53 protein-coding genes and 2 tRNA genes (2 of these 55 only partly in view) are annotated in these 57,671 nt (G+C 36.0%); 21 read left to right on the forward strand and 34 right to left on the reverse strand.

Going from position 1 to position 57,671, the window contains the following annotated elements; all coding sequences use genetic code 11:
* Window positions 1-669: the 3' portion of a 2-amino-4-hydroxy-6-hydroxymethyldihydropteridine diphosphokinase gene (folK, locus tag FKR84_RS04605; protein WP_141421064.1), read on the forward strand. 462 nt of this gene lie to the left of the window's left edge; the window shows 669 of its 1,131 coding nt (coding positions 463-1,131); the start codon falls outside the window, past its left edge; the stop codon is at window positions 667-669.
* A 59-nt stretch (window positions 670-728) separates the two neighbouring features.
* Here folK and FKR84_RS04610 read toward each other — a convergent pair whose 3' ends face one another.
* Complete coding sequence (locus FKR84_RS04610) at window positions 729-1,949, reverse strand: hypothetical protein (RefSeq protein ID WP_141421066.1); 1,221 nt, start codon at window positions 1,947-1,949, stop codon at window positions 729-731.
* A gap of 219 nt (window positions 1,950-2,168) precedes the next feature.
* On the reverse strand, window positions 2,169-2,705 hold the full coding sequence (locus FKR84_RS04615) for an RNA methyltransferase (RefSeq protein WP_141421068.1): 537 nt from the start codon (window positions 2,703-2,705) through the stop codon (window positions 2,169-2,171).
* A gap of 379 nt (window positions 2,706-3,084) precedes the next feature.
* Here FKR84_RS04615 and mutS point away from each other — a divergent pair, with 379 nt between their 5' ends.
* The 4 genes from mutS to FKR84_RS04635 all read left to right on the forward strand — a co-directional run bounded on the left by mutS (window position 3,085) and on the right by FKR84_RS04635 (window position 7,636).
* Window positions 3,085-5,664 carry a DNA mismatch repair protein MutS gene (gene mutS, locus FKR84_RS04620; RefSeq protein ID WP_141421211.1) on the forward strand — a complete coding sequence of 860 codons (2,580 nt, stop codon included), beginning with the start codon at window positions 3,085-3,087 and terminating at the stop codon, window positions 5,662-5,664.
* A gap of 322 nt (window positions 5,665-5,986) precedes the next feature.
* A tRNA-Gly gene (locus FKR84_RS04625) sits at window positions 5,987-6,059 on the forward strand.
* A gap of 72 nt (window positions 6,060-6,131) precedes the next feature.
* A tRNA-Leu gene (locus tag FKR84_RS04630) sits at window positions 6,132-6,219 on the forward strand.
* Between the two features lie 355 nt (window positions 6,220-6,574).
* Window positions 6,575-7,636, forward strand: a complete 1,062-nt coding sequence (locus tag FKR84_RS04635) for a transporter substrate-binding domain-containing protein (protein ID WP_141421070.1) — start codon at window positions 6,575-6,577, stop codon at window positions 7,634-7,636.
* 161 nt (window positions 7,637-7,797) lie between these two features.
* Here the strand turns inward: FKR84_RS04635 and FKR84_RS04640 are convergent, their stop codons facing one another.
* The 4 genes from FKR84_RS04640 to FKR84_RS04655 all read right to left on the reverse strand — a co-directional run bounded on the left by FKR84_RS04640 (window position 7,798) and on the right by FKR84_RS04655 (window position 10,114).
* Entirely contained in the window at window positions 7,798-8,073 is a 276-nt protein-coding gene (locus FKR84_RS04640; RefSeq protein WP_233357666.1) for a hypothetical protein, read from the reverse strand.
* A gap of 145 nt (window positions 8,074-8,218) precedes the next feature.
* Complete coding sequence (locus tag FKR84_RS04645; RefSeq protein ID WP_141421071.1) at window positions 8,219-8,560, reverse strand: hypothetical protein; 342 nt, start codon at window positions 8,558-8,560, stop codon at window positions 8,219-8,221.
* 37 nt (window positions 8,561-8,597) lie between these two features.
* The gene (locus tag FKR84_RS04650) at window positions 8,598-8,819 is read right to left on the reverse strand and encodes a hypothetical protein (RefSeq protein ID WP_141421073.1); all 222 of its coding nucleotides are present in this window, start codon (window positions 8,817-8,819) and stop codon (window positions 8,598-8,600) included.
* Between the two features lie 98 nt (window positions 8,820-8,917).
* Entirely contained in the window at window positions 8,918-10,114 is a 1,197-nt protein-coding gene (locus tag FKR84_RS04655) for a 3-deoxy-D-manno-octulosonic acid transferase (RefSeq protein ID WP_233357667.1), read from the reverse strand.
* Between the two features lie 141 nt (window positions 10,115-10,255).
* Here FKR84_RS04655 and FKR84_RS04660 point away from each other — a divergent pair, with 141 nt between their 5' ends.
* Entirely contained in the window at window positions 10,256-11,383 is a 1,128-nt protein-coding gene (locus FKR84_RS04660) for a DegT/DnrJ/EryC1/StrS family aminotransferase (RefSeq protein ID WP_141421076.1), read from the forward strand.
* A 58-nt stretch (window positions 11,384-11,441) separates the two neighbouring features.
* On the opposite strand, the gene FKR84_RS04665 is transcribed toward FKR84_RS04660, so the two are convergent.
* The 7 genes from FKR84_RS04665 to FKR84_RS04695 all read right to left on the reverse strand — a co-directional run bounded on the left by FKR84_RS04665 (window position 11,442) and on the right by FKR84_RS04695 (window position 17,935).
* Window positions 11,442-12,038: a hypothetical protein gene (locus FKR84_RS04665; protein WP_141421077.1), complete on the reverse strand. Its 597-nt coding sequence runs from the start codon at window positions 12,036-12,038 to the stop codon at window positions 11,442-11,444.
* Window positions 12,039-12,054: 16 nt separating this feature from the next.
* On the reverse strand, window positions 12,055-14,451 hold the full coding sequence (locus FKR84_RS04670; protein WP_141421079.1) for a Plug domain-containing protein: 2,397 nt from the start codon (window positions 14,449-14,451) through the stop codon (window positions 12,055-12,057).
* 7 nt (window positions 14,452-14,458) lie between these two features.
* Entirely contained in the window at window positions 14,459-15,340 is an 882-nt protein-coding gene (fabD, locus tag FKR84_RS04675; protein ID WP_141421081.1) for an ACP S-malonyltransferase, read from the reverse strand.
* A gap of 95 nt (window positions 15,341-15,435) precedes the next feature.
* Complete coding sequence (locus FKR84_RS04680; protein WP_141421082.1) at window positions 15,436-15,936, reverse strand: pyridoxamine 5'-phosphate oxidase family protein; 501 nt, start codon at window positions 15,934-15,936, stop codon at window positions 15,436-15,438.
* A gap of 218 nt (window positions 15,937-16,154) precedes the next feature.
* Window positions 16,155-17,012 (reverse strand): fructosamine kinase family protein, encoded by an 858-nt coding sequence (locus FKR84_RS04685; RefSeq protein WP_141421084.1) that lies wholly within the window; start codon window positions 17,010-17,012, stop codon window positions 16,155-16,157.
* A 1-nt stretch (window position 17,013) separates the two neighbouring features.
* The gene (locus FKR84_RS04690) at window positions 17,014-17,496 is read right to left on the reverse strand and encodes a dihydrofolate reductase (protein ID WP_141421085.1); all 483 of its coding nucleotides are present in this window, start codon (window positions 17,494-17,496) and stop codon (window positions 17,014-17,016) included.
* A 1-nt stretch (window position 17,497) separates the two neighbouring features.
* Window positions 17,498-17,935, reverse strand: coding sequence for a 2TM domain-containing protein (locus FKR84_RS04695; protein ID WP_141421087.1), 438 nt, complete (start codon window positions 17,933-17,935; stop codon window positions 17,498-17,500).
* 65 nt (window positions 17,936-18,000) lie between these two features.
* Here FKR84_RS04695 and FKR84_RS04700 point away from each other — a divergent pair, with 65 nt between their 5' ends.
* Window positions 18,001-19,074, forward strand: coding sequence for an aminotransferase class V-fold PLP-dependent enzyme (locus tag FKR84_RS04700; RefSeq protein WP_141421089.1), 1,074 nt, complete (start codon window positions 18,001-18,003; stop codon window positions 19,072-19,074).
* A 36-nt stretch (window positions 19,075-19,110) separates the two neighbouring features.
* On the opposite strand, the gene FKR84_RS04705 is transcribed toward FKR84_RS04700, so the two are convergent.
* The 5 genes from FKR84_RS04705 to FKR84_RS04725 form a co-directional block, all read right to left on the reverse strand.
* On the reverse strand, window positions 19,111-19,638 hold the full coding sequence (locus FKR84_RS04705; protein WP_141421091.1) for a hypothetical protein: 528 nt from the start codon (window positions 19,636-19,638) through the stop codon (window positions 19,111-19,113).
* A gap of 84 nt (window positions 19,639-19,722) precedes the next feature.
* A complete protein-coding gene (egtD, locus tag FKR84_RS04710) occupies window positions 19,723-20,691 on the reverse strand; it encodes an L-histidine N(alpha)-methyltransferase (RefSeq protein ID WP_141421093.1) in 969 nt (322 codons plus the stop codon).
* Window positions 20,692-20,704: 13 nt separating this feature from the next.
* The gene (gene egtB / locus FKR84_RS04715) at window positions 20,705-21,874 is read right to left on the reverse strand and encodes an ergothioneine biosynthesis protein EgtB (protein WP_141421094.1); all 1,170 of its coding nucleotides are present in this window, start codon (window positions 21,872-21,874) and stop codon (window positions 20,705-20,707) included.
* Between the two features lie 260 nt (window positions 21,875-22,134).
* Complete coding sequence (locus FKR84_RS04720) at window positions 22,135-22,539, reverse strand: energy transducer TonB (RefSeq protein WP_141421096.1); 405 nt, start codon at window positions 22,537-22,539, stop codon at window positions 22,135-22,137.
* Window positions 22,540-22,551: 12 nt separating this feature from the next.
* The gene (locus FKR84_RS04725; RefSeq protein WP_141421098.1) at window positions 22,552-23,376 is read right to left on the reverse strand and encodes a thymidylate synthase; all 825 of its coding nucleotides are present in this window, start codon (window positions 23,374-23,376) and stop codon (window positions 22,552-22,554) included.
* 316 nt (window positions 23,377-23,692) lie between these two features.
* Here FKR84_RS04725 and FKR84_RS04730 point away from each other — a divergent pair, with 316 nt between their 5' ends.
* From FKR84_RS04730 to FKR84_RS04740, 3 genes are all read left to right on the forward strand, one after another.
* On the forward strand, window positions 23,693-24,244 hold the full coding sequence (locus FKR84_RS04730; protein WP_141421100.1) for a YceI family protein: 552 nt from the start codon (window positions 23,693-23,695) through the stop codon (window positions 24,242-24,244).
* Window positions 24,245-24,256: 12 nt separating this feature from the next.
* Window positions 24,257-25,534 (forward strand): porin family protein, encoded by a 1,278-nt coding sequence (locus FKR84_RS04735; RefSeq protein ID WP_141421102.1) that lies wholly within the window; start codon window positions 24,257-24,259, stop codon window positions 25,532-25,534.
* Between the two features lie 76 nt (window positions 25,535-25,610).
* A complete protein-coding gene (locus tag FKR84_RS04740; protein WP_141421104.1) occupies window positions 25,611-26,129 on the forward strand; it encodes a YceI family protein in 519 nt (172 codons plus the stop codon).
* Window positions 26,130-26,319: 190 nt separating this feature from the next.
* Here the strand turns inward: FKR84_RS04740 and FKR84_RS04745 are convergent, their stop codons facing one another.
* The 4 genes from FKR84_RS04745 to FKR84_RS04760 all read right to left on the reverse strand — a co-directional run bounded on the left by FKR84_RS04745 (window position 26,320) and on the right by FKR84_RS04760 (window position 30,545).
* Entirely contained in the window at window positions 26,320-28,014 is a 1,695-nt protein-coding gene (locus FKR84_RS04745; protein WP_141421212.1) for a NupC/NupG family nucleoside CNT transporter, read from the reverse strand.
* A gap of 49 nt (window positions 28,015-28,063) precedes the next feature.
* Window positions 28,064-28,693, reverse strand: a complete 630-nt coding sequence (locus FKR84_RS04750) for a bifunctional nuclease family protein (protein WP_141421106.1) — start codon at window positions 28,691-28,693, stop codon at window positions 28,064-28,066.
* Window positions 28,694-28,790: 97 nt separating this feature from the next.
* Window positions 28,791-29,759 (reverse strand): electron transfer flavoprotein subunit alpha/FixB family protein, encoded by a 969-nt coding sequence (locus FKR84_RS04755; protein ID WP_141421108.1) that lies wholly within the window; start codon window positions 29,757-29,759, stop codon window positions 28,791-28,793.
* Window positions 29,760-29,798: 39 nt separating this feature from the next.
* Window positions 29,799-30,545 carry an electron transfer flavoprotein subunit beta/FixA family protein gene (locus FKR84_RS04760; protein WP_141421110.1) on the reverse strand — a complete coding sequence of 249 codons (747 nt, stop codon included), beginning with the start codon at window positions 30,543-30,545 and terminating at the stop codon, window positions 29,799-29,801.
* Between the two features lie 178 nt (window positions 30,546-30,723).
* Here FKR84_RS04760 and FKR84_RS04765 point away from each other — a divergent pair, with 178 nt between their 5' ends.
* From FKR84_RS04765 to FKR84_RS04785, 5 genes are all read left to right on the forward strand, one after another.
* Window positions 30,724-31,704 (forward strand): pyruvate dehydrogenase complex E1 component subunit beta, encoded by a 981-nt coding sequence (locus tag FKR84_RS04765; protein ID WP_141421112.1) that lies wholly within the window; start codon window positions 30,724-30,726, stop codon window positions 31,702-31,704.
* Between the two features lie 59 nt (window positions 31,705-31,763).
* Entirely contained in the window at window positions 31,764-34,259 is a 2,496-nt protein-coding gene (locus FKR84_RS04770; protein WP_141421114.1) for a DUF5686 and carboxypeptidase-like regulatory domain-containing protein, read from the forward strand.
* Between the two features lie 86 nt (window positions 34,260-34,345).
* Complete coding sequence (locus tag FKR84_RS04775; RefSeq protein WP_141421116.1) at window positions 34,346-34,855, forward strand: inorganic diphosphatase; 510 nt, start codon at window positions 34,346-34,348, stop codon at window positions 34,853-34,855.
* Window positions 34,856-34,964: 109 nt separating this feature from the next.
* On the forward strand, window positions 34,965-37,211 hold the full coding sequence (locus FKR84_RS04780; RefSeq protein ID WP_141421118.1) for a sodium-translocating pyrophosphatase: 2,247 nt from the start codon (window positions 34,965-34,967) through the stop codon (window positions 37,209-37,211).
* Window positions 37,212-37,284: 73 nt separating this feature from the next.
* Window positions 37,285-38,310 (forward strand): App1 family protein, encoded by a 1,026-nt coding sequence (locus tag FKR84_RS04785; RefSeq protein WP_141421120.1) that lies wholly within the window; start codon window positions 37,285-37,287, stop codon window positions 38,308-38,310.
* 13 nt (window positions 38,311-38,323) lie between these two features.
* On the opposite strand, the gene FKR84_RS04790 is transcribed toward FKR84_RS04785, so the two are convergent.
* The 9 genes from FKR84_RS04790 to FKR84_RS04830 form a co-directional block, all read right to left on the reverse strand.
* A complete protein-coding gene (locus FKR84_RS04790) occupies window positions 38,324-39,001 on the reverse strand; it encodes a sterol desaturase family protein (protein ID WP_141421122.1) in 678 nt (225 codons plus the stop codon).
* 11 nt (window positions 39,002-39,012) lie between these two features.
* The gene (locus FKR84_RS04795; RefSeq protein ID WP_141421124.1) at window positions 39,013-39,627 is read right to left on the reverse strand and encodes a deoxynucleoside kinase; all 615 of its coding nucleotides are present in this window, start codon (window positions 39,625-39,627) and stop codon (window positions 39,013-39,015) included.
* A gap of 5 nt (window positions 39,628-39,632) precedes the next feature.
* Window positions 39,633-40,421, reverse strand: coding sequence for a hypothetical protein (locus FKR84_RS04800; RefSeq protein WP_141421126.1), 789 nt, complete (start codon window positions 40,419-40,421; stop codon window positions 39,633-39,635).
* Window positions 40,422-40,490: 69 nt separating this feature from the next.
* Window positions 40,491-40,817, reverse strand: a complete 327-nt coding sequence (locus FKR84_RS04805; protein ID WP_141421127.1) for a DUF6122 family protein — start codon at window positions 40,815-40,817, stop codon at window positions 40,491-40,493.
* A gap of 1 nt (window position 40,818) precedes the next feature.
* A complete protein-coding gene (locus tag FKR84_RS04810) occupies window positions 40,819-41,145 on the reverse strand; it encodes a DUF202 domain-containing protein (RefSeq protein WP_141421129.1) in 327 nt (108 codons plus the stop codon).
* A 2-nt stretch (window positions 41,146-41,147) separates the two neighbouring features.
* Window positions 41,148-42,917 carry an SLC13 family permease gene (locus FKR84_RS04815; RefSeq protein ID WP_141421131.1) on the reverse strand — a complete coding sequence of 590 codons (1,770 nt, stop codon included), beginning with the start codon at window positions 42,915-42,917 and terminating at the stop codon, window positions 41,148-41,150.
* 240 nt (window positions 42,918-43,157) lie between these two features.
* Complete coding sequence (locus FKR84_RS04820; RefSeq protein ID WP_141421132.1) at window positions 43,158-44,093, reverse strand: 2-hydroxyacid dehydrogenase; 936 nt, start codon at window positions 44,091-44,093, stop codon at window positions 43,158-43,160.
* Between the two features lie 22 nt (window positions 44,094-44,115).
* Window positions 44,116-45,477, reverse strand: coding sequence for an acyl-CoA dehydrogenase family protein (locus FKR84_RS04825; RefSeq protein ID WP_141421134.1), 1,362 nt, complete (start codon window positions 45,475-45,477; stop codon window positions 44,116-44,118).
* A 137-nt stretch (window positions 45,478-45,614) separates the two neighbouring features.
* Window positions 45,615-47,192: an NAD(P)/FAD-dependent oxidoreductase gene (locus FKR84_RS04830; protein WP_141421135.1), complete on the reverse strand. Its 1,578-nt coding sequence runs from the start codon at window positions 47,190-47,192 to the stop codon at window positions 45,615-45,617.
* Between the two features lie 289 nt (window positions 47,193-47,481).
* On the opposite strand from FKR84_RS04830, the gene FKR84_RS04835 reads away from it, so the two are divergent.
* Complete coding sequence (locus tag FKR84_RS04835) at window positions 47,482-49,614, forward strand: Tex family protein (RefSeq protein WP_141421137.1); 2,133 nt, start codon at window positions 47,482-47,484, stop codon at window positions 49,612-49,614.
* An 84-nt stretch (window positions 49,615-49,698) separates the two neighbouring features.
* Here the strand turns inward: FKR84_RS04835 and FKR84_RS04840 are convergent, their stop codons facing one another.
* Window positions 49,699-50,343, reverse strand: coding sequence for a MarC family protein (locus FKR84_RS04840; protein WP_141421138.1), 645 nt, complete (start codon window positions 50,341-50,343; stop codon window positions 49,699-49,701).
* Between the two features lie 93 nt (window positions 50,344-50,436).
* Window positions 50,437-51,696, reverse strand: coding sequence for a methionine adenosyltransferase (gene metK / locus FKR84_RS04845; RefSeq protein ID WP_141421139.1), 1,260 nt, complete (start codon window positions 51,694-51,696; stop codon window positions 50,437-50,439).
* Window positions 51,697-51,994: 298 nt separating this feature from the next.
* Between metK and FKR84_RS04850 the strand changes: the two genes are divergently transcribed.
* Window positions 51,995-53,086, forward strand: a complete 1,092-nt coding sequence (locus FKR84_RS04850; protein ID WP_141421141.1) for an acyloxyacyl hydrolase — start codon at window positions 51,995-51,997, stop codon at window positions 53,084-53,086.
* On the forward strand, window positions 53,083-53,832 hold the full coding sequence (locus FKR84_RS04855) for a head GIN domain-containing protein (protein WP_141421143.1): 750 nt from the start codon (window positions 53,083-53,085) through the stop codon (window positions 53,830-53,832). Before FKR84_RS04850 ends, FKR84_RS04855 begins: the two co-directional genes overlap by 4 nt.
* A 366-nt stretch (window positions 53,833-54,198) precedes the next feature.
* Here FKR84_RS04855 and gldA read toward each other — a convergent pair whose 3' ends face one another.
* The gene (gene gldA, locus FKR84_RS04860; protein WP_141421144.1) at window positions 54,199-55,098 is read right to left on the reverse strand and encodes a gliding motility-associated ABC transporter ATP-binding subunit GldA; all 900 of its coding nucleotides are present in this window, start codon (window positions 55,096-55,098) and stop codon (window positions 54,199-54,201) included.
* A 150-nt stretch (window positions 55,099-55,248) separates the two neighbouring features.
* On the opposite strand from gldA, the gene FKR84_RS04865 reads away from it, so the two are divergent.
* The 3 genes in view from FKR84_RS04865 to dtd are tightly spaced (at most 24 nt apart) and all read left to right on the forward strand, a layout consistent with a single transcriptional unit that may run on beyond the window.
* Window positions 55,249-56,331, forward strand: a complete 1,083-nt coding sequence (locus tag FKR84_RS04865) for a bifunctional 3-deoxy-7-phosphoheptulonate synthase/chorismate mutase type II (protein ID WP_141421146.1) — start codon at window positions 55,249-55,251, stop codon at window positions 56,329-56,331.
* A 24-nt stretch (window positions 56,332-56,355) separates the two neighbouring features.
* Window positions 56,356-57,306 carry a ribosome small subunit-dependent GTPase A gene (gene rsgA, locus FKR84_RS04870; protein WP_141421148.1) on the forward strand — a complete coding sequence of 317 codons (951 nt, stop codon included), beginning with the start codon at window positions 56,356-56,358 and terminating at the stop codon, window positions 57,304-57,306.
* 2 nt (window positions 57,307-57,308) lie between these two features.
* A protein-coding gene (dtd, locus tag FKR84_RS04875; protein ID WP_141421150.1) for a D-aminoacyl-tRNA deacylase crosses the window boundary here: on the forward strand, window positions 57,309-57,671 show its 5' portion. The gene runs 84 nt beyond the window's last position; only the first 363 of its 447 coding nucleotides appear in the window; the start codon lies at window positions 57,309-57,311; its stop codon lies beyond the right edge, outside the window.

Consider the following 57,671-nt stretch of genomic DNA (forward strand, 5'->3'; position numbering starts at 1 on the left):
CCCGAGCAAGCTCAGTTAGAAAGCATTTCCGCTAAATTACAAACAAAAACAAGCACGCTGGAAATGTATAATTATTTGGCCATAGAAGGTAATATTGGCGCCGGTAAAACCAGTTTGGTCAGTATGATAGCGCAAGATTTTAAAGCCAAATTAATTACCGAACGTTTTAAAGACAATCCGTTTTTACCAAAGTTTTACAAAGATCAAAATCGGTATGCTTTTCCGTTAGAAATGTCTTTTTTGGCAGACCGTTACCAACAATTATTAGATGATATTTCGCAATACGATTTGTTTAACGATTGTATGGTAGCAGATTATGACGTGTATAAATCGCTTATTTTTGCCAAAGTTACCTTACAGGAAGAAGAATATGCTTTATATAAAAAACTTTTCCAGATAATGTACAAAGATTTGGCCAAGCCGGATTTATATGTTTATCTCTACCAAAATACAGAGCGTTTGCTAGAAAATATTCAAAAACGTGGTAGAAAATACGAACAAGATATTCCTGCAGATTATCTGGAAAACATCAACAGAGGTTATTTAGAATTTATAAAACAGCAACACCACCTCAAAGTAAAAATTATAGATATTTCTGAACTGGATTTTGTTAACCAGCGCGAAGATTATTTAAAAGTATTGCAGCAGATTTCTGGACTTAGGGATTAGGTAGTAGGTTTTAGGAAAACTCTGTGCTAGATTCTACTCAATTTTGTAGAAAATAGATTTTATTTTACTTCGAGCTCAAATTGCAATGCTTTCTTTGTTTTATTACTGATTACAATAGTATAATTTCCCGGTTTTAAGGCTAAATAACCAAACGCTTTTTTTGTCGGGATTTCAATAATGTCTGTAGGAATAGCTTTGTGAATATTTTCGCCTTTTACATACGCTAAAACCATAACCGGAAATGAGATTTCCGCATCTTTCAATTCAATTTTAACCGCTTTGTTTTCTGCGTCAAACAGCCAACTTGGTTGGTTATTTTTATACTTTGTTACAGGGTGTAAAACAGCAATATCTGAGTAACTTTTGTTTCTTTTGTAACCTAATACTTCTTTATTTTCGTCCAATAAAACCGAACTCTCTTTAAGATCCAAAGCTTTTAAAAGTAAGTTGTTGTAAGCATTTTTGCTCCGTTCACTATATTTTGTTTGATTAATTGTCAGCGGATCTAAGCCGGTGTATTCGGCAAGTCTTGCCGCCATAGCTTTCTCCCATTTTTTATGCCTGCCTTCCAAAACGTGGTCATAACCGCAATGAATAATAAACTTTTCGTTCGGGTTTTTGTTTATAAAACCTTCAATATTTTTTGCTTGTGCAATTTCTCTTTCTTTACCGTTTAACCTAGCAGTTTGTTCATACGAAAACACTGTAAACCCTATTTCTAAAGCAGTTCTTACTAAATTTCCAAATTGCGGTTCTTTAATATAATAACCACTTTTTTGAATGGGGTAACCGCGTTTATGAAGAAGCGAATCTTTGTTTTTTCCGTTGGTCAATGCTTCAAGGGCGATATTCTGATACCCGTTTTTATATAATTTTAGCAATAAACTTTTAGTAAATTTCCTATGGAAAGGATTGTGATGCGCTTCATTTATTATAACTACTTGTTTTGTTTTTGCTTGCTCAACAATATAATCTACCGCCGGTATAATTTCATATTTGTCTCGTATAGAATCAATTTGTTTTTCGGAAATATTTATATCCCTTCCGGGGAAAGCGATATCCCATTGCGCTAAAGCATTTTTAAAATCACCTTTTTTGGCATATTCTGCCGCCGAAATCTGATTTTTCCAAACAGTTGTATCCTTGGCAAGCTTTTCTTGAATTGCAGCATCCAATTTATAGATGTTTTGAAATTCTATTTCTTTATAATCACTACCGCTTTTACAATTTACAAAGAGAAGAATAAGTGGCAACAAATACATAATAGCAGTAAAACGCATAAAATACTTTTAATTTGAAGTTGCAATTATAACTAAATTTTTAGTTTTAATAGAAATCTGCAATAAAAAAGTATATTGTTTTAAGAACTTAGGATAATTTTAGAGAGTCAAACCACACCTCGACCAGGCTCGGCGTGACAATAAACTAAAGAACGAAAAACGATCAACTCTATTTAGGGAAGCTCAAAATATCAACTACTCAATACTAAGGTCTCAATACTATTTTACTATTTTCGCAAATAAATCCCAGACAACCACCCCGGCGCTTACCGAAATATTTAGCGAGTGCTTACTGCCGTATTGCGGAATTTCGATTACATTATTTGCTTTAGAAACTACTTTTTGACTTACGCCTTTTACTTCGTTACCAAAAACAACGGCGTATGTTTGGTCTTTTTCCGGAGTGAATTTGTCGAGCATAACGGCATTTTCGGCTTGTTCTATGGCCAAAATTTGTATGCCGTCTTTTTGCAATTTTTCTACCAAGTCTATCGTGTTTTCTACATATTCCCAAGCTACGCTTTCGGTGGCGCCAAGAGCGGTTTTTCTAATGTCTTTATGTGGCGGGGTAGCGGTAATGCCGCAGAGGTATATTTTTTTGATTAAAAAAGCATCGGCGGTCCTAAAAACCGAACCAATATTGTTAAGACTTCTAATATTGTCTAGCACCAAGATTAAAGGCGTTTTAGATGCTTCTTTAAATTCGGTTATGCTTTTTCTGGTTAACTCGCTGTTTTTTAACTTTCGGTTTTTCATAGCTGCAAAAGTCTGCTAATTTGACTAATTTTTAAAACGAAACTTCAAAAAAGTAATCATTGCTCTGGTTTTTCCTGTTTTTGCGTGAGGGATAGTAGCGGTAGCCCGTAAAATCTTGCTTTGTAAAAAATACCGGGAGTTTGGGCGACCGGTAGGAAGCCCAAAAAACCGTATATTTTTTTAAAGAAAGCTTGCGGACTATAAGCGGATAGCCCGACCCTTCCCCAATTTTAATTGGGGAGGGGACACGCCCAAAATAGCTTTGTTTATATTCTTAAAGTCGAATTTATTAGTAAAAACTATTGGAATGCCTATTTTTACCAAAATTTAAAAATCACTCGTTTTGTCTGCAAAAAAAGCTAAAAAAGTAACGCCGCTAATGAAGCAATATTATGCCATAAAGCATAAATATCCGGATGCGATGTTGTTGTTTAGAGTAGGCGATTTTTACGAAACTTTTGGTGAAGATGCCGTAAAAGCAGCGCGCATTTTAAACATTGTTTTAACCAACCGAAATAACGGTAGCGAACGAACAGAGTTGGCCGGATTTCCGCATCATAGTTTAAATACCTATTTGCCAAAATTGGTAAAAGCCGGTGAGCGCGTGGCCATTTGCGACCAGTTAGAAGACCCAAAGCAGACCAAAAAAATTGTAAAACGCGGGGTGACAGAATTGGTTACGCCGGGCGTGGCGCTAAACGATGAGGTTTTGCAGAGTAAGACCAATAATTTTTTATGTGCCGTGCATTTTGGAAAGAAAAATTGCGGAATTGCTTTTGTAGATGTATCTACGGGCGAGTTTTTGACGGCAGAGGGCAATGTAGAATATCTGGATAAATTGTTGCAAAACTTTGCCCCAAGCGAGGTGTTGGTTTCTAAAAGTTGTAAAAAAGATTTTGCTAAACACTTTGGCAACGGCTACCATACGTTTTTTTTAGAAAACTGGATTTTTAAACCAGATTATGCTACAGAGACCTTAAACCAGCATTTTAAAACCAAATCGCTTAAAGGTTTTGGTATTGAAAATCTTGTAGATGGGGTGATTGCTTCGGGGGCTATTTTGTATTATTTAAGCGAGACGCAGCATCATAAATTAGAACATTTAGCTTCTATATCGCGCATTGCACAAGAAGAATATGTGTGGATGGACCGCTTTACCATTCGTAATCTGGAGTTGTATCAATCTAGCGCCAACCAAGCGGTTACCTTGTTAGATGTTATAGATAAAACCATTTCGCCAATGGGTGGCAGGTTGCTAAAACGTTGGTTGGCATTGCCGTTAAAAAATTTGGAAAAGATTACGCGACGTTATGAAGTAGTTGACTTTTTTTTGAAAAATGGCTCGTTAAAAGAAAAATTACAAAGCCAAATAAAAAATATGGGCGATTTGGAACGTCTGATTTCTAAAGTTGCGACGCAAAAAATAAGTCCGCGGGAAGTCGTGCAACTAAAAACCTCTTTAGACGCGGTGGTTCCTATAAAAGAAGCCACAAAAAACACCGGCTGCGAGCCTTTAAATAGTATCTCAGAAAATTTGCATGCTTGTGATTTATTGCGTTCTAAAATTAAAAACGCTTTAAAAGATGATGCTCCGGTAAATCTGGCAAAAGGAAATGTGATTGCAGATGGCTTTTCGGAAGAATTAGACGAGTTGCGTAAAATTGCCTTTTCAGGGAAAGATTATTTGGATAAAATGATAGTGCGAGAGGTAAAAACTACCGGCATTAGCAGTTTAAAAATTGGCAGCAATAATGTGTACGGTTTTTATATTGAAGTACGCAACACGCATAAGGATAAAGTACCAGAAACCTGGGTGCGTAAACAAACCTTGGTAAATGCCGAACGTTATATTACTGAAGAACTAAAAGAATATGAAACCAAAATTTTAGGTGCCGAAGAGAAAATTCATACTTTAGAGCAAGAAATTTTCACCAAACTGGTGATCTGGCTTAACGACTATATAGCTTCTGTACAACAAAACGCTTTGCTAATTGCACGTTTAGATTGTTTGTGCAGTTTTGCCCAATTGGCATTGGAAGAAAATTATTGCAAGCCGCAATTGCATACCGGGCACGATTTAAAAATAGAGCAAGGCAGGCATCCGGTAATAGAAAAACAATTGCCACCGGGAGAACCGTATATTGCTAACGATTTATTTTTAGATAGGGAAACCCAGCAGATTGTTATGATTACCGGGCCAAATATGAGTGGTAAGTCGGCTATTTTACGCCAAACTGCTTTAATTGTTTTATTGGCACAAATGGGAAGTTTTGTTCCGGCAAAAGCCGCTGAAATTGGACTGGTAGATAAAATTTTCACCAGGGTAGGAGCCAGCGATAATATTAGTATGGGCGAATCTACTTTTATGGTAGAAATGAACGAAACCGCCAATATCCTAAACAATGTTTCCGAAAGAAGTTTGTTGCTTTTAGACGAGATTGGACGCGGAACCAGTACCTACGACGGTATTTCTATCGCCTGGGCAATTAGCGAATATTTACACGAACATCCCGCAAATGCCAAGACTTTATTTGCAACCCATTACCACGAATTAAACGAAATGACTCAGCGTTTTGAACGGATTAAAAACTATAATGTTTCGGTAAAAGAATTAAAAAATAAGGTTTTGTTTTTACGGAAATTAGTGCCGGGCGGCAGCGAGCATAGTTTTGGAATTCACGTAGCAAAAATGGCCGGAATGCCGCAGCAAGTGGTATTAAGAGCTTCTAAGATATTGAAAAAATTAGAAAAATCGCATGCGGGAGAAGAGCTTACCACCAATCTTAAAAGCGCAGCCGAACAGGAGCCGCAATTGAGCTTTTTTCAAATGGACGATCCGTTATTGCAGGAGATAAAAGAAGAAATTTTAGATCTAGATATAGATACGCTTACCCCGGTAGAAGCCTTGATGAAATTGAACGAAATAAAACGCTTGTTGCAACCAAAAAAGCAAGCCTGATTTTCTGAGAGTCAAGAAATAAAGAAAATTGTAAACAGAGAATAAAGGCTTTATGCATTACGCTATAAGTGAGGGTTTTATTGATAGATCAAGGCTGATTTTTTTAAGTTTTTGTTATCAACTACAAATACGCTAATTTCTAATCCTTAATTGGCAATTCCATTATTTTTAGACGCTATTGTTAGCGCTAATTAGCAGGCTAACAATGACTTTTATTATGTTGGAAAGGATTTGTAAATTTTTTTTTCAAAAATGCTTTGAGATATTAATAAAAAGTATAAATTTGCATCCGCAATAAGGCAATAAAGTTCTTTTAAAAAACGCGAAAATAGCTCAGCTGGTAGAGCGCCACCTTGCCAAGGTGGAGGTCGCGGGTTCGAATCCCGTTTTTCGCTCTGAAACGTAAAACTCTTGAAGTTTTAGTTTTTTTAAAAAACGGTAAAATGTTTTACGTTATAAATGCTCAGGCTCGGGTGGTGGAATTGGTAGACACGTTGGACTTAAAATCCAATGGCCATTATGGCCGTACGGGTTCAAGTCCCGTCCCGAGTACCAAAAACCCTCTTAATCTTTTGATTTTGAGGGTTTTTTTGTGTATTCAGAAAATCAAAACGGGTTCATCCCGATAGCTATCGGGATGAACCCGTCCTGAATACCAAAGACCCTCTTGATCTTTTGATTTTGAGGTTTTTTTGTTTTTATATTTTGCTGTTATCTATTTAATTTCAGTAACTAAACAATTTGTCAAGTTGATCGCTTTACTATCAGATATCAGCAATATTTGCAGTTTTGTAAGAAATTTCTATACTTTTAGCTTAAAAATGAATTTTTGATGAGGAAATAGAGCGTTTTAGAGGTTTTATAATTTTGTTAAAATTCATTTTTTATTATCTTCAAAAAAAACCAATTTATGCGAAATTATTTACTAGGAGTTTTCTGTTTATTTTATTTTTTAAGTTTTGGACAAGATACTACTGCTGCTAAAGACTTTTCATCTAAAGAATTTAGCATTGGTGTTTTTGAAACGCCTCCTTTTGTTACCAAAACGCCAAATGGTTTTGGCGGGATGAGCGTTAAATCTTGGAAGATGGTAAACGAAAAACTGCAATGGGATTATAATTTTAAAGAATACGAATCTCTGGGAGCCTTAATAAAAGGAGTAGAAGCGGGAGAAGTAGATTTTAGTATAAATCCTATTACCGTCACAGATAATCGGATGAAACGTTTAGATTTTTCGCAACCCTATTTTATATCTAACACCGGTATTGCAAAGAAAAGTGAATCTGCCGTTTGGAAAATAATCAGTAATTTATGGAGTTGGAAATTCTTATCGGCTATCTTAATTTTACTTTTTATCCTGCTGGTTTTCGGAACCTTGGTTTGGTTTTTTGAACGTAAGAAAAACGAAGAATTTGGCGGAAAAGGCGCCCAAGGAATTTATGAAGGTTTATGGTGGAGTGCCGTTACCATGACTACAGTAGGTTACGGGGATAAGTCTCCAAGAACAACCGGAGGCCGCGTTGTTGGGCTTATCTGGATGTTTATGGCCGTGATTATCCTCTCTAGTTTAACAGCAGGAATCGCTTCGGCTTTGACCGTACAATCTATTAGCGATGAGATAGCTTCTATAGACGATCTAGGTCGGTTTAAAGTTGCAACGGTAGAGAACTCCAGTTCGCAAGAACTATTAGATTTATACCAAATAGATTATATAACGGTAACCAATGGCGAAGAAGGTATAGAAAAATTGTTGGACCAAGAATACCTTTTTGTATATGACTTGCCAATTTTGCAGTATGAAGTTAAAGAGCAAGGTTTAGAAAAAGATATCGAGATATTGGAGCGTTCTTTAAAAAGAGATTATTTTAGCTACAGTTTTCCTAAAAATACAGCTTTAGTAGAACCCATTAACCCTGAAATTATTGCGGTGTTAAAAACAATGGAGTGGAGTAAAATTATAGAAAATTATTAGATGCTACTTAGTAGCGTATCTACGCTAAGAAAAGCAATAAATTTTCCCATAAAAAGCTTATAATCGCTTAAAGCGGAAGAAATTATTGCAAAAAATATAGTCTGGTTTTTTATAAAAAACCAGACTATATAAATTACGATAATCTAAAATTAGAGAAGTGTTTAATCTACTTCTCTATCTATTTCTTCTGCTTCTTGATTTATTTCTCGGCTTGTACGTTCTGTTGCTTCTTCTACTTCTCTGGCTCCTTCTTTAACAGCTCTTTCGGTTTTTTCTGCTGCCTTTTCTATGGCTTCGTCGGTTTGCTCTGCTGCATTTTCTATGTCTTCACCAATGGCTTCTGCTGCTTCTTCGGTTTTATCTCTGGTGGTTTCTCTGCACGCGCTAAAAGCCAAAAATAAAGTGAGGGCAAGTGTGCTAACTAATAATTTTTTCATGGTTTTGGTTTTTAATTGTATTAAAAGTAAAATTATAAAAAATTAATATTTAATACCAAACTCGCAATATAAAAGAAAAAAGCTGTTTCGTGAATAAAATTCTGAAACAGCTCTTTAATACATTCTACCTAAAAGTAAAAAAATCTTACAAGTCGTCGTTTCCGCCCATTCCTGTGTTTTCTTCTACTTCGTTGGCGCCTTCTTCCATAGCATCACCGGTTTCTTCAGCCGCATTTTCTACAGCGTCACCAGTTTCTTCGGCAGCGTTTTCAATAGCATCGCCGGTCTCTTCTGCCGCTTCTTCCATATCATTTTGTGCGTCTTGGGTAGCGTCATCCATATCGTCTGCAGCATCTTCCATGCTGTTTTCAATATCGCCTCCGGTTTCTTCCATTTGGTCTTCGGCAGACTGGTTTTGGTCTCTACAAGCAGTAAAAGCAGTACTTGCTGCTACTGCAATTGCTAACATTACAATTGATTTTTTCATGAGTTTTGGTTTTTATTTAGTATTTAATTTTTGGTCTTTAGTCTCCTATTTTGTCTATCTGTTTGTCTACTTCTTCATTAACTTCTTTGTCTAATTCTTCACCAGTTCTTTCTAAAATGCCTTTATTTTCTTCGGTTTCAACTTCTTTTTCTACCTCTACTTCTTTTACAACGGTTTCTTTTTCTGTTTTTTGATCTCTACAAGAAGTAAAACCAAGCGTAAGGCTTACTAGTGCTAGCGTTAAAATTGATTTTTTCATGATGTTTAATTAGTGTTAGTGGGCTAAGTTATAAAAAACTGGAAAAATGCAACCAACACATTTATAAAATTTTAATAAATTTTTTACTTAATCGACTTTTATAGCAAAGCTTGCTCGCTAATATAGTCCATTATTTTTGTGGTGGCTCCGGTTCTTTTTATAACAAAATCTTTGGCATTTTGTCCTGCTTTCTCCTGTTCTTCTTTACGGAAAAGCAAGTGCTGTAAAATAACATTCATTTCTTGTTGGTCCTTTACGGAAAAGAGTCCATCGTGGGTTTGTAAAGCCTTGGCTTCCGGAAACTTTTCAAAGTTTTTTCCTATAACAATTGGCACGCCAAAGGTTGCGGGTTCTAATATATTGTGCAAACCGGTGTTGCCCATTGCCCCACCAACGTATGCCACGTCTGCATAATTGTATAATTTGCTCAGTAAACCAATGGTATCGATAATTAAAACCGAAAAATTATTTAGGTTTTGTCCTTCTATTTCAGAATATAAAATGCTGGGTTTTTTTAAAGCTTTTTGAAAAGCTTTTATTTTTGAAGCTTCTATTTGATGCGGAGCAATAATATATTTTGCTTCCTGCCTGGTGTTATTAATAAAATTGGACAGATATGTCTCGTCTTCCGGCCAAGTACTGCCACATACCAAACAAGGTTTTTCTGCCACAAATTCTTCGGCGAAAGCCAACTTATTATCTATTTTTAATTGAGCGCTAACCCTGTCAAATCGCGTGTCGCCACTTATCGCAACTTTACGGAAATCGTAGTTTTTTAATAGATTTAAAGAGTTTTTATCTTGCACAAAAATATAGGTAAAACGCTCTAGAACCTTTCGCATAAATTTACCGTAGCTTTTAAAAAAATGCTGGTCTTTTCTAAATAATCCGGATACCAATAAACACGGAATTTTTTGCTGCTGCAATTGTGCTAAATAATTGGGCCAAACTTCGTATTTTATAAAGATAGCAAGCTTTGGCTGTACAATTTTTATAAACTGTTTAGCGTTTTTTTTGGTATCTAAAGGTAAATAGCAAACCGCATCTGCAATGGCAGTGTTTTTCTTTATTTCGTAACCGGAGGGAGAGAAAAAACTAACTAAAATTTGGTATTGGGAATAGTTTTTCCGAAAGCGATTTAGAATTGGTACGGCTTGTTCATATTCGCCCAGCGAGGCAGCGTGCACCCAAATTACGGGTTTGTTATTTAATTCTTTCCGTAAAGAGGTAAAAGTATTTTTCCGACCCGAAACAAACAGACGCAATTTGCTGCTAAAGAGCGCTATTACAGGCAAAAGCTTTTCTGCTAATACTATAAAAAAGTTGTAGAGAACCTTCAAAAGTTATAAAATTGGTTGTACAAAAATAAGTCTTTCTGTTAAAATGACGCCTACAAAAGCGATTATTCGTAAATTTGCCGCCTAGAAAGTAAGCAGATGAAAAAAATACAAATGGTAGACCTTAAAGGTCAGTTTCAACCAATAAAAGAACAAATTAAGGCTTCTTGGGAAGAAGTTTTAGAAAACACCAGTTTTATAAACGGTCCGCACGTGCATGGTTTCCAAAAAGAATTGGAAGAATATTTAAATGTTAAGCACGTGATACCTTGTGCAAATGGTACAGATGCCTTGCAAATTGCTATGATGGGATTGGGATTAAAACCCGGAGACGAAGTGATAACGGCAGATTTTACTTTTGCCGCTACCGTAGAGGTAATTGCTTTGCTAAATTTAACCCCGGTTTTGGTAGATGTAGAAAAAGATTCTTATAATATTTCTGTAGAGGCTATAGAACGTGCTATTACGCCAAAAACCAAAGCAATTGTGCCGGTACATTTGTTTGGGCAACCAGCCAATATGGAAGCTATAAACAAACTTGCCAAAAAGCATAATTTATTTGTAATTGAGGATAATGCGCAAGCTATTGGCGCAAATTATTATACTGCAGACGGAAGCTCCCAAAAAACCGGAACTATTGGCGACGTTGGGACAACCTCTTTTTTTCCTTCTAAAAACCTTGGTGCTTATGGCGATGGCGGCGCAATTTTTACCAACGATGATGCTTTGGCACATACTATAAGAGGAATTGTAAACCACGGAATGTATGAGCGTTACCACCACGATGTTGTTGGGGTAAATTCTCGTTTAGATAGTTTGCAAGCTGCTGTTTTGCAAGCAAAATTACCGCATTTAGATGCGTATAATAAAGCTAGACGTACTGCTGCAAATAAATATAGCGAGGCATTAAAAGAGAATGAAAATGTTGCTGTGCCAAAAATTTTAGGAAAAGAAGATTCGCATGTTTTTCACCAGTATTGTTTGCGAATTTTAAACGGTAAACGCGATGCGCTTTTAAAACATTTACAAGAAAATGACGTTCCGTGCGGAATTTATTATCCAATTCCGTTGCATGCACAAAAAGCTTATGCAGATAAACGCTACAACGAAGAAGATTTTACAATTACTAATCAATTGGTAAAAGAGGTAATTGCTTTGCCAATGCATACCGAGTTAGAAGAAGATCAAATTACGTTTATTACCAAATTGATAAACGATTTTGTATAGGAAATAGAACAAATTATTCCGTAAAGGCTTCTTATCTATAAAAGTAAGAAGCCTTTTTTTATACCGACCAATCTAAGGCATGTAAATTACTTTCTAATCCGTAAAATATAAGCACTTCTCCATTAGGTTTTATGCATAGATGGTTCATTTTAAATTCAGAATCTTTAAAAAATAGATTATGCAACAAATTGTACGGGTCGTGGTATAAATGTTTTTTAGGATTGGCTTGTATGCCGGAGTTTTTGGTACCAATTAAAAACGCTTGAATTTTTCTTTTGTTCTTTCTAATATAGCGCCAATATTTTTTGTGTTTTAGATCGTTTTTTACTTTTTCTGTGTTGTCGCTATAAAGATGTAGCATCGTATTTTTTTCAGGGTTGTAATCTTTTCCAATTATTTTGCTTAAAAACATTTTTATTTGCTGGTGCTGCGTACTGTCTAATTGCGCAGTATTTTTTCGCGGAAAGATTTCTGTTACTATAGTAGAATCATTTTCGACGGTTTTGGTGAAAATTTTACGTTGATCTAAGGTTTTATAGGTTTGTTCGGTTAAGATTTGCTTTTCGGAAACCAAATAAAAGATTTCTTTTTTTTCTTGAGCGAAAGATTTTGCAACTATAAATAGGAAAACGAACATTAAATAAAATCTGTTCATACTAAAACATTTTTGGTTAATAAGTTTCTTCTTCCGAGAGGTGCAATTCTTCCGAAATAAAATAGCCATTTTGCGAGAAGCCTTCAATATAAAGATTTATTTTAGAAACATTTCTATTAGGAATTTTGAATTCTAATTCTCCGTTTTTGTCGAACTCTAACATCGCTTTCCAGTCTATAACGCCAAATTCTTGAAATTCTGGGGAATAATATTTGTATTTAGGCGAATAATATTCGTCTGGTTCTGTAAAGCCGGAATTTGCTATAAAACTTTGGGTAGTTGCCCTATTAGAATTAACACCAGAGTCTATAGCGGTTTTTATTCTAATTACTCCTCCGGTACCTTGGGAGGCAAATTCACTTGAACCTGTCTTTCGTATTTCTATACTTTCTACCTCGTCTGTACGTAAACTCATTAAAAAATCAGAGCCTTCGTTATCAAAAAACGGAGCTCCATCTATTACGATTACCGGGGCGGGTGGTCCGCCAAAGTTTTGTAAGCGGCGTGAAAAAACTTCTACTCTTCCCGGATGTCTATGCACATCAAAACCTTGCTGCGCAATATAGTCTGTGATATAAAGGTAAGATTTAGAAAGATCCTCTGTAACGGTGGTAATTTCAGAAAAAGTAGTAGATCTTTTGTTACGTGTACGCTGCTTGCTCGCGGTTAATACTATACTGTCTAAAATATTGTCTCCTTCAATAAAATTACTGTAATCTATATTCTTCTCTTGTTTTTTTGTTGTTTGCTTTTGAAAGATGTATTTACCGACCTCTTTAAAGTCACTGCTGTCTATGCCAGGAAAAACAGTGCCATAGAGCTTATTTTTAGACAATTTATTATTGCGGTTGTTAACCGTTCCCACAGAAATACGGGTTTTATTTACAATATATGCACTATCTATTACAAAGCTGCCATCTGGTTTTAAATCTACAATTTCAAATAGATTAGCTACCTTACTTTTAATCAAGGCAGTTTTTTCTTTCTTATAATTAATGTCTTTTATTTTACCGCTTAACTTAAAACCAGTTTCTTTGTCGAATAATTTTTTAGGTGGCGAATTATAAATTTTATGCCATTCATATCTGCTCCAGCCCTGGGTTTTTAGTAAAAGATCTAAATAATAATCTTGCTTCCGCAAGCTTCCATTTTGCGAAAAATAACTAGCGGCATTTTCTAGATGTCCTTTTACATACGGTTTTAAATAGTATGCAGACAGGCTGTTATTATTGGGTTTGTAATGCTCATTTGCTTCTGGTAGGGTAGATATACTAATTTTATTTAAAGCTAAAGAATCGTGGGCTGTGGCAAGTTGTAATTTTACAGATAAAGAATCTCCGAGATTTTTAACATCGGCTAATTCTATTTTATGTCTAAGAATATTGGTTCTATTAAAAACAAGGCGTTCTAAGATTGGCTCAAAGTTTTCATTAAATATTGTGATGGTATTAACCCCGGGAAAAAGTTTAGATTTTTTAAGATGTAAATTACTTGCTAAATCCTTTTCGGATATTTGAAAACCAATACCTTGCATTTTTCCTGCTTGGCGAACAATTAATGAATAGTTTTTGTTTTTCACAAAATCTATGCTTTGCTGATTGGTTTTTACAGCAACAATTATTTCTTTAGGAGCAAAGATATTACAGGTTAAGGTTAATCCGTGCTCTTCTATTTGCGGAAGTTTTTTTGTAAGAATTTTACCATTCTCTAACTCAATTTCAACCAGGTAATTACTCGTAATTTGAGGGTTTATATTAAAACTCGCCGTGCCAAACGGGCTCGATTTAAACCTAGAGAGCAGTTTACCTTCCTTGAGTAATCTTCCTTCTTTAAACTTTAAGCTTTTTCCCTCGTTATTTATAAGCTTTACAGCAATAGTATTTAAAGCATTTTCCAACAAGTGTCCGCCTTCGGGTAAAAGCTGTAAATCATACTTGGTGTTTGTGCTAGTCTTTGTGTCTTCTGTAGTAGTATTACCACCTAAAATAGTAAACTGCTGAGTAAAATGATTATGTTCTGAAAAGTTTTTAGAATATCTTGAAGAAGCTTTAATGAGATAGTCACCCGGCTTTAAATGTATCAAATTAAAATTTCCGGCACCATAACCGTTTTCAATAAAAAGTATTTTTGATCTTACATTTTCACCCTTACTGTCATAAATTGCTACGTTTAAATTTGTAGTTAAATTAGTATTTTTTAGATGCTGCAAATTGAAAGTATAAGCGGCAAACCAAAGATTTTCTATACCAATAAAACTGGTCTTATTAAGATGAAGATATGGGACTTCCCGCTCTAATGCAAAGAAAGAAGAATAGGCCTCTTGCAGGTCTTTTATGTTATCTGGTTTGGTTTGACTTGTACTAAAAAACGAAACTAAGAAACATAAAAACCCTAGAAGAAACCTATTTTTCATATTCTATTTAAATTTGTGGCTGCATAGTAACCGCTTTGCGGTCTATCTTTTTAACTAAGCCTTGTAAAACTTTACCGGGACCAACTTCAGTAAAAGAGGTAGCGCCATCTTTTAACATATTTTGTACGCTTTGTGTCCACTTTACCGGAGAAGTGAGTTGAAAGATAAGATTTTTTTTGATTTCTTTAGGATTTGTTACCGAAAAAGTTGTCACATTTTGATAAATAGGGCAAATGGGAGTTGCAAATTCTGTTTCTTCAATAGCCTTGGCTAGTTCTTCGCGTGCTGGCTCCATTAATGGCGAATGAAATGCACCACCAACCGGTAATATAAGTGCGCGTTTGGCTCCCCTGTTTTTTAATTCTTCGCAGGCTTTTTCTACGGCAGGAACTTCACCCGAAATAACAATTTGTCCCGGACAGTTATAATTTGCAGCAACCACAACACCTTCTGTTTCTGCACAAACTGCTTCTACCAACTCATCTTCCAAACCTAAAACCGCCGCCATTGTAGAGGCTTGTTTTTCACAAGCTTTTTGCATAGCTTCTGCTCGCTTTGCTACCAATTTTAACGCATCTTCAAAAGTTAAACATTGGTTGGCCACCAACGCAGAAAACTCCCCTAAAGAGTGTCCGGCAACCATATCTGGTTTAGCGGTATCGCCCAAAACCTGGTGCATTATAACCGAATGTAAAAATATTGCCGGTTGGGTTACTTTTGTTTGTTTTAAATCTTCGGCAGAGCCTTCAAACATTATATCTGTAATGTTAAAACCTAAAATTTTGTTGGCTTTATTGAATAACTCTTGCGCTTTAGGATATTTTTCATAAAGCTCTAATCCCATTCCGGTATATTGGGCGCCTTGCCCGGGAAATACGTATGCGTCCATAAATTTCAATTTTGTTTTAAAACAAATGTAATAAAAAAGACCCAAATGCATTTTTAAAGCAATTGGGTCTTATATAAGTATAAATTAAAGAAATTTTATACGTCTAAATTTCCTTTTTTGCCTAAATCTGTTTTTTCGTTGGTAGCGGCTGCAACTCCCATCTTAAATATGTTAATTAGTTTGTTGCCTTTCGTATCCCAATAATAAGCGTTTTCCGGAATTACTTTAATTGCCGTTAAATCGGGATCGTCTACGCCGTCAAACCAATTATCTGCCATACTACTATAAAGGTCTTTTAAAACAGACTTATCGGTGTGAATTTCTGCTTTTCCATACGCACTTAAGAAAGCCATAGAAGATGGATCGCTATATAATAATTGAACGCGATTATCTTTTTCTATATCTTGGTTATGATCACTTTTTTTAGAGCTTAAAAACCAAATGTTACCTTCTACGTCTATTTTTTGAGTGGTCATAGGTATTGCACTTAATGGCGTTTTTCCCAAATTGGTTGCCATCATAGCAACTTTAATATCTTTGGCCAATTCTCTAACTTTTTCTTGTGCTTCTTTGTTGTATTTGTTCTCGGTACTCATAATATTTTTCTTTTTTTAAAGATAAGTAGAGAAACACCCAAAATGTGTCAATAAATTATTAAAAATAAGCAGTTTTTGTTAAGCCTTGCTAAAAGTGAAGAAACATTAGCATAAAACAGGTAGTAGGGTTTATCGCTTCCGCGGAAGCGAACTTTTTCTATAAAGAAATTTATATTATTTTAATAGCAAACCAATTGCGATTGTAGTGCTGCCCTTCTTTAATTATAATGACTAATAATCTGGTCTACCGAGCTGTAATAGCTTTCTCCAAAAAGATTTAAATGCACCAGTAAGTAGTAAAGTTGCCAAATTTTTAGTCGGTCTTTCCAGTCATCTTCCAATTTGAATTCTTGATTATAAGCTGTAAATAATTCTTCTGCAAAGCCGCTAAAAAGATGCATCATGGCAATATCCATCTCGCGCGGAGCAAAACAAACGGCAGGATCTATCAAACAAGCTTGTCCGGTTTCATCGGTCATAAAATTACCATTCCAAAGATCGCCGTGAATAAGCGCCGGTTTTTCTTTAGGAATTACATCTTGAATGTTTTTAAAAAAGGAATCTGTACCAGAAAATTTATAATCGTTTTCTCTGGCAAGTTTTAATTGAGGCTCTAGTCTTTTTTCGATAAAAAAAGTTGCGGGATCTTCTGTAGTTGTCTGGTTATATTGTGGTAAACTCCCAATATAATTATCGTAATTTAAACCAAAAGTAGGCTGACTATTTTTATGCAATTGTGCTAATTTTACACCAAAATTTTTCCAGAAATCTTCTGGTTTCCCGCTAGAAGAAATATGCTCTAACAGAAGATAGCCCATATTTTCTTCTACGCCGTTATCTATTGCTTTGGGTACGCGCAAAACGTTAGCTTCTGCCAGTAAATTTAAACCCATTGCTTCCTTTTTAAACATTTTAGGAAAGTCTTGCTCTTGATTTATTTTTACCACAAATTTTCCCATATCGGTTTTAACCGTAAAAACTTCGTTTATATCTCCGCCGCCAAGAGGCGAAAAGTCTTTTAGTTCAAAGCCATTCTTTTTTCCAATGCTATATAATAGGTTACGCGTATCGATAATTTTATTTTTTTAAATAGGTTAAATAGGTAAAGGCATAATTATGCTTTGCGTCTTTCTCGTGGTATTGTTCTTTTTTTAATTTCCATAAAGAAAAATCAATTTCAGGAAAATAAGTATCGGCGTTAAACTTGCCGTGTACGCGGGTTAATTCCATTTTGTCTGCAACCGGCAAACCAAGTTTGTAAATTTCGCCGCCGCCAATAATAAAAGCTTTTTGGTTGCCTTCTACCATTTCTAAAGCTTGGTCTAAGCTATGCACAACGCTACATCCGGGTTTATTATAATCTTCTTGCCGGGTAATTACAATATGTTTGCGGTTTGGCAAAGGTTTGGGGAAAGACTCAAAAGTTTTTCTTCCCATAATAATAGGATGTCCGGTGGTTATACGTTTAAAGCGTTTAAAATCGTCTGGGAGGTGCCAAATGAGATCGTTGTTTTTGCCCAATTCATTGTTTTCTCCTATGGCGGCTATTATTGTTATCATTTTACGAATTTAGTGGTGGGTGCCTAAATTTATCATCTTCATTAAAAGGCTTTGTTTTCTGGGGTAAGGGATGCTCTCTATCTACTTTTTTTTGTAGTTTTTCAATCCTAATCTGTTGTTTTTCTACCAATTTTTCCAATTGGTGTTCTTCCCATTCTTTTCCCATTAATTTATTTACAACAAAAACATTTATAGTATGAATTAAAATAAAGAAAAACCACAGTAAAATTGCCCAAACAAACCAATCTATGCCTGAAATTTCGATTTCTGCACCAATATTTAAAACCACGTTTAAAATAATAAATAAAATAGAGCCGGCAACAAATGCTACAATGTGCGTTGTTAAAGCTCTTTTTTGTCTAATTCTGCGTTGCGCATTTTCTATTAATTCACGCTGCTGCGGATCAATTTTGGTGCTCTTTTTATCGGTACTTGCCATAAATTAAATGTATCTTAGTCTTTACTCCAAATTTAACATTTTTAGTAAAAAAAGAGAGAATGCTTATGAAGAATTTAAGAAAGCAATTTCCGGCGCATAAAACCCAAACTTACCTTAATACTGCAGGCGTTGGCTTACTATCTGAAACTGTTTTTGACTTTAAAGCAGATAAAAATTTAGACTTATTGACTTTGGGAAGCGAATTTATGCAAAAGCACGAAACAATTTATGCAGAAGTACGTGAGGCTGTAGCCGAATTTTTAAACGGCAAGGCGCAATATGTTACTTTGGTGCCCAATTTCTCAATTGGGTTTAATACGCTTTTAGAAGCAACACCGCAAAACACAAACTTTTTGCTTTTAAAAGAAGATTATCCTTCTGTAAATATGCCGGTAGAAGCGCGAAATTTTACAATTGATTACGTGCATATTCAAGAAAATTTAGAAGAGGCTATTTACAAAGCTTTTAAAATAAAACAACCCAAAGTTTTTGTCTTTAGTATTGTGCAATACCTTAACGGAATAAAGCTATCGCAAGAATTTATAAAAGAATTAAAAAAGGATTTTCCCGATACTATTTTGGTAGCCGACGGAACACAATATTGCGGCACCGAAATATTTGCTTTTGAAAACTCCGGAATAGACGTTTTGGGGGTAAGTGCGTATAAATGGTTAAATGCCGGTTTGGGAGCAGGTTTTTTTATGTTTAAACCGGAAGTAGAAAACTTTTTTAAACCAAAAATGCTCGGTTATGGTTCTAATTTAGGAAAGTACAAAGAACAACCAGATTGTTTTATTGGTAAATTTGAAGCAGGCCATTTAGACGCTACCAATATTGGCAGTCTATTACCGGCAATTAATTTGATTAAGCAAACCGGGCAAGAGAATATTCAGCTATATTTAGAAGAACTTTCGGGTAAAGTAAAAACTGCTTTATCTAATTTGAATTTGTTGGAAAAAAGTGTAGTAAACCGTAAGCAACATTCTACTATTTTTAATCTAAAAGGAGACGACGCCTTGTTTAAAAAGTTAATGGCAAAAAATATTATCTGTTCGCAACGCGGCGAAGGCATTAGGGTGAGTTTTCATCATTATAATACGGTAGAGGACTTAAATAAATTACTGGAAATCATAACTTAAAAACTATACTGCAATAAGTTTAAATTTGGCTCAACTTTACTTTTTCTGTTCTATTTCTGGTTCATTTGTCATTGGGAAAGTTTTTATTTTGTCTTTTATATACAATTCTAATTCGTGATCAGAATGAACCAAATCGATGGGAATTCCTTTGTTGTAAAAGAATTTGAGAACGTGCCCAAACTCAAACGGGTTTTCAGAAATTAAAATTTTTATAGATTTTTTTTCGTCAGTTTTTAAATAAATTGCACGAGTCTGTCGATGCTTGCCGTGATTCCATTTTAAATTTTTAATGGCATCGAACGAAAGTTTTTCTGTTTTTTCTCTTTGCCAAAAGCTGTGCTTTGTCAAAATGATTTCTTCTTCTTTAACTAAAATAGAAGTCGCAAAATAATTTTTTACAATGGCTGCAATAATTGATGTAACAAAAATTGCAGCCATAAATATTTTAATGCTCAACGACTCTGATATATAAACAAAATAAGCGCCAATTAGCGTAATTAAAAGAAGGCCAAACGGACTAAAAAGTCTATTTTTACTTTGGTAGATAACTTTGTTTTTTTTCAAATTTTATAGTTAGCAAGGCATAAGCTTCAGTAGAAAATTTACTAAATAACAAATACACTAATTCCTAATTAACCAATCCACCAACTACTTCTTCACAAAAATATAATTGCGGTAGTACTTATTATCATCGGTAAAAAATTCTTTTATTTTTAAACCGGCTTCTCCTGCCAACCATTCTACAACCTCGTTATCGTATTTTTGCGAAATTTCGCAATGTATTGTCTCCCAGGGTTTAAAATTAAATTCTTTAGAAAAAGCTTCAATAAAAACACGTTGTTCTTTGGTACTTACCAAAAAACTTTTGGCCGTGCCGGTTTGCGGATTGTAAGTCTCCCAATGCTTAAAATTATCTAAATCAAAATTGCCACCCAATTCTGTATTAATACGAGCTAATAAATTTTTATTAAAGGCTGCAGTAATACCTTGCGGATCGTTATAAGCGTCTAAAATAGTTTGCGGATCTTTTTTCTGATCAAAACCCATAAACAACATGTCTCGCGGGTTCATAGCCAACTGAATGTTTTTTAAAAATTCTACTGCGCGCTGGTGTTCTAAATTACCAATATTAGAACCCAAAACAATAATTACTTTTTTGCGGGTAACGTAACTTTTTAAATTTTCTAAAACCTTGAAATACGTGCCTTGTAAGGTTTCTATTTCTAAATCTGGGATTTCGGTTTTTAGAGAATATTCTAAATCATCTAAGATATGCTGACTAATGTCTATAGGCAGATACTTAAAATTAAGTTTTTGTTGTACCAAATTACGTAGCAAAATTTTGGTTTTCTTGCCGTCTCCTGCGCCCAATTCTATAAAATCAAAACCAGTGTCTGCTTTAAAATATTGCGTAATAAGATCTTGATGTTTCTCTAAAATATTAAACTCACAATTGGTAAGATAATATTCCGGCAGATTCATTATCTGCTGAAAAAGTTTATCGCCTTTTTTATCGTAAATGTATTTGGAAGATAAATATTTTGGCGATGCGCTAAGGCCTTTTTCAACGTCTGTTTCAAACTGCGTGCGCAAGGTGGTAGGTTGTTTTCTTTTCATAAATTTTGATTGGTTATTTGGCAAGGCGCAGACCGTTAAACTGCCAACGTAAATCCGGATGAAAAAAGTTGCGATAAGTTGGTCTGGTATGTTTTTCTGCCGTAGCAACAGAGCCACCGCGTAATACTTTTTGGTTTACCATAAATTTACCGTTGTATTCGCCCAAAGCGCCATCTGCTTTACAATAATTGGGGTAGGGCAGGTAAGTACTTTCTGTCCATTCCCACAATTGTCCCCAATCAAATTTTTCTTGGGCTATTTCCCATTCAAATTCGGTTGGCAAACGCAGGTTTTTCCATTGGGCAAAAGCAAAAGCTTCATAATAAGAGAGATGGGTAACCGGTGCTTTTGGGTTTATCTCTTCTATTCCGCTCAAAGCGTAACGATGCCATTTATTTTCTATTTTGTGCCAATATGCCGGTGCATTTATTTGGGTTTGTTTTAGCCATTCCCAAGCTTCAGAATGCCATAGCAATACTTGGTCGTAACCTCCGGCTTCCATAAACTCCAAATATTCTTGATTGGTTACGAGTTTATTCGATATAAAAAAATCTTGAACATACACTTTGTGTCGCCCCATTTCATTATCGTAACAAAAAGCGCTTTCATCTTTTTTAAAACCAATTTCGTAAACACCTTCTTCTATACTATGCCATTTTTGAATGTGTTTTTCTTCTTTTGCTTCCGTAAAGTTTTTCTCGTAAACGGGTAGTAGAGGGTTGTTACCTAAAATATACTTAATATCTGTAAGTAATAATTCTTGGTGTTGTTTCTCGTGGTGAATACCAATTTTTAGCACGCCTTCCAGTTCTTCAGAAATAGAATTGTTTTCTAAAAAATCTTTTAATTCTTTGGTTACGTAATGTCGGTATTTGTAAATATTTTCTACGGTAGGTCGCGACAAATTACCACGATTGGTACGTACAACTTTTTCTCCTACACTTTCGTAATAGCTATTAAAAACGTAGGCATAATCGGGGTCGTAAAGTTTGTATCCCGGTTTATTGTTTTTTAAAATAAATTCTTCAAAAAACCAAGTGGTATGTCCTAGATGCCATTTTGGTGGCGAAACAAATTCTACCGGTTGTATTACGTAATCTTCAATAGCCAATGGCATGCAAATTTGCTCGGTTTTTTTTCTGGTTTTTGTAAATAATTCTAAAGTTGGTGTAGTGGTAATCATAAACATAGCGCTTTAAATGGTGCGTCCTCTCAAAGTTACGATTTTATTATTACCAAAATGTTGTAAGATTGTTAATGCAAAGAAAAGGCATTAAAAAACTAAAATTTATGGAATTGTATATATTTCAGGATTTAACCTGCTTTTTGACAAGCAGATGAAAAGCAATAAGAATTTTAGGATAGTAACTTCCTTGCTTCTTGAAAATATTAGGTTTAACAATCCTTTTCCGTAAAGAAAGCTGTTGTATGAAAATCAATTCTTTAAAACGAGAAAGGAACTTTATATTTTATCTCTTTGGGTTTTCCGTTTAAAGAACCCGGTTGCATTTCAGGAATAAGCATGATGTTGCGTTTGGCTTCTTCTTGTAGATATTTTTTCCCGCCGGTTACTTCGGTAACTTCCGGCTTGCCTTCTTTATTAATGATAAAGCTTACTATAACGCGCATGCCTTTATCTTCTTTAGTGTATTCTTTTGGAAATTTATAGTTTTCTTGAATATGTTTTGCCAACATTTTGTTGAAACAGTTTGCCGCGTTGTTACTGTCTTCGCAACCCGGCCAAATCGGTGCTTGTTCTTTGCTGGTAACCGTATTGCCTTTTATGGTTTGCGAAAAACCAATTGCAGTAAAACTTAAAAATAAAACAGTAAACAGTAACTTCTTCATAATCGTGGGGTTTTAAATTGCAACCTTGCCTTTTATGGCAGGATGCGGATTATAGTTTTCTAAGGTAAAATCATCAAAAGTAAAGCCAAAGATGTCTTTTACTTCCGGATTGAGTTTCATCTGCGGCAATTCTCGTGGACTTCTACTTAGTTGCAATTTTACTTGTTCTAAATGATTGTTGTAAATATGCACATCGCCAAAGGTGTGTATAAAATCTCCCGCTTCATAGCCGCAAACTTGTGCCATCATCATCGTAAGTAAAGCATAGGAAGCTATGTTAAATGGCACGCCCAAAAACACATCTGCGCTACGTTGATACAACTGGCAGGATAATTTACCATTGGCAACGTAAAATTGAAAGAACGCGTGACAAGGCGGTAAAGCTGCTTTTCCGTTGGCTACGTTTTCTTCAAAAGAAACAGAAGTGTCTGGTAGCACACTAGGATTCCAGGCAGAGACCAACATTCTACGACTATTGGGATTATTTTTTAAGGTTTTTATAATATCGGTAATTTGGTCTATTTCGTCTCCGTTCCAATTGCGCCATTGTTTGCCGTAAATTGGTCCTAAATCGCCAGCTTCGTTTGCCCATTCGTTCCAGATGCGCACGCCGTTTTCTTGCAAATATTTTATATTGGTATCGCCTTTTAAAAACCACAACAATTCATAGATAATAGATTTTAAATGCAGTTTTTTGGTGGTTACCATCGGGAAACCTTCACCCAAATCAAAACGCATTTGATACCCAAAAACACTCTTTGTTCCCGTGCCGGTGCGGTCATCTTTTTGGTTGCCGTTTTCTAATATATGTTGTAATAAATCCTGGTATTGTTTCATGGTTTTTTATTTGGGTGCTTTGGCAATCCTACTAATTTTCTGGCGCGCTTTTTCTCCTTGTTTTTAGTGATTTTTGTCACGGTTAAAAAGTTAAAAAAAGCTTCAATATCAATTTGGTATAGGGTGTATTAAAAGACGCATTTTCTAACGCAAGATACTAAGAAATATTAAAAACAAAAATCAGTGTAAACTACTATAAAACCTAGAACTGATAAATATCATTGTTCAGTGAAAACTAAAACGCAGACTGATAAATGTCATAAGTGTTTCTAACCTGTACTTGTATTTTTGCTGTGTAATATAAAAACGAGTATTTATGAGAAATTTATTGATAACAGTCTTATTTCTTGTAGGAATAAGTCAAATAAACGCCCAGACTTTTATAGCAGATGCCGCCAATTCTAAATTGAGTGTAACCGGTACTTCCACTTTACATGATTGGGAGTGTGTTGCAGAAACTTTTACAGGAAAAGTGGAGGCCACTATAGAGAACAGTAACATAAAAAGTATTAATAATTTTCATTTTAAGCTAAAAGCTAAAAGTTTAAAAAGTGGTAAGTCCGGAATGGACAAAAAAATGTACGATGCCTTAGAAGAAGAAGATTATCCGGTAATTTCCTTTAAAGGGAATCAAGTGAAAATAGATGGTAATCAAGCAGTTTTTATTGGAGAAATGAGTATTGCCGGTAACAGTAGAAGTATTTCTGCTCCGGTAAAAATAAACTATACAAATAATAAAATTCATTTAGTAGGTAAAGTAGGTTTTGAGCTCACCAGCTTTAATATAGATCCGCCAAAAGCTATGTTTGGTACTATTACTACAGGAAATGAAGTGGTTATACATTATGAAATAAATCTTAAAAATTAAATACATCAAGTTATGAGAAATATTGTTTATTTATTAAGTATTGCGGTTATGGCTTTAGGAAGCTATACCTTGCAAGCACAGGAAAATGAGACAGATAAAAGGCATTTGGATAATTATAGGTATCCAGACCAACGCGGTCTTAATACATTTGAGTCGCCAAAAGACACCACAAGCACTTTTGATGGTGTGCACGTAAGAATGGGCGGAGCTTTTGCCCTACAATATCAACTTCTAGACCACGAAAACTCCGGAAACGTGCCATTGGTAGAAATTGGTGAAAACTTTAACTTGGCAACAGCCAACTTAGACGTAGACGTAGCATTATACGATGGGGTTCGTTTACACTTAAGAACCTATTTATCTTCTAGACACCACCACGAACCTTATGTAAAAGGTGGGTATTTGCAGATTGATAAATTAGACTTTATAGAAGAAGGCTTTTTAGATAATGTAATGCAATATATGACCGTAAAAATAGGGCATATGGAAAACAACTATGGTGATGCACACTTTAGAAGAACAGATAATGCCCAAGCCATTTACAATCCGTTTGTAGGAAACTATATTATGGATGCTTTTACAACAGAAGTTGGGGGAGAGGTTTACTTTAGAAAAAACGGCTTTTTGGCAATGGTTGGTGCTACCAATGGTAAGCTAAACCAATCTGTTAGCAACCCGGGTGAAACTGGCGCATCTTTCTTAGGTAAATTAGGTTACGATAAAAAAATAAACGAAGATTTGCGTTTGCGTTTAACCGGTTCTGTTTACACCACTGGAAAATCTGCCAGTATTTATCTTTATAATGCAGACCGCGCAGGCTCTAGATATTATTTAGTGCTAGAAGAAGAAGGAGCATCAGACACAGGAAACTTTAGATCTGCAAGGTATAATCCAAATTTTCAGGATGAAATGACGGCTTTTATGATTAACCCGTTTGTAAAGTATAAAGGATTAGAATTTTTTGGAACTTACGAACATAGTAGTGGTAAAGCTACAGACGGCGTTGCAGACAGAAGTGTTTCTCAATATGCCGGAGATTTGATTTACCGTTTTGGAAACAACGAGAACTTTTACGTAGGTGGCCGTTATAACGTAGTAGATGCAGAAGATATTAGCGGTAACGATGTAACCATAAGCCGTTACCAATTAGGTGCAGGTTGGTTTATGACCAAAAATATTATGGTAAAAGCAGAATATGTAAACCAAGAATATGACGATTTCCCAGAGCTAAGTGTAAAAAACGAAGGTAAGTTTAATGGCGTAATGCTTGAAGCTGCAATCTCTTTTTAATTGAATTAGTTTTAAATTCTAAAAGCAGTACAGGCATAAAACTTGTACTGCTTTTATTTTTAATATACTTCATCTTATGAGACCAAAACTTTTAATACTGTTTCTTTTATTGGGTTTTGCACTGCAAAAAGCGCAAGCACAAGCAGAAGTTGTGGTTAACGTAAAAACCAATGTAAACCAATTTAGTTGCGAATGTACCGGTTTAAATGATTTGCATTTAAGCAAATTTAAAACCTATAATAAGATAGTAATTCCGGTGACAGATTTTGATTGTCCCAAAAAATTAATGGAGCGCGACTTACAAAAGCTCTTTCAAGCGAAAAAATTTCCCGAAATAGAGTTATTTATAGATACCCAAAAAAACAACGCCCATTTACGACAAACAGCGTTAACTATTAAAATAAAAGAAATTGAGCAAACCTATCGCGTAGCGTTAACCAAGCACACAGAAGAGAAAAAAGAATTTTATACGGGCAGTCAAATAATTTCTATAGAAAACTATAATATAGAACCACCAACCAAAGCTTTGGGCTTGGTAAAAGTGCGTGAAAAAGTGTTAATCGAGTTTAAGATACCCGCTAATTTTCTACGCTAAGTTAATTTTTTGGGCGTTACCCCAATTAAAAGTTGGGGTCGGGCTTTCGTGAGTCGCTTCCCGATTGCTATCGCATCGGGAGAGCTTCAACAAACACTCAATCCCTAACGCAAAAGGCAATCTTGTAAAAACATCAATCTTGTTTTAATTGAAAAGCTTAGACCTTGTTGACAGGAAAATAAAACAGCAACTACCCAATAATCATTCCCGCAATAGTAGCCGAAAGTAAGGAAGCTAAAGTACCACCAATAACAGATTTTATTCCAAACCTGGATAAGGTTTTACGCTGTCCGGGCGCCAAAGAGCCAATTCCACCAATTTGAATACCAATAGAGGCAAAGTTGGCAAAACCACACAACATATAGGTTGCCATAATAATAGATTTTTCATAGGTAAGGCTTAAGCCTGCTGTGGCGTCTTTTAATTCGGCTAATTGAATGTAGCCTACAAACTCACTTGCCGCTAATTTTATTCCCAACAATTGCCCCATAAGCATAATGTCTTCTTTGGCAATACCAATAAGCCACATTAAAGGCGAGAAAATTATTCCCAAAGTAGATTCTATAGAAAAACTTTGGTAAGGCGTGTTCTCAGCTAAAACGCTGTTAAGGTTTGTCCACGCACCTATTTTACCAAAACCGTAATTTAGCATCGCAATTAAAGCTACAAATACCAAAAGCATTGCGCCAACATTTGCTGCTAATTTTAAACCTTCTGTCGTACCGTTTGCAATGGCATCTAAAATATTATCGCCAATTTTTTCTTGCGAAACTTCTACGCTTCTATCTACTTCTTCTTGCTGCGGATACAATAATTTAGAAATAATAATCGCGCCGGGTGCTGCCATTACAGAAGCTGCCAACAAGTGCTTGGCAAATTCTAATCGCGCTACCGGATCGTCGCCACCCAAAAAGCCAATATATGCTGCCAAAACCCCGCCGGCCACAGTTGCCATTCCGCCAACCATAACCAAAAGAATTTCAGATTTGGTCATTTTTTCTAAATAGGCTTTAATCATTAACGGTGCTTCGGTTTGACCTAAGAAAATATTACCGGCAACACTTAAACCTTCTGCTCCAGAAACACCTAAAACACGCGATAAAAGAAGCGCCAGGCCTTTTACGACTATTTGAATAACACCAAGATAAAATAAAATAGAAGTTAAAGCAGAAAAGAAAATAACGGTTGGTAGTACTTGAAACAAGAAAATAAAACCGTAGCTGTCTACATTCATCAAATCGCCTAAAAGAAACTCACTTCCTGCGGCGGTAAAATCTAATATTTTTACAAAAATCTGACCTACAAATTCAAAGCCAATTTGTACCCATTCTACTTGTAAAATTCCGTATGCCAAAAGCAATTGTCCGGCTAAACCTAAACCAACTGTGCGCCAGTTTATAGCTTTACGATTGCTGCTTAACAAGAAAGCTATAAGCAACAGACTTATCATACCAATTGCGCCACGCCAAAAACTGGTAAAAGTAAACCCCTGGCTTTTTACAAACTTTTTGCCACCTGCAATACCTTCCGCGGAAGCGTTACTAGTATTTTGCTCATTATACTTAATGGTTTGCTGTGCATTTTGTAAAGTAAGCGTAGAATCTGTTAAAGCAGAAATTTCAAAACGTGCAATACTGTCTTTGGGTTGTTGGTAAAAAAACACCAACTGTTTATCTTTTAAGACATATTCTCCAGAGCTATGAACTTTGCCGGAATTTAATTTATATTCAAACGCGCCTTCTTGAAAAGAAAGGGTTTTTGGTGACGAAAAAAGAGTGGTTAAGGTATCTTTTTTGGTTTCTGTTTGCCAGTCTTTTTCCAGACTTTGGGCAGAAGCGTTTAAGGTGTAAAAAGCTATTATTAATAAGCTTAGAAGATAACGTATTCTCACAGGATGAATTTTAGTAAATAGTTTGCAAATATCGCATTAGCAATTATTTGCGTTTAGAAATTTCGTCTCTTATTTTTGCCGCTCTTTCATAGTTTTCTTTTTTTACGGCTTCTTCTAAAAGTTTATTTAATTCTGACAAAGATTTTCTCTTTAATCCGTCATCTTCTTCTTCTTTTTTAGATGGGCCTTCTTCTTTTAAAGCGTCTTCTATGATTACTTCGGTTTGTTTTGCGGCTTCTTCTTCTTTTTCTGAAGGAGAGGTTTTTAAATAAACCCCGGCTTTGTCTAAAATGTTTTGATAGGTAAATATTGGCGCATCAAAACGCAAAGCCAAAGCAATAGCATCGCTGGTGCGAGCGTCTATAATCTCTTCTATCTTGTCTCGTTCGCAAATCAAACTGGAATAGAACACCCCGTCTACTAATTTATGTATGATGACTTGTTTTACATTTATGGCAAAACGTCCGGCCATGCTTTTAAATAAATCATGGGTAAGCGGTCGTGGGGGTTTAATATCTTTTTCTAAAGCAATTGCAATAGATTGGGCTTCAAAAGCACCAATAACAATAGGTAATTGTTTTTCTCCATCTACCTCGCTCAATAAAAGGGCATAGGCCCCATTTTGGGTCTGGCTGTAAGAAATACCTTTTATAGTCAATCGCACTAAACTCATACTACAAAGTAATCAAAATATTCTACAATAAAAAAGGCAGTCTAAATAAAGAGCTTATCTAGACTGCCCTTTTTTACAGGGGCACAATTTATAAAAATTATGCGTTATTAGCCTTAAATTCTTTTAATTTTTCGGTAAGCTTTGGCACTACTTCAAAAGCATCGCCAACTACGCCGTAATCTGCTGCTTTAAAGAACGGTGCTTCCGGGTCGTTATTTATAACAACTTTGGTTTTAGAAGCGTTTATACCTGCCAAATGCTGGATAGCTCCAGAAATTCCCACGGCAATATATAAGTTTGCAGCTACCGGTTTTCCCGTTTGTCCCACGTGTTCGCTGTGTGGTCTCCAACCCATATCGCTCACTGGTTTAGAGCAAGCGGTTGCGGCACCAAGAACTTCTGCCAGGTTTTCTATCATTTCCCAATTTTCTGGACCTTTAAGGCCGCGACCTCCGGAAACTACAATCTCTGCATCTGCAATGGTAATTTTATCGGTTGCTTTGTCTACAGACTCGATGTTGATAGAAAAATCTTCTTCGCTTAAGTTTGGTTCAAAGCTTTCTTCTTGCGCATCTGTTGCGTTTTCTTTTAAGCCGTAGGCATTTTTTGCTAATCCTACTATTTTTACATCGGTAGAAATTTCGGTAATGTTAAAAGCTTTATTGGTAAAAGCATTTCTTTTTACCTGAAATGGCGAAGTGCTTTCTGGTAAGGCTACTGCATTTGGTGCATAACCTGCTTCCAGGTTTACAGCCAAAATGGGTGCCAAATACCTATCGTTTGCGGTTTGCCCGATTACAACCACTTTGGCATCTTCGTTTTTTGCCGCCTGTGCAATTACATCCGCGTAAGCATCTGCATTAAATTTTTGCAGCTTATCGTTATTAACTTTTAATACTTTGCTAACGCCATATTTCCCTAAATCCGAAGTGTCTTCGGCATTTACGCTCACGGCGGTAACGTTGGTATCCATTTTATCTGCTATTCCTTTGGCGTAAGAAGCGGCTTCAAAAGCTGCTTTCTTAAACTTTCCGTTTTCTGATTCGGTATATACTAAAACTGACATGTTTTCTTTCTTTTTTGAGATTAAATTAAAAAAGGAGGTTTAAATTGCTTTTGCTTCGTTATGCAACAAATCGATTAACTCGTCTAAGTTGTCTTCAGAAACTAATTTTACCTCGCCTTTTGGGGCTGGTTTTTCAAATTTGGTAGCGCTGGTTTTTGCATCTGCACCAACCGGATCTACCACTTTCAGCGGTTTTTTACGCGCCATCATAATACCACGCATATTGGGTATTTTAAGGTCGCTTTCTTCTACCAAACCTTTTTGGCCGCCAATTACTAATGGAAAATCAGAACTCAATGTTTCTTTTCCGCCATCTATCTCGCGAATTGCAGTGGCCTTCTCACCTTCTACTTCTAAGCCAACGCAAGTGTTTACAAAATTGGCATCTATTAATTTGGCTAACATTCCGGGAACCATCCCGCCATTATAATCTATAGATTCTCTTCCGGCAATAATTAAATCGTAGTTACCGTCTTGCGCCACTTTGGCCAATTCTTTGGCTACTTGAAAACCGTCTTTTGCTGCGGTGTTTACGCGTATAGCGTTATCTGCGCCAATTGCCAATGCTTTGCGTAAAGTTGGCTCTGTTTCTGCTTCGCCTACATTTACCACATCTACAGAAGCGCCTTGCTTCTCTTTAAACCACATAGCGCGGGTTAAACCAAACTCGTCGTTTGGGTTTATAACATATTGTACTCCATTGGTATCAAATTTAGTGTCTCCATCTGTAAAATTGATTTTGGAAGTAGTGTCTGGTACGTGACTTATACACACTAATATTTTCATTTTTTATGTCTTTTTATTATGATAAATTTACTTAAAAATAAGTGATTGCGAATATACAGAAATTATATAAAAATTACTATGCTTGCATAATAAATTTTTATTAAAAAACATGTGGTTTTTGGATAGGTTTATTCCTACTTTTGTAGCCGTTATTAGATAAAAATACCTGGATAATATCATGAGAAGTATTCAATTTAGAGAGGCTGTAGCCGAAGCCATGAGCGAAGAGATGCGTAATGACGAATCTATCTATTTGATGGGTGAGGAAGTTGCCGAATACAACGGAGCTTATAAAGCTTCTAAAGGAATGTTGGACGAGTTTGGCCCGGACCGGGTTATAGATACCCCAATTTCTGAAGCCGGTTTTAGCGGTATAGGAGTGGGTTCTACCATGACCGGTAACCGACCAATTATTGAGTTTATGACGTTTAACTTCTCTTTGGTAGCTATAGATCAAATTGTAAATAATGCCGCGAAAATAAGACAAATGTCCGGAGGTCAATTTAATTGTCCTATTGTGTTTAGAGGTCCTACGGCTTCTGCAGGACAATTAGGTGCTACGCACTCGCAGGCTTTCGAGAATTGGTATGCCAATTGTCCCGGTTTAAAAGTAGTGGTTCCTTCTAATCCTTACGATGCAAAAGGTTTGTTGAAATCTGCTATTAGAGATGACGATCCGGTTATCTTTATGGAAAGTGAACAAATGTATGGCGATAAAGGCGAAGTGCCAGAAGAAGATTATATTATTCCTTTAGGCAAAGCAGATATAAAACGCGAAGGCGACGATGTTACCATCGTATCTTTTGGTAAAATTATAAAAGAAGCTTATAAAGCCGCAGATAAATTAGCTGAAGAAGAAAATATTTCTTGCGAAATTATAGATTTACGTACCGTGCGACCAATGGATCACGAAACCATTATGGAGTCGGTAAAAAAGACCAATAGGTTGGTAATTTTAGAAGAAGCCTGGCCTTTTGGCAATGTAGCTACAGAAATTACCTACCAAGTACAAGAACAAGTTTTTGACTATTTAGATGCGCCAATCATAAAACTAAATACCGCCGATGCGCCTGCACCGTATTCTCCAGTGTTATTAAAAGAATGGTTGCCTAATAGTGAAGATGTTGTTAAAGCTGTTAAAAAGGTGCTTTATAAATAAAGTATACCATTATATTTGAGGCTTCATTCAATCGGGTGAAGCTTTTTTATTTCAAATCTATGAAAAACTACTTCGCAGGCATTTTCTTTTTTTTTATTGTCTTTACCGCTTACAGTCAAACAAAAGTTGGCGGTATTGTGCAAGATGAAAGCGGAGAGCCGGTGCCTTTTGCTAATGTATTATTTGCAAATTCTTCAGAAGGTACCATAACCAACGACGATGGTAGTTTCTATTATCAATCAGAAAAAACCTATAATGCCATTACTGTTTCTTTTATGGGGTTTGAAACCAAGACCATAGAGTTAGAACAAAAAGTAAATTACGATATGGTAATAACGCTGCAAGAAGCAGCAGATGCCTTAGATGAGGTGGTAATATACCAAGGGAAAACCTCTAAAAAAAATAATCCCGCTATAGATATTTTACGGAAAATATGGGCTAATAAAAGAGATAACGGCGTAGAAAAATTCAAGCAATACCAATATAAAAAGTACGAAAAACAAGAATTTGATCTAAATACCATAGACAGTGCTTTGATTAACAGCAAGGTTTTTAATGGTATGGAGTTTATTTTTGAGCAAACAGATACCAATGCCGTTACCGGGAAAACTTATCTTCCAATCTTTTTAAACGAAGCCGTTTACCGCGTTTATGGCGATAATAAATTAGACAAAGAAAAAGAAATATTGTTGGGTAATAAAAACTCTGGTTTCAGCAACAACCAAGCCTTAATTGCTTTTGTTAAAGACTTATATGCAGAGTATAATATTTACGATAATTACTTAAAGTTTTTTGATAAAAGCTTTGTAAGTCCACTGTCAGAAACCGGTATAAATGTCTACAACTACGTTTTAGCAGATACTGCTTATATAGACAATAAATACAGTTATAAAATCGTCTATTACCCAAGACGTAAAAACGAACTTACTTTTAAAGGAGATTTTTGGGTAAACGACACTACTTGGGCTATAAAAAAAATAAATATGGAACTTACCCAAAGTGCAAACATAAACTGGGTAAAAGAGCTTTATATAGAACAAGAATACGATGTGCTTAACGACTCGATTTTCTTGATTACCCGCGATCATTTTATGACCGATTTTGCCTTAAACAAAAAACCAGATTCGCGTGGTGTTTACGGAAAAAGAACAACATTATATAGCGATTATGTTTTTAATGAAGAAAAAGGCGAAGCTTTTTATAAAAGAACTGCAGATCCATACCAAGAACAAGTTTACAACAGAGGGGACGAATTTTGGAAAAATAACCGTACCGAAGAATTAAACAAAGACGAACGCCAAGTATATAAAATGTTGGACACTTTGCGTACCGTTCCTGCTTTTAAAAGATTGTACAACGTAGGTTCTATTTTAGCATCCGGTTATGTAGAAATTGGTAATTTCGATTTTGGTCCCATTTTTTCTACCTTCGGGTTTAACGATGTAGAAGGTGTTCGCGTGCGTGCCGGTGGAAGAACCTATTTCTCTAGAAACGACCAATGGCGCTTAGAAGGATATACCGCTTACGGTTTTAAAGACAACAAATTTAAGTACGGTATTTCGGGAAAATGGCTTCTAGACAGACGAAGCCGTTTGATTATAAGCGGTGGTAACCGTCGCGATGTAGAGCAATTGGGTGCAAGCCTTACCAATACCAGCGATGTTTTGGGAAGAAGCTTGGCTTCCTCCTCTCTAATAACCGTTGGCGCTAATGAAAGTCTTACAAATATTAACCTTTCTACCTTTGCCGTAGAAATGGAACCTTTTTTAAACCTTCGCGTAAGAGTAGGAGGTTCTTACCGAACTTTAGAGCCGGCGTCTAAAGAGTTTAGTTTGGCCTATTATACCAACCAAGCACGCACCCAAACAAGCGAACTTACAGAGCAAGCAGAAATTTCTACTATGATACGTTATACTCCGGGTCGTAAAACCACCGGTTACGGTGTAGAACGCATTATTGTAAACGACGATGATTATGCGCAATTGTTTTTAAATTATTCGGTAGGGGTAAAAGATATTTTTAGCAGCGATTTCGAGTACGAAAAACTTCAATTCTACTATCGTCAACCCTACAATGTTGGCGGTTTGGGTAGATTAACTTCTACTTTCGAAATTGGTAAAACCTTTGGCGAAGTACCTTTGGGTCTTTTAAACGTAGTTCCAGGTAACCAAACATTATTCTCTATTTTCGGGTCTTTCCCGTTAGTAGATTATTATGAGTTTGTTACAGATACTTACGCCAGTTTGCATTTAGAACACAACTTTAACGGCCGTATTTTTGGGCGCGTGCCGTGGTTGCGCGACCTAAATTTACGCGAAATTGTAGCAGCGCGCGCTGTAGCCGGAGATATATCTAAAGAAAATAGACAATTAAATGCTTCTACTTCTAACCCGGTCTTATTTGCACCAGATCAAAAACCATATTGGTCGTGGAGTGTTGGAGTAGGTAATATCTTTAATGTTTTTAGATTGGATTTTCACTTCCGTGGAAACTATAAAGACACGCCAGATGCCAGAGATTTCGGGGTTACCGGCTCCTTCGGATTTTATTTCTAAAAATGAGGTATTAACGGGTAATATTTCGTAAATTTGCAATCTTGAATTTTTTTTAAAGAAAATAGTAACCACAGTAATTTTGAGCGATGAAATTTGATGTATTAATAGAAATTCCAAAAGGTAGCAGAAACAAGTACGAATATGACTTTAAATTAAAAAAGATTCGCTACGATAGGATGATCTTTTCTTCTATGATGTATCCGGCAGATTATGGTTTTATTCCAGAAACCTTGGCCTTAGATGAAGATCCTTTAGATGTATTAGTTTTGGTAACAGAGCCAACTTTTCCAGGCTGTGTGATGGAAGTAGCGCCAATTGGGGTTTTCCATATGGCAGATGAAAAAGGTCCGGACGAAAAAATTATATGTGTTCCCGTAAGCGACCCTATCTCTAATAAAGTAAAAGACCTTTCAGAACTTAATTCACATCTTATAAAAGAAATAGAACATTTCTTTAGAGTATATAAAGATTTGGAAGAGAAAAAAGTAGATGTTGACGGTTGGGGCGATGCTTCTGAGGCAAAGGAAATTGTTAGACAATGCACCGAACGATATAAAAATAGTGACGTTCCTAAAGAGGAAGTAAGTATAGATTAATCTTTATTATAAATATTTAGTATAAAAGCAACATTTTGTAAAAAGTGTTGCTTTTTTTTAATATTAAATTTTTATACAGTAGATTTAACAAAACTTTAAATCTATTTGTATGGAATCTAATATTATCTATCTTCCCATTGGTCTAGCTCTTTTGGGAATAGTGTTTATGCTGGTTAAAGCAGCTTGGGTAAAAAAACAACCAGGAGGCGATCAAAAAATGCTTGGTATTTCCAAAAGTATAAAAGAAGGCGCACTTGCTTTTTTACACGCAGAATACCGTTTGCTACTGGTTTTCGTTATCATAGCCTCTGTCGCATTATTTTATGTTTCTACTTTGGTAGACTCTACCAGTTGGATGATAGTTCCCTCTTTCATAATAGGCGCCTTTTTCTCTGCCCTTGCGGGGAATATAGGAATGCGCATAGCAACAGAAGCAAACGCTCGTACTGCAGAAGCAGCTAAAACTAGTTTACCGCAAGCTTTAAAAGTCTCGTTTAACGGCGGAACAGTAATGGGATTGGGAGTAGCCGGTTTGGCAGTATTGGGACTAAGTTTACTATTCTTGTTTTTTGTAGGACAGTTTATAATAGAGCCGGATAATTTCTATTTAGAAATGACAAAGGTTTTAGAAACCTTGGCCGGTTTTTCTTTAGGAGCAGAATCTATTGCTCTTTTTGCTAGAGTAGGCGGCGGTATTTACACCAAAGCCGCAGATGTGGGGGCAGATTTAGTTGGTAAAGTTGAAGCCGGTATACCGGAAGACGATCCACGAAATCCGGCAACAATTGCAGATAACGTAGGTGATAATGTAGGCGATGTAGCCGGAATGGGTGCAGATTTATTCGGGAGTTATGTTGCTACGGTTTTGGCGGCAATGGTTTTGGGTAATTACCTTATTCGCGATATGGCGAGTGTAGCAAGTTTTCAAGATGCTTTCAATAATATGGGGCCTGTTTTATTACCGCTAGTTATTGCGGGAGTTGGGGTTTTAGCTTCCATTATAGGAACGCTTATTGTTAAAATAAACTCCAATTCTGCTAAAGAACCGCAAGTACAAGCAGCTTTAGATAGAGGTAATTGGTTAGCAATTTTACTAACTATTATAGCAACTTGGTTTTTAATAGACTGGATGTTACCCAACACTATAAATATGGTGTTTTTTGGAGAGGGTGTGCAACAAATACCTTCTACAAACGTATTTTGGGCAGCTTTAATTGGCTTGGCTGTAGGAGCTTTAATTTCTATGGTTACCGCATACTACACGAGTTTAGGTAAAAAACCGGTTTTAAATATTGTAAAAAATAGCTCTACAGGAGCAGCAACCAATATTATTGCAGGTTTGGCAGTTGGTATGAAATCTACTTTTGCTTCTGTTTTATTATTTGCGGCCGCAATTTATGGCTCTTATGCTTTAGCTGGGTTTTACGGAGTAGCTTTAGCCGCTTCTGCTATGATGGCCACTACAGCTATGCAATTGGCAATAGATGCTTTTGGTCCAATTGCAGATAATGCCGGAGGCGTGGCAGAAATGAGTGAGTTGCCCGATGAGGTGCGAGAACGTACAGATATTTTAGATTCGGTTGGTAATACTACTGCAGCTGTAGGTAAAGGTTTTGCAATAGCTTCTGCAGCGCTTACCGCTTTGGCTTTATTTGCTGCTTATGTAACCTTTACGGGAATAGATGGTATAAACATTTTTAAAGCAGATGTTTTGGCTGCTTTATTTGTAGGCGGAATGATTCCGGTTATCTTTTCCGCTTTAGCGATGGAATCTGTAGGGAAAGCTGCTATGCAAATGGTAAAAGAAGTGCGAAGACAGTTTAAAGAAATTCCTGGTATTTTAGAAGGTACCGCAGTACCGCAATATGCAAGATGTGTCGAGATTTCTACCAAAGCCGCTTTAAAAGAAATGATCTTACCGGGATTAATTACAATAATTACGCCAATTATTGTAGGAATTATATTTGGCGCAGAACCGCTTGGTGGTTATATGGCAGGCGTTTGTGTGTCTGGCGTTATGTGGGCTATTTTTCAAAACAATGCTGGTGGAGCTTGGGATAATGCTAAAAAATCTTTTGAAGCCGGCGTAGAAATCGACGGTAAAATGACGTATAAAGGTAGCGAAGCACATAAAGCTGCAGTAACTGGCGATACGGTTGGCGATCCTTTTAAAGATACTTCCGGACCGTCTATGAATATTTTAATAAAACTCACGTGTTTGGTAGGTTTGGTAATGGCGCCAATTTTGGGCCATATTCCGGAAAAGGAAGAAGATTTGGGAAATAAAATACCACCACAAGAGCAATTACAAAACAAAACAGAAACACAGGAAAAGGCAGTAGTAAACCTTCCGTAAACTGATAATTAGAGATTTATTTTGCGCAGCTTAAAACTTTAATTAGCTTGCTAAAAGACACAAGGCGATATAAATGTTTAAAAAAACAGGCAAGTTTGTTCGATTATTTAAAAAGGTAGAATCTATTAATCTGATTTTATATAAAACCTATGCTAGAGAAGATTATTTATATGTAAAAGGCAGGGTTTTAGATAATAAGCCCTTGGTTATAAAGGAAGAAGAAGGTTTTTTAACAACCATAAAAACCACTTTCAAACAATTTAATACCTATGAGGTAGAGAATTGCACGATAAGGTTTAGCATTCCAAATTTATTAGAAGAAACTACCAAAACCAACGCAGAAGGCTACTTTGTATTTTCGGTAGGAATAAAGAAACTTCCGGAGGAAATGTTTACGGAAAAAGATTGGTTTTCTTTTTCTGTAACTGCCAGCTATAAAGATTTTAGAGCTAAAAAAACAGGTAAGCTGCTTGTGCCTTCTACCAAAAGTGAATTTGGAGTAATTAGCGATATAGACGATACCATTTTGCAAACCGGAGTAACTTCTTTCTTTAAATGGCAACTCATAAAAAATTCGTTATTTACCAATGTTCATAAACGCATTCCGCTTAAAGGAGCGCCGGAGTTTTATAGAAAATTGCATCAAAATGAATCGGGCCACGATAATCCGTTTTTTTATTTGAGTAATACCCCGTGGAATATGTATCAATATTTAGATACTTTTCTTTCTATTCATCAATTCCCGAAAGGGGCAATTTTATTACGGTATTTTCCCAACGTAATCATGCGTTTATTTAAAAAGGAAAAACCGCATAAACAAAAAGAGATTATAAATATCTTAAAAACCTATCCAGATTTAAAATTTGTACTCATTGGCGATAGTGGCGAGCATGACGCTACTATTTATATTGATATTGCGCGACAATACCCGCAACAAATCAAAGCAATATTTTTACGAAGTGTAGATCATAAAAAAAAGATGCAAATGGTAAAAAGTATTGTTGATGCTTTTGAGGTTACACCTGTTTTTTTAGTAGATTCTTCTACACAGGCAATAAAAGAAGCAAAAAAAATAGGCTTGGTAAATACGCAAGCCTAAATTTTGCTTATAATTAATTTGCTTCCGGGTCTATATAGACATTTGTTTTTTGCTTCCGTTTTGCTCGTGGGTTTTTACGTGGCATTGTTCTAAAGATCTGATCCCATAAAGGGGAAGAGACGCCAAACGCTCTATCTGGTTCACGATAATGATGAATACTGTGATGGTGCCATAAAACTTTTAAAAAATTATTGGGCACTCTAAAAGCATGTACCGAATAGTGTACACCCAAATAAGCGGCATAGCCTATTAAAAATCCTGCCAGAAAGCCAAAAACATAATCACCCAAAACCGCGCGGTAAATAATAAATAAAATCGTGGCAACAACCAGGCTTAAAACTGGTGGCATTGCAAGTCTAGATTTGTCTTTTGGGTAGTCGTGATGCACGCCGTGCATTGTATAACTCAATTTCTTTTTACGCTCGCTGGTAGCCGGAATATGATACAAATAACGGTGCATAATATATTCTACAAATGTAAAGAAGAATAATCCTGCTATAAAGAGTAAAACCATTATTGGCGCTTCAAAACCTTTTTCTATAATACCGTAATAAATTAAGGCAATAGAGATGAGTCCGAAAATAATTAACGGCATAGATATATGCGTATGCGTTAATTTTTCTAGAATTGGGTTCTTAAATAATTTTGGCGAACCTTTATGCTTGGGTCTTTTTAATTTTGTTGATTCCATAAAATTGTCATTTAAAATAAACCGTGAAGTTCGGCGTCTATTTTATTGATAATATCGCCTAAATCTTCCTGCTTTTCTACAAAGTTAATATTGTCTACGTTAATTATCAAGAGATTCCCCTTATTATAACTTTGTATCCAGGCTTCATACCGTTCGTTTAAGCGATTAAGGTAATCTATAGAAATAGAATTTTCATAATCACGGCCGCGTTGCTGTATTTGGGACACCAAATTTGGTACGCTGCTTCTAAGGTAGATAAGTAAATCTGGACTTTGGGTAACGCTTTCCATCAATTCAAATAAAGCTGCATAATTTTCATAATCACGATTGGTCATAAGCCCCATAGCGTGTAAATTGGGAGCAAAAATATGCGCATCTTCGTAAATAGTACGATCTTGAATAATATCTTTACCGCTTTCTCTAATTTCTAAAATTTGCCGAAACCTGCTGTTTAAAAAATAAATTTGCAGGTTAAAACTCCATCGTTCCATAGAGTTGTAAAAATCTTCGAGATACGGGTTTTCAAGAACGTCTTCGTATTGTGGTTCCCAATTATAATGTTTGGCCAAGAGCTTGGTTAGTGTTGTTTTTCCGGCACCAATATTTCCGGCAATTGCTACGTGCATAGAGTTTAATTTGGTAAGGTTAATTGATATTGATAGATTTTTTTACCGCTGTAAATATAAAGGTAATCGTTTTGCAAATAAAAATCTTTAACGGCATTTTGAGAAATAGAAAGCGGAATAAATTGCTTTTTTTCTTCTAGCAATAATGCTATTTTGCCCTGCTCATTTACAGCTGCCAATCTATTGTTGTTTTCTGATATTTTTTTATACCCGTTATTGGGTAAAGTGCCAACTAGGCTCCCGTAGGTATTATAGACTTTTATATTCTGTTTGCTTAAAATCCAACAAAAATTAAAATTGCTTTTATGGTTTAAAACGTTTTCTTGTAAAGGCTGCGAATGGGCCAAAACTCTTTCGCGGTAATAATCGAATAGTTCTAAACGCTGCAAATCTATATTATAAATCCACAAACTACGGTTTTTTCCGGTTGTGGCAGATGCAAGGTTTCTAAAGTTTTGTATTTGCGAAAAATTAATACGGTCTATCTCGTTTAGATTATTGTCTAAGATTACAACCGTGTTGGTGTTTTTATAAAAGAGTGTAATTTTAAGCGGATTAATAATATCTGCAGAGGTTATATTACCCAACTGCAAAGCTTGAAATTCTTGTTTTTTGGTGGCTCCTATTTTATAAAAAACCTGCTGATTTATTCCGTAAAGGTTATTAAAATTATCTACCCCAATAAAACGTTCCATTTTAAAAGGAATTTCTGCCCGCATTTGGGTTTCTACACTTTGCGGAAAAGCATCTTTTACCAATAATATTAAGAAAATAAAATAAATAACTTTTCTCATCTTTTGTTTTTTGATAGTTGAAGTAGACTTTAATTTCGGTTAAACCGAAATAATTCCACGTAAAGTGTATTAATTAAAACTACTCCAGTAACAATCTATTGCATCTGTAATTAAATGAAATACCAAGCCTATACATACCAAACGTAAACTTTTATTTCTGATTACAATACTGCCCAAAAGATAAATTGCGCCTGCCCAATAGGTATGTAAAAAATGATAATTTATACTGCATCTGTCCGGATCAAAAACTGGGCTTGCCCATAAATGGTCTATATCTATAAGCATTGTTGCAATTAAAAGAAGCCAGTATTTTTTCCATTTTTTGGGGTCGTACCAATAGGCTATTGCTCCCACCGCGACAAAATGTAAACCGTAATGCACAAAATTTTGCAACATTTTATTCTTCTTCGGGCTCTTCTGGTTCTTCAGGCAAAAGTAAATCTTTCAATTTTCTTTCTAAAGCAATATAGCGCGAAATACCAATAATTATAAATAATACGCAGATAAATAAAGAAGCATACCCAACCCAGTGTAACCGCGGAAAATCTTCTATTTGCAACAAAGCTACGCCGCCAACCAACAAATATAAGGAAGCCCTAATGTATGAAAGCAACGTGCGCTCGTTAGCCAATTTGGTGCGTTCTAAAGCCAAATGCTCCCGTAAGTTTTTTTCGTTGGTTATCCTGGGTTTAAACGGATTGTGTAGTTTGAATCTTTTTTTCATAATTAGTTTAGTTCAAAAGGAAAAAACAATGGAATTATAATTGATGCGGCTATCCAAACTACCAAGTTTAAAGGTGTTCCTATTTTTAGATAGTCTTTAAATTTATAATTTCCCGGGGCATAAACCATCGTGTTTGTTGGGTAACTTACCGGCGTCATAAACGTGAGAGAGCACGCAAACATTACCGCAATTAAAAAAGGTTTCTCGCTTATTTCTAATATTTTAGAAAATTCTATTACAATTGGCGTCATTAAAACCGCCGTGGCTTTGCTGGATAAAACATTGGTGGCCAAAAAAGTAAACAAGAAAATAATGCTTAGCATAATTTGCGGATGTAAGTTGCCTAAGTTATCAAATAAAAACTGCGAAATCAACTCAGAACCTCCCGTTTTTTCTAAAGCTTTTCCCATAGAGAGAACGCCGGCAACCATAAAAATAACCTTCCATTCTATTGCTTCGTAGGCTTCTTTTGGTTTTAAAATAGCAGTGGTTACAATTAGTAAACTCCCTACTAAAGCGCTTATTAATATAGAAGTCAAATCTAAAGCTGCAGAGGTTATTACACCTATTAAAATTAAAATAGCCGGTATGGCTTTTTTTAAATTTACCTGTCTGGCATCGTATTCTGATAAAGCTACAATAAGTTTATTAGAAACCAAATGCATAATGTTATTCTTAGAAGCATAAAGCAGCAACATATCGCCTTCCTTAAGCTGTACATTTGCTACGTTTTGGGTAATGGTTTCTTTGCGTTGCCTAATAGCCAAAACAGAGGCGTAATACGTATTTCTGAAATTAGAATTTTTTAAAGTTGCCCCGCTTAGGTTAGAACCATATGGTATCATAACTTCATAAATCATTTTCTCGCTATCGTCTTCGCTTACTTCGCCTATACCGCTAAATTTATAATGTTTAGCGTCTTTTAATTTGCTTATTTTTCTTGGCGGAATTAAAACTTTAATCAAATCTCCCTCGCGAATAACCGTTTCTTCATTAATCTCATAAAAGCGTAAATGTTTACGCTTAATCATAAGCAATTGTGCTTGTAAATCTTTTATGAGTTTGGTTTGGGTAATGGGTTTATCTATATCTGGATTGCCCGGCAAAATTTCTATTTCTGCCATATAATCTTCTGCTTCATTTTGCAAAGTATCTTGAGACGATTGTCTTTCAGGAAGCAAGATGGGCGCAACAATAAAAATATAAACCAAGCCAACAACGGTAATTCCTAAAGCGGCCAAAGAAAACTCAAACATACTAAACCCGGCACTTCCTAATTCTATAGCATAACTGCTCACCAAAATGTTGGTAGAAGTACCAATAAGCGTACAAGTACCACCAAATAATGCTGCAAAAGAAATAGGAATTAATAGCCTTGAAGGCGAAATGTCTGTTTCGCGAGAAACCATTAACGCCATAGGAATAAGCATTGCCACAACCGCCGTGTCGTTTATAAAAGCAGAAAGAACAGCTGCCGTTAAGCAAAAAACAATTAATGCCAATAAGTAATTAACTCTGGCTATTTGTACAATTTTATTGCTAAGACCGTCTACAATGCCAGACCTAAAAACCGCTGCACTCAAAACAAACATACAGCCCAAAGTTATGGTTGCCGGGTGGTTAAATCCCGCAAAACCTTCGGCCGGATTTAAAACTCCCGAAACAATAAACAAAGACATAATAAGTATAGATGTCGTGTCTATACTAAAATAATCCTTTACAAAAAGGAATATACCAATGGCTATTATTATAAAAGTTATGCTTAAATACATAGGTTTCACCGTTTAAGGCTACCTAGTAAAAATAGCATTTTTATTTATTCGCCGGTATTCAATCTAAGCTTTATACTAAAAATTTGTAATTAAAAAAGATTTGGTGCGCATTCTCTATATTGCTTTCTTCTTATTTTCTCTGTTAGTTATAAACCAAAATTAATAGCACCAAGTTCTTTTTTTTTGCTTTACGGAAATAAAAAAGGCTTGCATTCTAAACTTTAACACGCAATTTTTAGCTTAGTATCCTTTTTGCTTATCTATTTGGTACAATATTTTTTCTTCAGATTGCATTCGATCATAATTTTCAACAATCTGTTTACTTACCCTTTTAGGATGGGTAACGCTGGCAATATGTGGGGTGATGGTTATTTTGGGATGCGACCAAAAAATATGTTCTTGTGGCAAAGGTTCTTCCTGAAAAACATCTAAGGCTGCACCGCTAAGTTGCTGGTTATTTATGGCTTCCAGCAAATCATTTTCTTTTAAATGTGCTCCACGGCCAACATTTATAAGATAAGCTCCTTTTTTTAATTGCTTAAACAAAGAAGCAGATAAAATGCCTTGGGTTTCTTTGGTTAAGGGTAATAAGCAAACTAAAATATCGCATTGCTGTAAAAATTCCGTAAAGGCATCTTTTCCTACAAACGTCTTAATATTTTTATGGTTTTTGTTAGAATTGGCATAACCAATAACCTTAAAATCGCTTTTATATAAGGTTTCGCCCACGGCTTGGCCTATAGTTCCAAACCCTAAAATACCCACACAAGTTTCTTCCGGTCGCACATATTTGATTGGTTTCCATTCGCTTTCTTGTTGTTTGGTGTAATAGAAAGAAATGTCCCGTAAATGGTTTAAGCAACTGGTTAATACAAAAATACCTAAATCTTTTTCCAATTGTTTATCTTCTACTTTGGTAACAACAACGTTTTCAGCAATTGTACTGTTGTTAAAAATATGCTTTACGCCCGCGCCCATAGAAGCAACGACTTTTAGGTTAGGATAATTCTGAAAAACTTCTCGAGGCGGATTCCATGTTAAAATAAATTCTGTTTTCTCTCGCTGGGTATCTTGCGGATATACTTCTACTTGTAGTTTTTCGTCTTGCTGTTTTAAAGCTTCTACCCAAGCATCTACATCGCGATTAGGAGCGATAATTACAATTTTCTTTGCCATACAATTATTTCATTTTTTAAAATTATACAAAAGCGCTGTAACCGGTAATTGCCCTACCCACAATAAGCGAGTTGATTTCTTTGGTGCCTTCATAACTGTAAATAGCTTCGGCATCTGCTACAAAACGAGCAACGTCGTGTTCTAATAAAATGCCATTACCGCCCATAACTTCGCGGGCACGACTTACAATATCTCTGGTGCGTAAACTGCAAAATACTTTCGCCAACGAGGCGTGTTCGTCTGTTAAAATACCTTGATCCTGCATTTCAGAAAGGCGGTAAACCATGGTTTGCATAGCCGTAAGGTTAGAAACCATTTCTACCAAGTGGTTTTGTATTAATTGGTAGGTGGCAATGGGTTTGCCAAATTGCTCGCGTTTTTTGGTATATTTTAAAGCATTTTCATAAGCTCCGCGAGCGCAACCAACGGCTTGCCAAGCAACGCCGGCGCGTGTCATTTTTAAAACTTTGGCTGTATCTTTAAACGTATCTGCTTTTTGCAAACGATCACTTTCCGGCACTTTACAATCGGTTAGCGTTATTATAGCATTTTGTACGATACGCAAAGCCATTTTGTCTTGCATTTTTTCGGCTTTAAATCCGGGGTTTTCTTTTCGTACCAAAAAGCCTTTTACTTGTTTGGAGTCTACATCTTTAGCCCAAATTATAATTACGTCTGCAAAGGTGGCATTGCCAATCCATTTTTTTTGTCCGTTTAAAATCCAGTTTTCGCCATCAAATTTACAAGTAGTTTCCATTCCTTGTGACACAGCCGAACCTACATTTGGTTCGGTTAAACCGAAGGCGCCAATTTTTTCTAGTTTTTGCATTTTTGGCAACCATTCTTCTTTCTGTTCCTCGCTTCCGCAAAGGTAAATAGATCCCATTGCCAAGCCGCTGTGTACGCCAAAAAACGTAGAAATAGAAACATCTACGCGGGCAATTTCTTGTGCTATTATACCTTCCATCAAAAAAGGAAGGTTGGGGCAGCCGTAACCCTCGTACGGGATGCCGGTTATATTGAGTTTTGCAAATTTTGGTATAATCTCAAACGGAAATTTTGCGCGGTTCCAATGGTCGTTTACCAATGGGCGTACTTCATCTTCCATAAAGTTGCGCACTTTCATTTGTATATCGCGCTGGGCATCTGTAAGTTTTAGGTCTAAATTATAAAAATCGCCATCTATTGGCGGGAGTTTATGCTGACCTTTTTTGCCTTGGTGCTGTAAAAGCTTCATCATACCTTTTATTTGGCGATCGTCTAATTTGCCCAAGGTATCCATGGTTTTTTTAAGGTCTATTTTTTCATTTATTTTGGCAAGTTGATCCAAATCGACTCCTTTTAAGAGACTCATTGTGTTTTTAATTTTTCCGAAAAGCGACATAGAAAGTGTTTTATGTTTCGGTTAAAATTATCGAATTATTTTGTTTATCGCTGTTAAATAATTGCGAAGAAAATTAGAAAACGCTGTCGTAGTTTATTTTAGAAGGATGTAATTAAATATACCAAACAATAACTCAACTAAGATCTGTTGGTATTAGGATTAAGCATTAATTTTTCAGCAATCTTATCTACACAATTAATTCCATCAATGGCGGCAGAAATAATTCCGCCTGCATAACCAGCACCTTCGGCACACGGATACAAACCTTTAATTTCTATATGTTCTAAGCTTTCGCGATTTCTCGGAATTAAAATAGGAGAGGAGGTTCTACTTTCGGGAGCGTGGAGTACGGCTTCATTGGTATAGTAGCCTTTCATTTTTTTACCAAAAGCCACAAATGCTTTTTGCAAGCGTTTGGCAATCATTTTTGGTAATACCTCGCTTAGATCTACGCTTACAATCCCTGGTTGGTAGGAAGTCTTCGGGAAATCTTTAGAGATTTTTCCTTCTACAAAATCAATCATACGTTGTGCAGGAACTTGCTGCGTTTTTCCTGCCGCTTCCCAACAAGCTTTTTCTACTTGCTGTTGAAACTCTAAACAAACAAAGGGATTATTTTTTTTATAGTTTGGTAAATCTTCAGGAGCAATACTCACTACAATCCCCGAATTAGAATAAGGATTATTCCGCCTACTTGGGCTCCAACCGTTGGTTACCACTTCTTCTTGCTTGGTTGCACAAGGCGCAATAATTCCGCCGGGACACATACAAAAAGAATACACGCCCAAACCGTCTACTTGCTCTACCAAACTGTAAGAAGCAGGTGGTAAATACGGATTTTGATCGTCGCCGTGATATTGAATCGAATTGATTAATTGCTGCTGATGCTCTACCCGAACGCCAAGTGCAAAGCCTTTGGCTTCCATTTTGATATTTTTACGATGCAATAGATAGAAAATATCCCGCGCGGAATGTCCGGTGGCTAAAACAACATTAGTAAAATCAAACCAGTCTTTCCCGTTGATTTCTATAGATTTGATCTCCTGATTTTTAATGCGAATATCGGTTAGTTTGCTGTCAAAATGTACTTCTCCGCCATATTGAATAATCGCTTCCCGCATTGCAGTAATAATTTTAGGCAATTTGTTAGTGCCAATATGCGGATGCGCATCGACAAGAATATCTGCGTCAGCGCCAAAATGCACAAACCACTCCATCGCCTTGAGTACATTGCCACGTTTTTTAGAACGCGTGTACAGTTTTCCGTCGGAATAGGTCCCCGCGCCGCCTTCTCCAAAGCAATAGTTGGATTCTGGATTTACGATTTGTTCTTTATTGATTTTTGCCAAATCCCGACGTCGAGAACGAACGTCTTTTCCGCGCTCGAATACGATGGGTTTTAAACCAGCTTCGATGGCACGCAAGGCGGCATATAAACCCGCAGGTCCAGCACCAATTATCGCAATTTCTTCTGCCTGATGTACTTGCTGCGGAATAAATGGCGGAATGTCTTTTTTAATTTCTCCTAGTTTCCAAAATTCTAGCTGAAGGTTGAGTTTTATCTGTTTTTGGCGCGCATCAATAGAGCGTTTTCTAATGTTCCAGTCCAAAATATCGGTAGCTTTTAGGTTTGCTTTTTTGAGTCCGAGTTTTAAAATAAAATCACGGTCTTCTTGCTGCTCGGGTAAAATAGAAATCTGTACTAGTTGACTCATCGTGCGGCAAAGGTAATTGAAGATAAGTTAGTAATTAGAATTTTAAAAGTGAAAATTCAGGAATGAGTAATGAGAGGTTAGAGGGGAGTGGAGGAAAAAGGACGTTGAGTCAAATTCGTTAGAATTTTGTATCAAAACGAAAGCGGAGTTGGGAAGCTAAAAGCGAAAAATTAAAAAGAAAGAAGATGAAATTGAATAAAAGCTATTTTCGATATTCACTATTGTTATTCTGTATTCAAAAATTTCCAATCAATAATCTTCAATCTCCAATAATTTTTATCTTAGCAAAATGCAAAAAATAGCTTTTATTCAATCTTCTACGGGTTTGCCGGAAAAGTCAATTGAAAACACCCTGCAACTTTTTTCAGAAGATGCAACAATTCCGTTTATAGCGCGCTACAGGAAAGAGCGTACTCAAAACTTAGATGAGGTGCAGTTGGAACAAATCCGTAAAGCAAAAGAAGATTTTGAAGCCAGAGAAAAACGCCGAGAATCTATTCTTTCTACTTTGGAGGAACAAGGAAACCTAAGTAAAGACTTAAAGGAAGAATTAGAAGCCGCCCAAGATTTAAAGCTACTGGAAGATTTGTATTTGCCGTATAAAAAGAAACGCAAAACAAAAGCAGATACTGCCAAAGAACAAGGTTTAGAACCGCTGGCCAAAATAATAATGGCGCAAAGTACACGAGATGTAAAAACTGCCGCAGCAAAATTCTTGTCTAAAGAAGTAAAGACAACCGAAGATGCTTTGGACGGCGCCAGCAATATTATAGCAGAGTGGATTGCAGAACGTATAGATTTACGGAATTATTTGCGTTACCAATTAGAAAATTTTGGGCAGTTAAAAACCAAAGTGATAAAAAGTAAAAAGGGCGAAGAAAAGGCGCAAAAATTTAAAGATTATTTTGATTGGGAAGAAAGTTTAAAGAAAATACCCTCTCACCGATTTTTAGCTATTCGTCGTGCAGAAAATGAAGGTTATGTACGTGTAAAATTACTAATTGACGAAAAACGCACCTTTCAGAAATTTGAAGAAAAACTTATCAAGCCGCAAAGCAGTACCAAAATGTTTATAGCGGTAAGTATTAAAGATGCTTATAAACGATTATTGTATCCTTCGTTAAGCAACGAAATTCTTCAAGAAGCCAAGCAAAAAGCAGATGAAGCCGCCATACAAGTTTTTGCCAAAAACCTAAAACAATTACTATTAGGCGCGCCCTTAGGACAAAAACGTGTTTTGGCAATAGATCCCGGTTTTAGAACTGGTTGCAAAGTGGTTTGTTTAGACGAAGAAGGCAATTTACTGCATAACGAAACTATTTTTCCGCACCCGCCAAAAAAACGACAAAAAGAGAGTATTAAAAAAATAAGCACTTTGGCAGAAGCTTATAAAATAGATGCCATAGCTATTGGCGACGGCACAGCTTCTCGAGAGACAGAGAGTTTAATAAAACGTATTCATTTTAAAAATGCCTTAGAAGTATTTGTGGTGAGCGAAGCTGGTGCCTCAATTTATTCGGCATCTTCTATTGCGCGGGAAGAATTTCCTAATTATGACGTTACCGTGCGTGGCGCAATTTCCATTGGTAGGCGTTTGCAAGACCCGCTGGCCGAATTGGTAAAAATAGACCCAAAATCTATTGGCGTTGGCCAATACCAACACGATGTAAACCAAACCGAGTTACAAAAAAGTTTGGACCGGGTAGTAGAAACTTGCGTTAATACAGTAGGTGTTAATTTGAATACAGCCAGCAAATCTTTGCTGAAATATGTTTCTGGAATTGGAGAAAAACTGGCAGAAAATATTGTAGAATATCGCATAGAAAATGGTGCTTTCACAAAACGTGAAGGACTAAAAAATATACCGAGACTTGGCGCGAAAGCCTACCAACAAGCTGCGGGATTTTTGCGGGTAAAACAAAGTGAAAATCCGTTAGACGACTCTGCTGTACATCCCGAGCAATACGCTTTGGTAAAGAAAATAGCCAATACAGAATCTCTGGAGATAAAAGAATTGGTGGGTAACCAAACCTTATTAGATAAAATAGATTTGCAAAAATTTTGCACCAAAAACGTAGGTTTACCTACCTTAAAAGATATTGTAAACGAGCTAAAAAAGCCGGGGCGAGATATTAGAGAAAAAGCCAAAGCCTTTAGTTTTAACCAAAACGTCAAAACCATAGAAGATTTGCACGAAGGTATGTTATTGCCGGGTATTGTAAACAATATTACCAATTTTGGCTGCTTTGTTTCTATAGGAATCAAAGAAAGCGGTCTTATTCACGTTTCTAATCTAGCCAATGAGTTTGTTAGCGATGTTAGTCAGTTTGTACATTTACATGAGCAAATTGTAGTAAAAGTTTTAAGTGTAGATATTCCGCGAAAGCGCATACAGTTAAAACTGGTAAAATTAAATGAATAAAATCTCACCAATCTGCGTTTAAACTATTCAAATTCTTCAGCCTTTAAAAATTCCGTAAAGCAAGTAGATGCTTTCTTTACGGAATTAATTAGTGCTGTTTAAAATATCTATCAAAATGGGTTTTAAGCCGCTAAAAAAGAATTCTACAGCAATAACCATAACAATAAGCCCCATAAGACGCATTAACACATTCTTGCCGGTATTGCCCAAAACTTTTAAAATTTTCGAAGAGCTCAATAAAATTAAATAAGTTAAGAGAAGCACCAAAAATATACCGCCAATTAGAACTGCTTTTGCTTCTATAGTTTTGGCATCTTCCATCATTATAATAGCGTTGGTAATAGAGCCCGGACCGGAAATCATGGGGATGGCCAGTGGCGTGATAGAAATATCTTCTACATAGGTTTTTTTCTCTGATTTAGATCTTACTTTTATACTAGATAAACGAGCTTGCAGCATATCCATTCCCATTAAAAAGAAAATAACCCCACCAACCAACCGAAAACTGTTAACCGAAATACCAAAAAACTCAAAAAGCACTTGACCAGAAAATGCAAATGCTACAATAGTTACAAAAGCAGCAATGGTGGCTTTTTTTGCCGTTGCATTACGATGCGCATTGTCTAAATCTGACGTCATGGTCATAAAAATAGGCATCGTCCCAATAGGGTTTATCAGGGTGAAAAAAGAGGTAAATGCCAGTAGTCCAAATCCTAGTAAATCGTTCATTTTACTAATTTAAATTTTTTGCAAAAGAAGTAATTAAAATTTATTTGATAAAATATTACGGCAAAAAAAAAGCGGCTTTTAAGCCGCTTTTTTTTAATCGATTTCAAATGCCTTTTTTATCTTATCTACATAATCTAATTTTTCCCAAGTAAACAATTCTACCTCGCGTTTTAATTTCCCGGAATACGGACTTTCAAATATTTTGGTCACTTTTCTTGGCTCTTTGCCCATATGGCCGTAAGCTGCTGTTTCTCTGTAAATTGGGTTGCGCAACTGCAAACGATCTTCTATGGCCGCCGGACGCATGTCAAAAATCTCTTTTACTTTTTTTGCAATTTCGCCATCGCTCATCTGAACTTGTGCGCTATTATAGGTATCTACCAAGATAGAAGTTGGTTGGGCAATTCCAATGGCATAAGAAACTTGCACCAAAACTTCTTTAGCTACTCCCGCTGCTACCAAATTTTTAGCAATGTGTCGCGTGGCATAAGCGGCAGAACGGTCTACTTTGCTGGGATCTTTTCCAGAAAAAGCACCACCGCCGTGTGCTCCTTTTCCGCCATAAGTATCTACAATAATTTTACGACCTGTAAGTCCGGCATCGCCGTGTGGACCGCCAATTACAAATTTTCCTGTAGGATTTATATGGTATTTTATTTCTTCGTTAAACAATTTGTGCACGTATTCTGGCAATTGTTTGGTAACACGCGGTATAAGTATCTCTTTTACGTCTTTTTTAATTTGCTCCAACATTTCTTTTTCGTCTTCGTTAAATGCATCATGTTGGGTGGAAAGCACGATGGCTTCTATGCGTTGTGGCACATTTTCGTCACTATATTCTATGGTAACTTGCGCTTTGGCATCTGGACGTAAATAAGTCATCTTATTGCCTTCTCGTCTAATTTTTGCTAATTCTATTAGTAATTTATGCGAAATATCTAACGCCAACGGCATATAGTTCTCGGTTTCTGTGGTGGCATAACCAAACATCATACCTTGGTCGCCAGCGCCTTGATCTTCTTTTTTCTCGCGGTCTACTCCTTGATTAATATCTGGTGATTGTTCGTGTATTAACGATATTACGCCACAAGAATCGCCACTAAATTTGTATTCTCCTTTGGTGTAGCCAATGTCATTAATTACATCGCGCGCAATTTGTTGTACATCTATATAGGTGTCAGATTTTACCTCTCCTGCCAAAACTACTTGCCCGGTTGTAACCAGGGTTTCGCAAGCAACTTTTGATTTTTCGTCAAAAGCTAAAAAGTTATCTAATAAGGTATCACTAATTTGGTCTGCTATTTTGTCTGGGTGTCCTTCAGAAACACTTTCTGAAGTAAATAAATAAGCCATATATTTTTATTTAAAAGCGGGAAAAGTGGTTGAGAAAGCTGCGCCAAAACACTAAAGAAGAAAACCTGCTTTAGCATTTTTAAAAGGGTTGCAATCAGTCAAATTTTTCCCTATAAATTTTTACGCAAAGTTATAAAATAAGTCCGATACTTGGTTCATTTTAACTAGTTTTTAAACTATGCTTAATCTTGGTTTATTTCCGTAAAGGTAATGGTAGAAATTTTTGTTTTTTGCTTAAAGCGAAATTTCAAAAGCAATACAAATACGCTAAACTCAAATATTCTGCTATTTTTGCGCTATGAAAAAATGGCTTTTTTTAGGCGCAGTCTTTTGTTGTATGCTTGGTTTTTCGCAAGAAGAAAATTCTTTGCACGAGTTTAGCTTAGATTATTTTTACGGAAGCATTTTAGAGCATAACAAAGCTATTGGCCATTTAATTACCAAACACCCCGAAGGCGTTATTTTAAGCTACAACCGTAAAACCTACGGAAAAAATGCTTGGGAAGCTGCTTTTAATTACCCGGATTATGGTGTTTCGGCTATTTTTCAAAATATGAAAAATCCGTATTTGGGCGAAAATATAGGTCTTTATGCACATTACAACTTTTATTTTTTAAACAGAAAATTACAATTTAGGTTGGGGCAGGGTTTGGCTTATGCTACCAATCCGTACGATGCTAAAAATAATTACGAAAATAATGCTTACGGGTCGCATTTTTTGGCTTCTACTTTTGTGGCGCTTAATTATAAACAAGCAAATATCTTTAGAGGGTTGGGCGTACATTTTGGTTTAAGCGTGATACATTATTCTAATGCCAATGTAAAAGCGCCAAATACGAGCACCAATACCTTGGCGGCCAATATTGGTATAAATTACTTGTTGGATGCAGATAAAGAATTGACCTACAAAACTTTTGAAAAACAGAAATTTATAGAGCCAATTCGTTTTAATTTTATTGCACGAGGCGGCATAAATGCCAGCGATGTGATAGGCATGAAAAGTTATCCTTTTTATACCTTTGGGATGTTTGCAGACAAGCGTCTGAGTTTAAAAAGCTCTATCTTGTTGGGTACAGAAGTATTTTTTTCGCCAATGCTTAAAGAGCTTATCCGTTACCGGGGAATAGCCTATCCCGAAGAAAATATAAGCGGTGACGAATCTAGCACGCGGGCAGGGATTTTTGCCGGCTATCAATTGCATTTAGGTAAAAACTCTATTGTTGCCAATGGAGGCTATTACTATTATTATCCGTACGATTTTGAAGGACAAGTTTATTTGCGTGCCGGCATTCAACGTGAAATTTCTAAACATCTTTTTGCAAGTATTTCCGTAAAGGCACACGCAGCAAAGGCTGAAGCGGTAGAATTTACAATTGGGTATAGATTATGAAATATTTTCTAATAATAGTAATGAGTTTTATTTTATCTGCTTGCAGTGCTGATTGGACGCCGGATTGTTTCCGTAAAGAAGGAGAAATTATAAGCAAAGAAATTGCTTTGGTAAATTTTGAAGAAATAGAAGTACACGCCGGGGTAGAACTTTTCTTAAGCAAAGCAAATACGCAAAAAGTAGTTTTGGAAACCGGAGAGAATTTGGCAGAAGACATCACTTTTAAGTTAGTTGGGAATAAATTGGTTATAAAAAACAAGAATACCTGCAACTTTGTGCGCGACTATAAAGTTACCAAAGTATATATAGAAAGTCCTGATTTAAAAGTCATACGAAATGCGAGCAGTTGGACGATAAATAGTTTAAATACGCTGACTTATGATACTTTGCAATTAATTTCTGAAGATGCCAGTTTGGGAGATACCGTAAAAACCGATGGCGATTTTGATTTAGATCTACAATGTAACAGTTTAACTATTGTAAGCAACGGCTTAAGTGATTATTTTTTAGATGGCGAGGTTGCCAATTTTAGCATAAATTTTTACAGTGGCGACGGCAGGCTAGAATCAGAAAATTTGCTTGCAGAAAATATAGAGGTTTACCATCGCGGTTCTAATACTATGGTAATAAATCCGCAGCAATCGCTTATTGGGAAAATAGTGAGCACTGGCAATATTCTTGCTAAAAACGAGCCACCTTTGGTACAAGTAGAAGAATTGTATACCGGAAGATTGCTTTTTGAATAATTTTTAGATCTTGTTTCTAGTTACGGAATAATTTTGGTGAGAATACAATTTTATTAGAATATAACTTTTTCTCTTTTTCTTCAGTATAGCTAATCTTTTCCGTAAAAATTTTTGAAACCTTGGAGGAAATTTAGGAAAAGCTTAGTGGTTTTTCGCCATAAGCGAAAAAATACCTAAGAAAAAGCGTCTTTTCTCTTGGTTCGTTTTCTTTGGACGAGCAAAGAAAAGTGAATAACGTTTCTTAAAACGCAAGATTTCTATTGAGTTATGAATTTTTATTGAAAAAGCTTATGTTGAACCTAGTTTTTTAAAATAGATTACCTTTATTCTATCTTTTTGGTTTAGAATTAGGCTTTTCAATATTTTTTAACTTTCCTGCGTAAGCGTTCTAAACAAATCTTCCAAACTAGTGTGTTTTTGGTGCAATTGGAGAATTTTTAGTCCGTTATCGTGGGCAAAATCAAAAATCGCGGGGCGCATATCTTTGGTGGTATCAAAATAAAGCTCATATCTAAAACCGCCGGTATTTACTACTTTTTCCAATTTTGGAAGTTTTTGTAAGGCTATCATTTCTACTCTAAAATCAAACTCTACCACAACTACTTGCTCTTGACTTTCTGCCAATTGGTTGAGTTGTTTATCTGCAACAATGCTGCCTTTATTTATAATAATAGCTCTATCGCACACGGCTTCTACTTCTTGCATAATATGCGTAGAAAGAAAAACGGTTTTGGTTTGCCCAATTTCTTTAATAAGCTCTCTAATTTCTACCAATTGATTAGGGTCTAAACCGGTGGTAGGCTCGTCTAAGATTAAAACTTCCGGATCGTGCAATAAAGCGCTGGCCAAACCTACACGCTGCCGAAAGCCTTTAGATAATTGCTCTATTTTTTTATTTGCTTCTGGCAATAATCCGGTTTGTTCTATTACTTTTTCTACCTGTTTTTTAGAGACCTTATAGATATTGGCATTAAAATTTAAATATTCGCGTACGTACATTTCTAAGTACAACGGATTGTGCTCTGGTAAATAACCAATTTTTCTTTGCAATGCCAGTTTTTGGGTACTTACCTCCAAATCTTCTACTTTTGCCCAACCTTTGGTGGCTGGTAAATATCCGGTTAAAATTTTCATTAAAGTAGATTTCCCCGCGCCATTAGGGCCTAAAAATCCTACAATTTGACCAGTTTTTACTACAAAAGAAACTTGGTTTAAAGCTTTTTGTTTTCCGTAAAGTTTAGATAAATTATTTACTTCAATACCCATAAACTTAATTTTAGGTAAAAATACGTAATTAGATGTGGCAGACTTTACTTTTAGCATAGAAAACTATAAAAAAGTAACCGCTTTTCTCTAAAAATATAGTTATTTTGTGCTATACTGCCGTAGGAAATAGAGGTAGGTAAAATATATTTTGTGAAAAATTCTATGCAATTAAAATCTTGGTTAACTCAAATGCAATTGGAGCATCCGCTACTAATTGCGGGACCTTGCAGTGCCGAAACAGAAAAGCAGGTTTTAACCATAGCGCATAAACTAAAAAATACACAAGCTACGGTTTTGCGCGCCGGTATTTGGAAACCGCGTACGCGGCCGGGTAATTTTGAAGGCGTTGGTGCTTTGGGGCTAAAATGGCTGCAAAAAGCAAAAAAAGAGACCGGAATGCTTACAACTACAGAGGTTGCCAATCCGGTGCACGTAGATTTGGCACTAAAGCACGATATAGATATTTTATGGATTGGGGCAAGAACTACGGTATCGCCATTTATGGTGCAAGAAATTGCAGAAGCTTTAAATGGTTGTGATAAAATTGTGTTGATTAAAAACCCCGTAAATCCGGATTTGGCACTTTGGTTGGGCGCAGTAGAGCGTTTTTTTGAGCAAGGAATTAAAAAATTGGGTGTAATTCATAGAGGTTTTTCTACTTACGAAAAATCGCAATATCGCAACAATCCGGAGTGGCAAATACCAATAGATTTACAAACCCGTTTTCCGGATTTGCCTTTATTGTTAGATCCGTCGCATATTGCCGGGCGAAGAGATATTATTGGCAATTTATGCCAAACTGCTTTAGATTTAAAGTACGATGGTTTTATGGTAGAAACCCACCACGAGCCGGATAATGCCTGGAGTGATGCCCAGCAACAAATTACGCCGGAGCGTTTGCAAGAAATTATTCAGAATTTAAAAATCCGTAAAGAAACTTCGCATAACGAAGATTTTCAAAAAGAGATTATAAAAATGCGCACCAATATAGATTTGATAGACAATCAACTTATAGAAATGATGGGCAAACGTATGGAAATTGCAGATAAGATTGGCGCTATAAAACGCGATAAAGAAGTGGTGATTTTACAGTCTGAACGCTGGATGTCTATTTTACGGAAAATGATAGCCGAAGGTGCTAAAAACGGTTTGAGCGAAGCTTTTATTTTACGGATTTTTAAAGCTATTCATCAAGAATCTATTCATCATCAAGAGAAAATATTGCATCGGTAGCATTAAAAGTTAATAAAGACGTTTATGAAAGGAATTGTATATAAATCTACCGGCAGTTGGTATGCCGTAAAAGCAGAAAACGGTACTTTTTACGAATGCAGGATAAAAGGTAAATTTAGATTAAAAGGTATAAAAAACACCAATCCGGTAGCAGTGGGAGATAAGGTGGTTTTTGATTTGGAAGATTCTGGGGGAGAGACCATAGGCGTTATAAAGAAACTAGAAGATCGTAAAAATTACATCATTCGTAAGTCTGTCAATCTTTCTAAGCAAACCCATATTATTGGTGCCAATTTAGACAAAGCATTTTTGATTATCACCTTAAACAATCCGCCCACTTTAAGCATTTTTATAGACCGTTTTTTGGTAACCGCAGAAGCCTATCGGGTAGAAACGGTTTTGTTGTTTAATAAAGTAGACGTTTACACGGAAGAAGAAAAAGACGAAATACGCTATCTAATGGCTATTTACAGAGATATTGGTTATACGTGTATTCCTATTTCGGCAAAGACCGGAAAAAATATAGAAAAGATCAAGGAAGAAATGACCGGTAAAACCAGTCTATTTGCAGGTCATAGTGGGGTAGGGAAATCTACTTTAATCAATGCTATAGAGCCAGAACTTGGGTTAAAAACGGCACAAATATCTACGCAACATATGCAAGGCCAGCATACCACTACCTTTGCGCAGATGTTCGATCTAAGTTTTGATGCACGCATTATAGACACGCCGGGCATTAAAGGTTTTGGCGTTGTAGATGTTGCTAAAGAAGAATTAGGCGATTATTTTCCGGAGTTTTTTGCTTTAAAAGGCCGTTGCAAATTTAATAATTGCTTGCATGTAAACGAACCCAAATGTGCGGTAAAAGAAGCCTTAGAAGAAGGCGAGGTAAGTTGGTCTAGATACAAATCGTATTTACAAATTATAGAGGGTGAAGACGAGAATTATAGAGTAGATGTTTATAAAAAAGAATAACTATGAGGGCGGTAATTCAGCGGGTTAAAAAAGCAAATGTTAGTGTAGGTAATGAGTTAAATGCGGTTATGCAACAAGGTTTGCTTATTTTGCTGGGCATAGAAGCAGAAGATACAAAAGAAGATATAGATTGGCTTGTTAGGAAGATATGCAATATGCGTATTTTTTCTGATCAAGACGGTAATATGAATTTATCCCTAAAAGATATAGACGGCGAAGCTATTATTGTTAGTCAATTTACCTTGTACGCTAATACCAAAAAAGGAAACCGACCAAGTTTTATAAAAGCCGCAAAACCAGCTATTGCCAAACCACTTTACGAAAAATTTATACAAGAATTTGAAGAGAAATTAGGTAAACGAGTT

The organism is Haloflavibacter putidus (assembly GCF_006546625.1).
Lineage (GTDB): Bacteria > Bacteroidota > Bacteroidia > Flavobacteriales > Flavobacteriaceae > Mesonia > Mesonia putida.

Excerpts from the sequence above, each read along its gene's own strand:
- FKR84_RS04610 (WP_141421066.1), bottom strand. The coding sequence starts at position 1,949 with ATGCGTTTTACTGCTATTATGTATTTGTTGCCACTTATTCTTCTCTTT.
- FKR84_RS04615 (WP_141421068.1), bottom strand. The coding sequence starts at position 2,705 with ATGAAAAACCGAAAGTTAAAAAACAGCGAGTTAACCAGAAAAAGCATA.
- mutS (WP_141421211.1), top strand. The coding sequence starts at position 3,085 with ATGAAGCAATATTATGCCATAAAGCATAAATATCCGGATGCGATGTTG.
- FKR84_RS04635 (WP_141421070.1), top strand. The coding sequence starts at position 6,575 with ATGCGAAATTATTTACTAGGAGTTTTCTGTTTATTTTATTTTTTAAGT.
- FKR84_RS04640 (WP_233357666.1), bottom strand. The coding sequence starts at position 8,073 with ATGAAAAAATTATTAGTTAGCACACTTGCCCTCACTTTATTTTTGGCT.
- FKR84_RS04645 (WP_141421071.1), bottom strand. The coding sequence starts at position 8,560 with ATGAAAAAATCAATTGTAATGTTAGCAATTGCAGTAGCAGCAAGTACT.
- FKR84_RS04650 (WP_141421073.1), bottom strand. The coding sequence starts at position 8,819 with ATGAAAAAATCAATTTTAACGCTAGCACTAGTAAGCCTTACGCTTGGT.
- FKR84_RS04660 (WP_141421076.1), top strand. The coding sequence starts at position 10,256 with ATGAAAAAAATACAAATGGTAGACCTTAAAGGTCAGTTTCAACCAATA.
- FKR84_RS04665 (WP_141421077.1), bottom strand. The coding sequence starts at position 12,038 with ATGAACAGATTTTATTTAATGTTCGTTTTCCTATTTATAGTTGCAAAA.
- FKR84_RS04670 (WP_141421079.1), bottom strand. The coding sequence starts at position 14,451 with ATGAAAAATAGGTTTCTTCTAGGGTTTTTATGTTTCTTAGTTTCGTTT.
- fabD (WP_141421081.1), bottom strand. The coding sequence starts at position 15,340 with ATGGACGCATACGTATTTCCCGGGCAAGGCGCCCAATATACCGGAATG.
- FKR84_RS04680 (WP_141421082.1), bottom strand. The coding sequence starts at position 15,936 with ATGAGTACCGAGAACAAATACAACAAAGAAGCACAAGAAAAAGTTAGA.
- FKR84_RS04690 (WP_141421085.1), bottom strand. The coding sequence starts at position 17,496 with ATGATAACAATAATAGCCGCCATAGGAGAAAACAATGAATTGGGCAAA.
- FKR84_RS04695 (WP_141421087.1), bottom strand. The coding sequence starts at position 17,935 with ATGGCAAGTACCGATAAAAAGAGCACCAAAATTGATCCGCAGCAGCGT.
- FKR84_RS04700 (WP_141421089.1), top strand. The coding sequence starts at position 18,001 with ATGAAGAATTTAAGAAAGCAATTTCCGGCGCATAAAACCCAAACTTAC.
- egtD (WP_141421093.1), bottom strand. The coding sequence starts at position 20,691 with ATGAAAAGAAAACAACCTACCACCTTGCGCACGCAGTTTGAAACAGAC.
- egtB (WP_141421094.1), bottom strand. The coding sequence starts at position 21,874 with ATGATTACCACTACACCAACTTTAGAATTATTTACAAAAACCAGAAAA.
- FKR84_RS04720 (WP_141421096.1), bottom strand. The coding sequence starts at position 22,539 with ATGAAGAAGTTACTGTTTACTGTTTTATTTTTAAGTTTTACTGCAATT.
- FKR84_RS04725 (WP_141421098.1), bottom strand. The coding sequence starts at position 23,376 with ATGAAACAATACCAGGATTTATTACAACATATATTAGAAAACGGCAAC.
- FKR84_RS04730 (WP_141421100.1), top strand. The coding sequence starts at position 23,693 with ATGAGAAATTTATTGATAACAGTCTTATTTCTTGTAGGAATAAGTCAA.
- FKR84_RS04735 (WP_141421102.1), top strand. The coding sequence starts at position 24,257 with ATGAGAAATATTGTTTATTTATTAAGTATTGCGGTTATGGCTTTAGGA.
- FKR84_RS04740 (WP_141421104.1), top strand. The coding sequence starts at position 25,611 with ATGAGACCAAAACTTTTAATACTGTTTCTTTTATTGGGTTTTGCACTG.
- FKR84_RS04750 (WP_141421106.1), bottom strand. The coding sequence starts at position 28,693 with ATGAGTTTAGTGCGATTGACTATAAAAGGTATTTCTTACAGCCAGACC.
- FKR84_RS04755 (WP_141421108.1), bottom strand. The coding sequence starts at position 29,759 with ATGTCAGTTTTAGTATATACCGAATCAGAAAACGGAAAGTTTAAGAAA.
- FKR84_RS04760 (WP_141421110.1), bottom strand. The coding sequence starts at position 30,545 with ATGAAAATATTAGTGTGTATAAGTCACGTACCAGACACTACTTCCAAA.
- FKR84_RS04765 (WP_141421112.1), top strand. The coding sequence starts at position 30,724 with ATGAGAAGTATTCAATTTAGAGAGGCTGTAGCCGAAGCCATGAGCGAA.
- FKR84_RS04770 (WP_141421114.1), top strand. The coding sequence starts at position 31,764 with ATGAAAAACTACTTCGCAGGCATTTTCTTTTTTTTTATTGTCTTTACC.
- FKR84_RS04775 (WP_141421116.1), top strand. The coding sequence starts at position 34,346 with ATGAAATTTGATGTATTAATAGAAATTCCAAAAGGTAGCAGAAACAAG.
- FKR84_RS04780 (WP_141421118.1), top strand. The coding sequence starts at position 34,965 with ATGGAATCTAATATTATCTATCTTCCCATTGGTCTAGCTCTTTTGGGA.
- FKR84_RS04785 (WP_141421120.1), top strand. The coding sequence starts at position 37,285 with ATGTTTAAAAAAACAGGCAAGTTTGTTCGATTATTTAAAAAGGTAGAA.
- FKR84_RS04790 (WP_141421122.1), bottom strand. The coding sequence starts at position 39,001 with ATGGAATCAACAAAATTAAAAAGACCCAAGCATAAAGGTTCGCCAAAA.
- FKR84_RS04795 (WP_141421124.1), bottom strand. The coding sequence starts at position 39,627 with ATGCACGTAGCAATTGCCGGAAATATTGGTGCCGGAAAAACAACACTA.
- FKR84_RS04800 (WP_141421126.1), bottom strand. The coding sequence starts at position 40,421 with ATGAGAAAAGTTATTTATTTTATTTTCTTAATATTATTGGTAAAAGAT.
- FKR84_RS04805 (WP_141421127.1), bottom strand. The coding sequence starts at position 40,817 with ATGTTGCAAAATTTTGTGCATTACGGTTTACATTTTGTCGCGGTGGGA.
- FKR84_RS04810 (WP_141421129.1), bottom strand. The coding sequence starts at position 41,145 with ATGAAAAAAAGATTCAAACTACACAATCCGTTTAAACCCAGGATAACC.
- FKR84_RS04815 (WP_141421131.1), bottom strand. The coding sequence starts at position 42,917 with ATGTATTTAAGCATAACTTTTATAATAATAGCCATTGGTATATTCCTT.
- FKR84_RS04820 (WP_141421132.1), bottom strand. The coding sequence starts at position 44,093 with ATGGCAAAGAAAATTGTAATTATCGCTCCTAATCGCGATGTAGATGCT.
- FKR84_RS04825 (WP_141421134.1), bottom strand. The coding sequence starts at position 45,477 with ATGTCGCTTTTCGGAAAAATTAAAAACACAATGAGTCTCTTAAAAGGA.
- FKR84_RS04830 (WP_141421135.1), bottom strand. The coding sequence starts at position 47,192 with ATGAGTCAACTAGTACAGATTTCTATTTTACCCGAGCAGCAAGAAGAC.
- FKR84_RS04835 (WP_141421137.1), top strand. The coding sequence starts at position 47,482 with ATGCAAAAAATAGCTTTTATTCAATCTTCTACGGGTTTGCCGGAAAAG.
- FKR84_RS04840 (WP_141421138.1), bottom strand. The coding sequence starts at position 50,343 with ATGAACGATTTACTAGGATTTGGACTACTGGCATTTACCTCTTTTTTC.
- metK (WP_141421139.1), bottom strand. The coding sequence starts at position 51,696 with ATGGCTTATTTATTTACTTCAGAAAGTGTTTCTGAAGGACACCCAGAC.
- FKR84_RS04850 (WP_141421141.1), top strand. The coding sequence starts at position 51,995 with ATGAAAAAATGGCTTTTTTTAGGCGCAGTCTTTTGTTGTATGCTTGGT.
- FKR84_RS04855 (WP_141421143.1), top strand. The coding sequence starts at position 53,083 with ATGAAATATTTTCTAATAATAGTAATGAGTTTTATTTTATCTGCTTGC.
- gldA (WP_141421144.1), bottom strand. The coding sequence starts at position 55,098 with ATGGGTATTGAAGTAAATAATTTATCTAAACTTTACGGAAAACAAAAA.
- rsgA (WP_141421148.1), top strand. The coding sequence starts at position 56,356 with ATGAAAGGAATTGTATATAAATCTACCGGCAGTTGGTATGCCGTAAAA.